This is a genomic window from Streptomyces sp. NBC_01320, from assembly GCF_035974375.1.
Lineage (GTDB): Bacteria > Actinomycetota > Actinomycetes > Streptomycetales > Streptomycetaceae > Streptomyces > Streptomyces yanii.
Genome location: NZ_CP108390.1, coordinates 10,762,567 through 10,819,388, shown reverse-complemented (window position 1 = coordinate 10,819,388; position 56,822 = coordinate 10,762,567). Strand labels below are relative to the sequence as shown.

Here is a 56,822-nt window from a genome sequence, read left to right as displayed (position 1 = left end):
TTCCTCGCTGAGCTGGCACCTGGCGGCGTCGGCGGTGCGGCCTCATCTGAGGTCGTATTACCGATACTGTGTGGTGTCTACGGCGTCAAATAGCGGGCGCCGAAATCTGGAGGTACCGCCCCATGCTTATCGCTCAGCGTCCGTCGCTGACCGAAGAGGTCGTCGACGAGTTCCGCTCCCGGTTCGTGATCGAGCCGCTGGAGCCGGGCTTCGGCTACACCCTCGGTAACTCTCTCCGCCGCACGCTCCTCTCCTCGATCCCCGGCGCTGCTGTCACCAGCATCCGGATCGACGGTGTCCTGCACGAGTTCACCACCGTGCCGGGCGTCAAGGAGGACGTCACCGACCTCATCCTCAACATCAAGCAGCTGGACCTCTCCTCGGAGCACGACGAGCCGGTCGTGATGTACCTGCGCAAGCAGGGTCCCGGCCTGGTCACCGCTGCTGACATCGCCCCGCCGGCCGGTGTCGAGGTCCACAACCCGGACCTGGTCCTCGCCACGCTGAACGGCAAGGGCAAGCTGGAGATGGAGCTGACCGTCGAGCGCGGTCGCGGCTACGTCTCCGCCGTCCAGAACAAGCAGGTCGGCCAGGAGATCGGCCGTATCCCGGTCGACTCCATCTACTCGCCGGTGCTCAAGGTCACGTACAAGGTCGAGGCGACCCGTGTCGAGCAGCGCACCGACTTCGACAAGCTGATCGTCGACGTCGAGACCAAGCAGGCCATGCGTCCCCGTGACGCCATGGCGTCGGCCGGCAAGACCCTGGTCGAGCTGTTCGGTCTGGCCCGCGAGCTCAACATCGACGCCGAGGGCATCGACATGGGCCCCTCCCCGACGGACACCGCGCTCGCCGCCGATCTGGCGCTGCCGATCGAGGAACTCGAGCTCACCGTCCGGTCGTACAACTGCCTCAAGCGTGAGGGTGTCCACACGGTGGGTGAGCTCGTGGCGCGCTCCGAGGCGGACCTGCTCGACATCCGCAACTTCGGTGCGAAGTCGATCGACGAGGTCAAGGCGAAGCTGGTCGGCATGGGCATGAGCCTCAAGGACAGCCCGCCCGGATTCGACCCGATCGCCGCCGCCTTCGGCGACGCGGACGCGAGCTTCATCGAGACCGAACAGTACTGAACGCTGCGCCGGGTCGCGCGGATCCTTCGGCGGCTGGACCAAGACCTTCACCGACCCCCGCCTCTGCGCAGCCATCGTCGACCGCCTCACCTTCAACGGCACCATCATCGAAACCCGCACCGACTCCTACCGCCTTGCCAGCACCCGAGCCCGAGCCGAGGAACCGGCCAAGGCCGGCTGACCGCTGCAGGCTCCAACTTGATGGTCCTCCACCCGAAGGGCGGAGGACCATCAAGCGCTGTTCCAGGGGATACTCGGCGTGAGCATTTCGTGGATGCAGCGGCGTAGTCCGCTGTTGGAGTCGACCGGTGGGAGCCATGGCACCCGCTGAAGCAGGTCGCTGCGTCGATCGGTACTCGGGTCGGTCAGGAGGGCGCGGAGCGCGTCAGGGACGGGGTCGTCGACCAGGCACAGCCAGGCGAGGCCAGCACCGATGCGGATCTCAGTCGGTCGTCCGGGATCTGACCACAGGTCCCGGGCCCACGCGGGAGCGTGTTCATCCTGGTGTTCGCGGGCGAGTTGGGCGATCGCCAGGATCAAGCTCACCTGGACCACTGGATCGTCTTCCACCGCCAGCCTGCGGTGCAGGGCTGAGGAGACGCGTGGAATCTCGCTGGTCGCCGCCGCCAGGACGAAGGCGGTCGCCGAGCGGACATCGGGATCGGGATCGGGGAGAAGAGGGAACAGGAGGTGCAGGTCGCCCGTGATGGCATCGCGAGCGGCCTCAATCGTCCAGTCCACCGGGCATTCCGTGGTGCCCTCCATCATCAATGGATCCTCGGAGACCTCGAGAAGGCCTTCACGTGATCCGTCTCCAAGGTGCTGACGTCCGATCGCGGCGACCAGGCGAAGGGTTTCCGCGCGGAGCCCGGGGGATCCGGTAGCCGCGATCCGGAGCAGGAACGGCACCGCAAGTGCTCCCACCGCAATCGTGCTGCCCTGATGGTGAAGATCTGTCCACAGGTGCCACAAAGCCTCGCCAGCGGCTTCAGCGTCTCCGGAAGCGAGCGTTGCAAGGAGTCCGGAAATCTCCTCGCCAGGGCCATAGAAATGCGAAAACCGCTGCCAAGGGATCTCGTCGTACTTGAACCCGTCCTTGACCTCTCGCGGGATCGCGCTCACGACCGTACGCATGTCGTAATCCGTGCCTGCCCACGGCTCCGGCCACCTGGACCAACGGTCATCGTCCATAGCCTGACCTTCAGACACCACAGCCCTCCTCCACTCGCCGACCACGCGATCCGTGAACACCTTCGTCAACGACCGGGCCGACACCGCACGCGCGAACCTTGGGTACGCCGTCCGGTCGATCGACGCCACCCGAACCCCCGGCAGCCGTCACCCGCCAGCGCGAGCTCCAGGAGTCTAACGACCAATGGTCAAGAGCGCGGTCCGTTTCTGCCGTACTCCGATGCGCTCCAAGCCTTCGACATCACCTTCGACGGCCGGCTCACCGCCGGACGCCGCTGAACAAAACCGACCGAGTTCCACCGTTCGCTACACAGACCCGCTCCAGCGGCGGTAGTGCTCATCTGCTGGCGGCTGATCGGGTAGGCGGGCCGGTTTGCCCGGCCCGCCCCCCACACCACCGGACATGCGGGCCCGCATCCGGCGGTTCGTCCAGCTGATCTCAGGCGAGCTTCAGGCGGGACCACGAGCCCTTGAACGACTTGTAGCCCTGCGCATCCCAATAGGCTTTATTCATAGCGATTTCCAGTGGTTTCAGGTGGGAGGCCCGCCAGTATCGCTTGCGTTGCACTGCAACGCCTTGCTCCTGGTCTCCAAATTCGTAACCGAGCTTCTGGAGCATGGAGTTCTTGCGCTGACTGGTCTTCCACTGCACCCACTGGGCCTGCCGTAGCCTGCGGCGGGTCCAGTGATCAATCTCCTCGAAAACCCGAAGGCTGTCGGAGAGACTGAAGTAGGCCACCCAGCCGACCGAGAAACGGTTGAGTTTGTCCATCCTGTGGGCCATCGATACGCCCCACGTCCGGGAGGTGACTCGCCGAACGGTGGACTTTAGCCGTCTCACGGCCTTCCGGTCCACCCGGATCTTCACCTGCCCTTTGGCGAGGTAGTACCCGAATCCCAGGAGTGACGTCCACCAGATGGGGCACGCCTTCGACTTCTCACGATTCACCCTCAGTTTCAAGGTCTTCTCAATGAAGGCCGTGACCGAGGCGAGGGTCCGCTGCGCCGCTCGCTCGGACCGGACGAAAATCATCACATCGTCCGCGTACCTCACGAACCGGTGTCCGCGTTTGAAGAGTTCGCGGTCAAGGTCGTCCAGCATGATGTTCGACAGCAACGGGGACAAAGGGGAACCCTGCGGGGTCCCTTCCTCGTTCCTCACCATCACGCCGTCGCTCATAATCCCGGCTTCCAGGTACCGCCGAATCAACTTCAGGACCTTTCTGTCCCTCACCCGGCGAGCCACCCGCGCCATAAGCGCATCGTGATTCATTCGGTCGAAGAACTTGTCGAGGTCCAGGTCCACGGCCCAACGGTTTCTGTCCTGGACGGCCCGGCGACCAACCCTTACGGCTTGGTGGGCCGAACGCCCTGGTCGGAACCCGAACGACGCCCCAGAGAAGTGGGGATCGAAGACGGGCACGAGGGCCTGCGCAATTGCCTGCTGGATCAAGCGATCCAGCACCCGTGGGACACCTAGCATCCGCTCCCCACCATTCGGCTTAGGGATGGTCACCCGACGGACAGGAGCGGGCTTATATGTCCCCGCATCGAGCTCAGCCCATACCTTGGGCCAGTTCTGGGCGATCCATGGCCGGAGTTCATCCGTCGTCATCCCATCAACGCCGGGGGCACCCCGGTTTGCTTCGACGCGCCTGAGCGCCGCGAGAAGGTTCTCCTTCGAGAACACCGTCTCCCAGAGGGAGACCTCGCGGTGATTGTTGTCCGCGTGTAGCGCCGGCTGGTCACTGCGCCCCTTGGGCTGGGCGGTCGTATGCACCGACCCCGTCACCCCAGGGTCTGCCGGGGCAGATTTACGGCGGTCATCGTGACCTGCGCGAGCAGACACCCTTCTTCCAATCCGCTAAACGTTCGGCCCTTCCCGAGTCCTTGTCGGCCTACTGCCTTCCCGTCTCGGTACTATGACCTCTGCTGACTTCTGTCCGGCAAACCAGTGCCATTGCTGGCATCGGTCGTCACAATCCCGGCCGACACACCGTTACAGGTGACACCCGGGCAGACCTCCCCGAATAAGAACAGCAACTTTCCCCGGATCGCCGCCGCATATACTCTGCGTCTTTCTTGGTGAGAACGGGCTTCGATGCAGTCAGCCACCTTGCCCAAGACGCCTAGTACTGCAACCGCATCTGGAGAATGTGGCCTCGGCGTTTGTAGTGGGAGCGGCGGGCTCGGGCCTGGCTGCGTCGTCGGAAGCGTGACCAGTGCAGATGGTGCTCGTTGCTGTGACAGTGGCGCGTGACGACGACGTGGCCCATCAACCGGCGGATCTCCGGGACGCTGAGGGGTATGAGGTCTTGCTCGTCGTCGAGAGTGCCCCTTTGTGGCTTCTGCGGCGCGGATGGCGGTCAGGTAGGCGAGGGCGGCCATGGCCAGGGTGATGTGGCGGTACCAGGCCCGGTAGAGCCGCACCTGGTAGTGGTCCAGACCGCACTCTCCCTTCGCGGTCTGGAAGCACTCCTCCACGGCCCACCTCGCGGCAGCCACTTTGACCAGGTCTTTCAGTCGGGAGGCGACCGGGCCGTAGCAGACGTAGTAGGCGATCTCGCTCGGGTCGCTGACGCTGCGTCGGGCCAGCACCCAGTGCCCGAAGCCGTTCTCCCAGTACGGGCGGATCGCGACACGCGCCCAGTCGTAGATCCGCTCACCGTGCGCGCCGGCCCCGCCGGAGATCCGTTTCCACCGCTGGCGGGGCAGCACGGCGACCAGCTGGTCCACCCGCGCGTCCGCCCCGCGCGCGGCGATCACGGTGTCGTTGACCTTCGTAGCCAGCACGTGCGCGACCCGACGTTCCTCCAGCCACACGCGCAGGTGCTTGACCTGCCCGTATGCCTCGTCAGCGGTGACCCACGCGAACGGGACACCCGCATCGATGGCGCGTTGCAGCATCCACTTGAAGTGCTCGTTCTTGGTCGCGAAGGGAACTCCGTCGTCGATCCCGGCCGCGCGGCAGCGGTCACGGTCATCCGTCCAGGAGACAGGGATGTAGAGCTCGCGGTCGATCAACGCCCGCCCCCTGGCGGAGGCGTAGGCCAGGAATGTTCCGACCTGGCTGTTCTCCGTGCGGCCGGCCGTGCCGGTGTACTGACGCTGGACGCCGGCGGACTTGGTGCCCTTCTTCAGGAAGCCGGTGTCGTCACCGATCAGCACCGCGTCCTTGGCACCGATGGTCTCCACGACGAAGTCCCGCACATCGTCGCGGACCGCGTTCTCGTCCCAGTCGGAGTGGTTGAGCAGCCGCTGGACGCCGTCGGGGCGCAACTGCCCGACCTGCTCCGACAGCGTCCACCCGTTCTTCTTCTCAAGCGGCGCGAGCAACCCGTTCAGGTAGTCCGACGCCCGCTCGCGGGGCTCCGACCTGCCGAAACGATGGGCGAACCGGGCATGGAACCCGGCTATCCCCTCGGACCACGACTCGACCTGCTCAACCGTCAACGATTCATCGCACAGACGGAACAACGAGCCACTCCGCCACCTGTCACGGCAGATGCGGTTGCAGTACTAGCCTCAAATGCGGTTCTTGTACATCGGTACCCGGTTTTGCCTCCGGCTTCCTTCGGACCCCACCTCGCGATGACGCCCTTGCCGTTCGGCTAGCGAGTTAGTCTCACCTCTTCTCGTCGGGACTTTCACCCTTTAGCTGCTGCCCATGTCGGCAGGGCTTCGGCGTAGTCGACGGGCATCCGGTTCATGACGGTCTGGTCGGCCGGGGAGAGCGGAACAGGCACGGCCTCCAAGATCATGGAGTTCTCGACGCCCCGTGACCTGTCTGGAAGACCGTGCCTGCCGAAGCATCATCGCTGATCCCGCCTGCCCTTGACCAACTTCGCGAGCATCCCGAGGCCGCGCCGGAAGAAGTGCCCGGACTGCTGGACCGCCTCACCCAGGTGCCCGATCCGCGTGATCCCCGCGGAGTGCGCCACGCGCTGGTCGGCGTTCTTGCCCTGGCCGCCTGCGCGGTGCTGGCCGGGGCAACGTCGCTGCTGGCGGTCGGCGAATGGATCGCCGACGCTCCGCCCCACGTGCTGGAACAAGTCGGCATGCGACTCGATCCCTTGTTCCCCAAACGGTCTCTGCCTGCGGAAACAACGGTTCGACGACTGCTGGCCCGGATCGACGGCGACACGCTGGACCTGGCGGTCGGCCGCTGGCTCGCCGACCGCCGCAACCGAGCCGAGGGCCGGCTGCGCGGCCTGGCGGTCGACGGCAAGAGCCTGCGCGGAGCGGCCAGGGCCAACGGCCGCAGGATCCACCTGCTCGCAGCCCTGGAGCACACCACCGGCCTGGTCCTGGCCCAGCTGGACGTGCAGGAGAAGACGAACGAAATCACCTGCTTCCAGCCGCTGTTGGAGACCGTGGCCGACCTGGCCGGGGTGGTCGTCACCAGCGACGCCATGCACACCCAGCGCGAGCACGCCGACTACATTCTCGGTCGCGAAGCCCACTACATCGTGATCGTCAAGGGCAACCAGAAGAAGCTCCGCAAGCAGCTCAAATCCCTTCCGTGGACAGAGATCCCGCTGCAGGGCCGGGTGAGGGGCACCGGCCACGGACGCTCGGAGATCCGACGGATCAAGGTGGCCACGGTCAACGGCCTGCTCTTCCCCGGAGCCCGGCAAGCCGTCCAGGTCAAGCGCCGCCGCACCGACCGCAAGACCGGCAAGACCACCATCAGGACCGTCTACGCCGTCACCAGCCTCACCGCCGAGCACGCCAACCCCGCCCAGCTTGCGACCCTGATCCGTGACCACTGGCAGATCGAGGCCCTGCACCACGTCAGAGACACCACGTTCGCCGAAGACGCCTCGCAGCTGCGAACCGGCAACGCGCCCCGCGCGATGGCCACCTGGCGCAACCTCGCCATAGGCGCCCTGCGGCTGGCCGGCGCGACCAACATCGCCGCCGCTCTGCGACACAACGCCCGCAACGCGGACCGCCCGCTCGCCCTGCTCGGGCTCAAGTGATCACGAAACGGACGCCCGACGACTACGCCGAAGCCCTGCCCATGTCGGGCGTACTGACTCCTCCACCCCGTGAACGGGGTGGCTTCTCGCTATGCCGGTTGGGCTTCGCGACGGGCCAGCCCGGCCCGTAGAACGTTGAGAGCACCGACGGTGTCCGCGTGCGCGCTGTGGCCGCACGAGACGCAGTGGAACGTCTCCTGTGTGGGCCGGTTCTCCTTGGTGGTATGCCCGCATTCGGGGCATCGCCGGGAGGTGTTGCGAGGGTCCACGGCCATCACTTCCCGCCCGGCACTCTCAGCCTTTGCGTTCAGGATCGCGAGGAACACCCCCCATCCGGCATCCGATATCGAGCGGTTCAGCCCGGCCTTGGCCGCGGCCCCGTTGGGCAGGAAGCCGCCCGGCTGGTCGGGGTCGGGCTTCGGTTCGGGGGCCTTGCTCATGTTGCGGATCTTGAGGTCTTCGTGCGCGATGAGGTCGTGTTCCCGCACGAGGTCGAGCGCGGTCTTGTGGGCGTGGTCGAGGCGCTGGCGGCGCACCTTGCGGTGCAGGGTAGCGACCTTCTCCACGGTCTTGCGGCGGCGCTTGCTTCCGCGCTTGCACCTGCTCAGTGCCTGCTGAGCTGCTTCGAGCTTCGCTGCGGCCTTTCGCCCGTGACGCGGGTTGGGCACGAACTCGCCGTTCGAGCCGGCGAGGAAGTTGGCAACGCCCAGGTCGATGCCGACCACGCTGCCGGTCGCCGGTAGCGGCTCGGGCTGTTCCTGGTCGGCGGTGAGGATGACGTACCAGCGCCGCCCTTCGCGCTTGACGCTGATCGTCTTGACATGGCCGACCACGGGCCGGTGCTGGTGCACCTTGACGTGCCCGACACCCTGCAGGCGCACCCGCGTGACGGGGTCGTGCGGGGTGGCATCCCAGCGGCAGCCGTCGCCATCCCTGGGGAACTCCACCGTGTCGAACCGGCCAAGTCCACGAAAGCGCGGATAGCCCGGCTTCTCACCGGCCTTGACACGGCGGAAGAACGCCGCGAACGCCTTGTCCAGACGCCGCAGCGTCGCCTGCTGGCTGGAGAACGACCAACGGCCCTGACGCTCCGGGTCGAACGCCCGGATCTCCTTGAGCTGCACGGACTGCTGCCCGTACCGGACCGTCGTCTTCGAGACATGCCGGTAGGCGTCACGACGCTCTTGCAACGCGCCGTTGTAGAGCGAGCAGTGATCGCGCAGCATCTCACCGAGCGCTTGTTCCTGCCGGGCGGTGGGCCGCAGGAGGAACGTGTACGCACGGATCATTCAGCCCACCCCCTCCGACTCGAATCGGCCTTAACCGTAACATTGGTTCATGTCACCACATTGGGAACCAAACCCCTACGTACGGCGCGGCCGTCACGTCGTCCACCACCTCCACGCGCATTTGGTGTTGGTCACCAGGTACCGGCGGACCGTCTTCAACGACGAGATGCTGACACGCTGCGAAGAGATCATGCGAAAGGTCTGCGAGGCCTTCGAGGCGGACCTGATCGAGTTCAACGGCGGAGAAGACCACGTGCACCTGCTCGTGCATCACCCGCCGAAGGTCGCCCCGTCGAACCTGGTCAACAGTGTGAAGGGCGTGTCCTCGCGCCGGCTGAGACAGGAGCTCACCGGCCACGTCAACCAGACCATCATGCACGGCCGCTTCTGGTCCGGCTCCTACTTCGCACGGTCATGCGACGGCGCACCCCTCCACATGGTCAAGGACTACATCGAGAACCAGAAGCGGCCCGACTGAGCACGGCTCCGCGGGCGAGGCACTCCGGAGCGAAACCGCGGCGCTCCGCGCCACAGGGTTCAGGATCGCATTCCCTCCCCGCCTGAAGACGGGGATTCCCTCCGAAGAAGACGGATGGAAGATCAACTAGGGTCACTGGGAATGGTTTTGAACGCGGTAGCCCTCTGGACGACACGCTACATCGACGCCGCCGTCGCCCAGCTGCGCGCCGAGGGCCACGACATCAGGGACGAGGACATCGCCCGGCTGTCCCCGCTCAAGCACAAGAATCTGAACTGCCTGGGCCGCTACAACTTCACCGCCTCCCAGCCCGTCGATGGCCTGCGGCCCCTGCGCGACCCGGACGCCGTCGACCTCGACGATGACGACGGAGAGGAGGAGTGAGCCGGGTGCCGTCCGCACCCGCAGCGACACCGAGGACCTCGGCGCAGGGGGGCGCAGGGGTGCGCTGGTGAGGCTGGGGCCTTATCGCCGGATTCGGGTCCGGCCCTCCATGGAATGCGGAACAGGAATCACGCCAGGAGCGAGCCAAGGGTGTGTCCCGTAGATCAAGGTGAGGTCGACGGTGCCCTGGTAGATACGTTCTCGCTTGCGTCTGCCGACACACTGCGGGATAGGCCGGATCGCTTGCTGAGGAGCGTCAACGCGGTGATCAAGGCGAGAGCGGCGAAGACGCCAGCTGCCCCAAACGCGGCATGCTGCCCGGTGGTGAGTGCGAGCGGTGTCGGACCACCGATCGCGGACGTGCGGGCGGCAGCGACGCTGGTGCAGATGGCAGTGCCGAGGGCGGTGCCGACGGCGAAGGAGGTGTCGGCGAGGCCGGCGGCCAGGCCTGAGTCCTTTTCGGTGACGCCGGTCAGCGCGGCGATCTGTCCGCATACCGTGACGGCGCCCATTCCCGCCCCGAACAAGAACAGGGCCGCCGGCAGAAGACTCATCGGGCCACCGGCCGGTATGCGCGTGAGCAGCAGGCAGCCACAACCGAGCAGGACGGTCCCGGCGGCAGCTACCCGCCCCAGGCTGAGCCTGGGCACGATCCGTTGGCTCAGCAGGGCGCCTGCGGCCGCGGTGACGGTCATCATCGCGGCCGCCAGCCCGAACTGCGCCGCCGGCCAGCCGAGCACCTGCTGCACGAAAGAGGTGAGGGTGACGAGCATGCCGTCGACGGTCATGCCGGCGATGAGCAGGAGGAGGTTGCCGCCGATCAGCATGCGCGAGCGCAGCGACTGAAAGGAAACGAGGGGGGCCACCGATCGCTTCTCGATCAGGATGAACATCCAGACCAGCACGGCCACGGCGGCCAGTAGCCCGATGGTCCGTCCATTCGCCCACCCGGATGTCGGCACCCGGGTGATCACGTATACGAGCAGGACGAGTGCCGGGGCGATGGTCAGCGCACCAGGGAAATCGAAGGAACGGGAGCGTGTTCGGTCCCGGCTTTCGCGCAGCATGGCGGGGGCGAGCACCAGCACGAGGGTCCCGACCGGGACGTTGACCCAGAACACCCACTGCCAGCCGAAGATATCGGTGATGATGCCGCCCAGTAGTAGACCGGCGGTGGCGCCGAACCCGCCGAGGCCGCCCCAGATACCGAGCGCCTTGTTCCGCTCGATCCCTTCGGGGAAAGTGTTCATGACCATCGACAATGCGGCCGGAGCGATGATCGCGGCCGAGACGCCCTGCACCGCCCGGGCGGCCACCAGGGCCTGGATGGATGGAGCGAGCCCGCACGCCAGCGAGGCCACGACCCGCAGCACCATCCCGGCGATGAACACACGCCGACGGCCCAGCAGATCCGCAGCGCGGCCGCATAACAACAGCAGCCCGCTGAAGGCCAGCGCGTAGGCCGTCACGGTCCATTGGATGGCAGGACCGTGCAGGCGAAGGTGGCCTTCGATCGCGGGCAGAGCGGCGAGCAGGCTGGTGCCGTCCAGAATCGTCATGAAGAACGCCGTGCCCAGCAGCGCCAGCACCCGCCAACGGCGAGTCTGCGAAAGGTTGCTCGTGGTCATCACTGTTGCTCGATGCTTCGCAGCAGTTCGGCGGCGAGCGCGTCAAGCCACTTGCCGGTGCCCTGCTCCCGCCAGCTTGGTTCTTCGCGGCCGTCGAGGAAGGTGCTCTGCTCGGTGAGTAGCAGCCGGGTGCCACCACCCTCAGGGTGGAACTCCACCGTCGTCAGCGACACTGTCGCAAGGTCTTGCCCCTCGGACAGAGTGGAGGTGTAGACGATCCGCTCGTCCTGGACGATGTCGCGGTACCAGGACTCGAAAGTCAGCACCGGCCCACCGCCAGAGCGGCCGCGGTTGACCTCCCGCCCACCGACGCGGAAATCAAGCTCGTGCTCGGCGTCGGGGCCGGCGAACCAGCGGGCCTTTGCTTCGGGGGCGGCCCACGCGGCGAACGCTGTGGCCGGTGAGGCCGCGTAGAGGCGTTCGAGGGTGAACGTGGCATGCGTGACCACGTGATCGGTCATTGTGCGCTCCCTTGATCTGGGCTGTCGCAGTGTTCGGTCAGGTAGTCGCCGAGGCGATCGAGGCGGTGTTCCCAGACAGTGCGCTGCGCAACGATCCAGTCCTCGGCCATTCGCAGCACACCCGGCTCGATGTGGCAGGTGCGTACCCTTCCGGCTTTCTCAGACCGGACCAGTCCGCACGCCTCCAGTACCTGTAGGTGCTGCATCACCGCTGGCAGCGACATGGCCAGCGGCCGGGCCAGCTCACTGACCGAGGCAGGCCCGCGGATCAACCGCGCAACGATGTCCCGGCGAGTCGCGTCCGCCAGCGCTTGGAACACCCGGTCCAACGAACCAGCTTGGTTAAGCATGCGCCTAACTATTCGATGCCGGCAGCGAATAGTCAAGCATTTGGTTAACTTTTCTTCCGTCGGGGGTGCGCCGTTCGCTCGCATACGTCTCGTCCCGGAGCGCGCGCCCGGGCCCCACTTCTCACAAATGACCGTTATCTTGAGCCCCCGAGATGGTCAGGGCTGTGACCTGGGTGTCCTCGTTGCGGACAACGTCCGCAACGAGGACCGGCGGAGTCGACTGCCCTTGGATCAGCGCGGGCCGATCGATACCGAAGAGCGGCGTGTGGGAACGGGGTCCGGTGCTGGGCCATCAAGATCGTGAAGTCCAGCTGTGCGGAGGCGTCCGAGAGCTTCGGCGAGCTGTCGGCGGAGCCGGGTGTTCTCTTCTGCGAGTTCACGGTTACGGGAGTTCGCAGATTCGAGGCGGCGTCGAAGGGACGGGTCACTGCTGCGTTGCCGCGACGGGATCGATGGCTCGGCCTTTTGCCGGTCGAGCCCTCTGAGGCGTCCAATCTCGGCGCGGATATCAGGCTGGGTATAGAGCCAGGGGCGGGAGACCAGGGCTTTTCGGGCGACGGTTTCGAAGGTCACCGCGGTGCCGACGTCGTCGAGTTCGCGAAGAGCACGGATGGTCTTGGCTCGGGTGAGTTCATGTCGATGTTTGGCTGCCGTAATCAGGTGCTGTGTGTTGTCAGCCCGCATCGGAGACTTCCTGTCCGTCTGACTCGTCGTCGATCTCCAGAGCCGTGATGATCCGATCGATGTTGCCCAGCACCTGCTGGTTCATTTCCACCAGTCGTTGCTGCCCTCGGGCCTCTGCGGCGGAAATGATCTGGACGATCTGGCTGCGCTGCTGGTGATGCTGCGGCAGGAACTCCGGAGTTGTGATGAACATCGGGCAGCTCAGACACGCTTCTCTGAACTTGGGGCCGGTCCGTCCCGAAGCCTCTGATCTGCAGCTCTCTGAAACCGAATCGGTGATGGCAGAGGCATCACAGCGAGATGTTCCGGAGAGCGCGAGCCGCTCCCCCTGCCGCCTCAGTACTGTGACTTCGCATGACCGACACCGAGATCGAGATCACCGCAGACCTGGTCCGCGACCTGCTGCAGGAGCAACATCCAGACCTTGCAGGGCTGGCCATCCGTGAGGTGGCAGGCGGGTGGGGCAACCAGATGTGGCGTCTCGGGGACGAGTTGGCCGTGCGCATGCAGCGCATGGACCCCACCCCGGAGCTCCAGCTCAAGGAGCGGCGGTGGCTACCCGTGCTGGCTCCGCGCCTGCCGCTCCCGGTGCCGACTCCGGTGCGGTTCGGCGAACCGTCCGAGCGCTTCCCCAAGCACTGGACCGTGATGACGTGGGTTCCCGGCGAGCCGCTGGACCACGGCTCGATCAGCCGCGGCGACCACGCGGCCGACACGCTGGCGGGCTTCCTCCGGGCGCTCCACGTGGAGGCGCCCGCCGAGGCTCCGATCTCTACGGACTTCGGTGCCCATCCCAGGAACTGCACGGAGGGCTTCGAGAACTTCTTCCGGGCCGTTGGCCCCAACGACATCGCTGCCGACGTCCGGGTCGTCTGGGACGACGCCGTTGCGGCCCAAGCGTGGGAGGGCCCGCCTGTGTGGGTGCACGGCGACCTCCATCCCGCGAACGTCGTCGTCTCGGACGGAACGCTCTCGGGCATCGTCGACTTCGGTGCCATGTTCGCCGGCGATCCGGCGTGGGACCTAGCCGCCGCATGGGTGCTGCTGCCCGCGGGCACGGCCGCACGGTTCTTCGACATGTACGCGCATGCGGACGAGGCGGCGATCCAGCGCGCCCGCGGGCTGGCTGCTATGAAGAGCCTGTTCCTGATGCTCATGGGGCAGAACGGAGACCGGGGCCTTCCCGGCGGCAAGCCGCACTGGGGACCTGCAGGCCGGGCGGCACTTGATCGTGTTCTGAAGGGCGTTTGATGCACGCTGCTTTAAACCTGCTCTCGATCTTGGTTGAGGTCCATGCGGCAGTCCACCTTCGTGGGTTCATCGATCACCACGCATGGTGGGGATGCCAAGGTCCACGGCCGTATGCTGCCCGTGGCCCCGATCGAGCTGGCTGAGCTTCTCCTCGGCGCCAGCCAGGCTGACCTGGAGACCCTCGACCTCGCCGAGCCAGCCTTCCGTCTCGGCTTCGGCGATTCGGGCGATCAAGTTGTCGCGGATCTCGGCCAGCCGTACCCGTTGGGCCGGGTCAGGTCGGAGGAGCGAGCATCTGACACAAGCGTGCTCATGGATGCAGGGGGATCCGAAGGCGCGTGCGCAGGTACCGATGGACACTTTCCGCTTCTCGAAGTGGGCGAGGAAGGCGTCCCACTCCTCCTCTGTCGGGATCCGGTACTCCTCGCCGGGACGGGATGCCCGTCGGCGAGCGATGAACGCCCGGTGGGCCTCGATCGTCTCGGCAGGGTAGACCGCCTTGTATCCGATCGTGGTGTCGATGTTCTTGTGACCGCAGATGACCTGGGCAATGTGCGGGGGCAGTCCGTTCATGATGGCGTCGGTGACGAAGATCCTTCGAAAGTCGTGAGGAGAGAAGGACAGTGCCTCACCTTCGGCATTGGTCAGCCCGGTCGCGGCCAGCGCATTGATCAGCAGCTTGCGGATCGCGGTCGGTGTGAAAGCGCGGCGCTCGGAGCCGATGCCGCGCTGGAACAGCAGCGGCATCGGCGGGTTCCAGACCTTCTCGCGGACGTCATAGGCGGCCACCAGCGAAACCATCCCGCCGGAGCCGCGCAGTCGACTGATGATGGCGCTGAGGACGTCGGCGAGTTCCGGGCTAACCAGCCGGAGCCGCTCGGTGTCGGTCTTGGACGGAGCGATCTGCAGCAGCGGGACGACCTCGCCGGTGGCTGGGAGCCGGTACTGGGTGACGCTGTGGTGCGTGAGTTCCAGGAGTTCCTCGTTGCGAACGCCGGTCAGACGCAGGACCTCGATCGCGGCGAACGCCCAGAAGGCTTCCTCTTCTTCATAGGACAGGTTCCGTCGGCGCCCGCTGGAGGTCTCTTCGGCCCACGTGAGGTGGCCTGCGGCCTTCGGAGCGATGGCTCTGCGCAGGGCCCCGCCGGTGCCCTGAGGCCGGGCACGGTCCTGGACGGTGAGGCGGTGATCTGGCGGGACGGCCGGCTCGACTTCGCCGCGGCGCAGTCACGGGCCGCGTCATCGGTCACCCGGGCACGTGCCCTTGCCGCCCGACATCCTGCCTCGTACGCCTGCTGGGACGTCCTGCAGCACCCTGACCCGGCGATCGGGGACTGCCGGAGCCGCCCATACACGCCGCGCCGCGCCTACCTCATGGAGTTGCTGGCCGATGGCGGGCCGCCGATTCAGGCTGTGCCCGCGACCGAGGACGGGGAGGTGGCTGCGCTCTGGTACGACGTTCTGCGGGAGCAGGGAATCGAGGGGATCTTGTGGACAGGGTTTGAAACCGCCCAATTGACCGCGGTCGGGCGTCTAGATGAAGGGTGAACTGGCATTCACTGAGGAGCGGGAGGTGAGCCAGGGGTGCTCGGCCGGCGGTGTCGGTGCAGCGTGATACGAAAGGGGGGATTTCCGACCGGCGGCGCAGCAGGGGAGAAACATGACTGAGGAGCTGGTATTCGATCAGGAGGAGGTACGGGTTCACGGATTCGAGCTGTACGAGGGAACTCAGCTCGACGTGCGCGCGGTGATCTCGGGCATGCCGAAAAACGTCAAGGACGGGTTCCTTCTCGAAGAGGTGGCCTGGAGCCGCTTCGGGCATGCCTACGGCTCGGGTCACGATGTGCCTGAGCGACTGACCCGCTTGCGCTCCCCGGATGCCGAGACGGCCGGGCTGGCCCTGGATCTACTGTGGGGCAGCGTCGTTCACCAGGGCACGGTCGGCTCGGTGGCCCCGCTGACGGTGCCATTCCTTCTACGGATCGCTGCCGACCCGTCGGCGTATGGACGTGCAGGCGTACTCGGTCTGGCCGCCGCGGCGGCGCGACGAGCGCACTGGGGATACGGCACTCGCAGTACCTTCCTCAGGGTGGCCACGCAGGAACTGCTGTGCGACTGCGGCGGTTACTTGATGAACTGGTCCATCGAAGCGTCTCGCAACGCCGTCACCGCTGATGTCGACCTGCTCCTTCCGCTTCTCGACGATGCGGACTCCGACGTTCGTACCTCCACTTGCTACACCCTGGCCACTGCTTCGGGCGAGGCAGGCCGCATCATAGGCGCCCTCCGAGCTCGCCTGATCGTTGAGAGGACTCCCCGGGTTAGCGCGAGCCTCGTGCTGGCCGTTGCGGAGCTGGGCCGCGAGCACAATGTCGCCGGCACCGCCGTCTGGGCCCGTGCCCTCTGGGCTGATCCCACACAGCCCGCAGATGTCCGAGTGGCTGCCGCACTGGCCTGGCTCTGCCTCGTAAACGATCCCGTCCCGGACGATCTGCGGGCAACGCTGGATGTTTTGGTCACGGATGGCCTGGCAGACGTCCTCGATGATGTGCCGTGGATTGCACATGTCGACGACAACGGGCTTGACCGCACCCTCGATCAAATGCTGAACAACGCGCTGCCGGGCGTCCTGTGCGATGACCCCTGGGCCAGACTCCGTCTGTGTGTGGCCGTCCCAACTCATCAGCGAAGAGATGCTCGACCACCGGCGAGATGAGGAAGTGCGCATGCGGCTCTACTGACGATCTCTGCGTGGTGTCGCCGAAGGTTCGGACAGACCCGCAGTTCAGGGCCCATACAGCCGCGCGACATCACGCCCGGAATCTCAGTAACCCGCCCCCGTTATGTTCTTCGCGGTCCTGCAAGAGGGCCGCTGGCCTCCGGGCCCGGCATGACTGTGTCCCCCTGTCGAACAGATGACCTGGGGGGTGGTGTCACCGGGCCCGGGAGGTGCCGTCGGAGACGCTGATGAGAGGTCCGGCCACTGCCCGGTCCGGCGCAATGCCGGACAGCTCGCGGGCGGCAGGTCTGCATAACGTGGATGCGCGCGTACGACACCACTGCCGAGGCCGGCACGTTCAACTCGCCTGGAGGGGCGCGATGTTCGATACCGAAGACGTGGGCGTGTTCCTCGGCCTGGACGTCGGCAAGAGTGCTCATCACGGCCACGGACTCACCCCGGCCGGGAAGAAGGTCCTCGACAAGCAGCTGCCCAACAGCGAGCCGAGGCTGCGGGCCGCGTTCGACAAGCTGACCGCGAAGTTCGGCACCGTCCTGGTGATCGTGGACCAGCCCGCCTCGATCGGCGCCCTCCCGCTGGCCGTGGCCCGCGACGCGGGCTGCAAGGTCGCCTACCTGCCCGGCCTGGCAATGCGCCGGATCGCCGACCTTTATCCGGGCGAGGCGAAGACCGACGCTCGTGACGCGGCGGTGATCGCGGACGCGGCCCGCACCCTGCCGCACACCCTGCGCTCTCTGGAACTGACCGACGAGATCACCGCCGAACTGACCGTGCTCGTCGGCTTCGACCAGGACCTGGCCGCCGAGGCCACCCGCACGTCCAACCGGATACGCGGCCTGCTCACCCAGTTCCACCCAAGCCTGGAGCGTGTCCTGGGCCCCCGTCTCGACCACCAGGCCGTCACCTGGCTTCTTGAACGCCACGGATCCCCGGCCGCACTGCGAAAGGCCGGACGCCGCCGCCTCGTCGAACTCGTCCGGCCCAAGGCCCCGCGCATGGCCACTCGGCTGATCGACGACGTCTTCGACGCGCTCGACGAGCAGACCGTCGTCGTGCCAGGGACCGGCACCCTCGACATCGTCGTTCCCTCCCTGGCCCGCTCGCTCGCGGCCGTCCAGGAACAGCGCCGGGCTCTAAAAGCCCAGATCAACACCCTGCTGGAGGCTCACCCTCTTTCCCCGGTCCTGACGTCGATGCCCGGCGTCGGCGTCAGGACCGCCGCCGTCCTGCTGGTCACCGTCGGAGACGGCACCAACTTCCCCACCGCCGCCCACCTCGCCTCCTACGCCGGCCTCGCCCCCACCACGAAATCGTCCGGCACATCGATCCACGGCGAGCACGCACCCCGAGGCGGCAACCGGCAACTCAAACGCGCCATGTTCCTCTCCGCCTTCGCCTGCATGAACGCCGATCCCGCCTCCCGCACCTACTACGACAAGCAACGCGCCCGCGGCAAAACCCACGCCCAGGCCCTCCTCCGCCTCGCCCGCCAACGCACCAGCGTCCTGTTCGCCATGCTCCGAGACGGCACCTTCTACGAGTCCCGAACCCCCACCGTCACCCTCGCCGCATGACCAGGATGAAAACCCTCAAAACCGGCAGCACGAACTTGACGAAGGACATAGAGGCACCCGTTATCTTTTTCGCGGTCCTGCAACGGGACCGCTGGCCTCCCGGCCCGGCATGACTGTGTCCCCCTGTCGAAGGCATGACCTGGGGGGTGGTGTCACCGGGCCCGGGAGGTGTCGTCGGAGACGCTGATGAGAGGTCCGGCCACCGTCTGGTCCGGCGCAATGCCGGGCAGTTCGCGGGCGGCAGGTCTGCATAACGTGGATGCGCGAGCACGACACCGACGCCGAGGCCGGCACTGAGAACACCCCTTGGGGAGAGGGAGTAACGATGTTCGACACGACCGAGGTGGGCGTCTTCCTGGGCCTGGACGTCGGCAAGAGCACCCATCACGGGCACGGGCTGACCCCGGCGGGGAAGAAGGTCTTCGACAAGCCGCTGCCCAACAGTGAACCCAGACTGCGGGCCGTCTTCGACAAGCTCACGGCGAAGTTCGGCACCGTGCTGGTGATCGTGGACCAGCCCGCCTCCATCGGCGCCCTCCCGCTGACCGTCGCCCGAGACGCCGGCTGCAAGGTCGCCTACCTGCCCGGCCTGGCCATGCGGCGGATCGCCGATCTCTACCCGGGCGAGGCCAAGACCGACGCGAAAGACGCCGCGGTCATCGCGGACGCCGCCCGCACCATGCCCCACACCCTGCGCACCCTGGAGCTGACCGACGAGATCACCGCCGAGCTGACCGTGCTCGTCGGCTTCGACCAGGACCTCGCCGCCGAGGCCACCCGCACCTCCAACCGGATACGTGGCCTGCTCACCCAGTTCCACCCCAGCCTCGAACGCGTCCTCGGGCCCCGCCTGGACCACCAGGCCGTCACCTGGCTGCTGGAGCGCTACGGATCCCCGGCCGCCCTGCGCAAAGCCGGCCGCCGCAGGCTCGCCGAGCTCATCCGCCCCAAGGCCCCGCGCATGGCCACCCGACTGATCGACGACGTCTTCGACGCCCTCGACGAACAGACCGTCGTCGTCCCGGGCACCGGCACCCTCGACGTCGTGATCCCCTCCCTGGCCCGCTCGCTCGGCGCCGTCCACGAACAACGCCGAGCCCTGGAAACCCAGATCAGCACCCTGCTGGAATCCCACCCTCTTTCCCAGGTCCTGACCTCGATGCCCGGCGTCGGCGTCAGGACCGCCGCAGTCCTGCTGACCACCGTCGGCGACGGCACCAGCTTCCCCACCGCCGCCCACCTCGCCTCCTACGCCGGCCTCGCCCCAACCACCAAGCAATCCGGCACCTCGATCCACGGCGAACACGCACCCCGAGGCGGAAACCGGCAACTCAAACGTGCAATGTTCCTCTCCGCCTTCGCCTGCATGAACGCCGATCCCGCCTCCCGCACCTACTACGACCGCCAACGAGCCCGAGGGAAAACCCATACCCAGGCCCTCCTCCGCCTCGCCCGCCAGCGCATCAGCGTCCTGTTCGCCATGCTCCGCGACGGAACCTTCTACGAACCCCGAACCCCCGCCGTCACCCTCGCTGCATGACCAACCCAAACAGTCACAAACCAGGCGGCATGACCTTGACGAAGAACATAGAGGCACCCCCCCCGCCGTCGGACTCGGTTGTTGCGAAACGGCCATGCCAGACCGCCGTCGCACCCGATTCACCGATTCGGTACACGTCAATGGCCGCACCGACGGCCACGACCAGAGCAATCACCAGCACCACGACGCGCGCCGCAACGGAAGATGCCAGCCGAGCCACGACGGACACCCCGCCCTCCGTTGGGCTGTCGGCCGCACCGCTGCGCTCACGCTCTCGGCGAGGGCCGGCCCGGCCGAGCAGCCAGACGGCGACCGTCAGCACGAGCAGGGCGATCGCCCACGGAGTGAGCCCGGAGCCCATCTCGGCGTGCTTTTCCAGCAGCGCGCCCTCCTGAACCCGCTCCTCCAGCCACTCGCCGGATTCGGTGGTCAGCACCACCAAAGCAAGGGTGATCAGCCCCAGTACCGGCAGCACCCAGCTGAGCCGGCGCGCTGCCGAAGGCCACAGCGCACAGGCGACGAGCGCTAACGCCGTCAGCGGGACCAGCACCACTGCGCCGTGAACGAAGAGGGGATGGCCAGGAAGGCCGTTGATCAGCCCGACATTCACGAGACCTCCTCCAGCAGGCCTACACGGCAAATCAGGTCAAAATACTGTGTTTCGGGCATTATCTGGGCAGACACATCCGAGTACGGGGGCGTGCGCACGTATGGAACAGCACCCGGAGCCCTCCTCTTCCCGGGAGAAATGCACTGCAGGACGTGTGCAGTCCGTAGAGGCAGGGCAAAGGTCGTTGATCTGTTCGGGGCGTAGGCGGCCGTGGTTGGCGTCGGCGAGTTGCAGGTGGGTGGCGATGCGGCGGATGACTTCGTTCGCGTTCACCCCTATCAAGCTGGACCACCCCAACCCGTTCGGCGTCACCGCCGTGCTGATGAATGAGGGCGGCTACCGCGTGCGCGTGACCGAAGCGTTCACCCGCTGACCTCGCGATGACACGGAACCAGCCTCGACTACGCGCCCCGCCGCAGGCGGGACGTCGACGAACGGAGCTACGTAGATTGTCCTTACTCACCGCCGCCATCGGCACCGTCACCGCCGCACCACGTGAGACTCGGCTCGGTTCGTTCCGGGTGAGACCCCAGTGTTCGAGTCCCCACTGGGGGTCCGACTCCAGGCCAGGGAGCGACCGCAGCCGGACGTGCTCCGTGAGGGGGTCGCCCGCCTTGCGCGTCATCACCTACGCGTTAACGACGCGGTCGTCCAGTTGGGCCTTCGACGGGCGGCAGGCCCAGTGTCTGCCAGGCTCGCTTGGCGTCGGCCAGCCCTACCAGGGCGGACAGCTTCCGCTGCCAGTCGTTGTCGTCTATTCCAGCGGTCCGGTGAGTCCCGAGGAGATCCAGACAGCCTGCTTCAGGATCGGAACGGCCTCTACGATGAGCCGGTGCCCGAGACGCTGCCCCCCGTGGGTATTGACCTCTTCGATGTTGAACGGCTTCAACTGAAGGAGGCTGAAGCGCCACCGCTGTCACCCGAGGATGAATCGGCCAGAGACCATGTGTGGGAGAGGGCGGTTCAGGCCAACCCGACCCTCTTCGACGGGCCGGTGGTGGCGTGTGCGGGACTGGGGTGGGCCGGGTCGCGCACCCTGAGCCTCTCCTGGGTACGTGTGACCTACCGGCACTACGCCCTGCGCCGGGTAACGGGCGCCACCGCGCTGCCATCGTTGTTCGTCAACATCGTCCAGCCGACAGATGACGGTCGTGTACTGGCAGCGAGGATGTCGCCGTCCACTGCTGCCCCGGGCCGCTGGCAGCTGCCTGGAGGTTCGGTAGAGCCGCCTCAGGACGGCGAAGCTCTGGATGAGGCCGCACTGGGCGGCCAGGCAGCGCGGGAGCTGGTCGAGGAGATGGGCATCGACACGCCTCCCGGCACGTTGCGACTGTGGGCCGTTACCCGTGGCGAGAACAGCAGCATCGGCCTGACCTACCTCGCCCCGGCCCTGCCGGAGTCAGTGCTGCGCGAGGGCTTCGCCGCTGCGGCGAGGGCGGAGCGCGCCCAGGGCCGTGACCCCGAACTCGACGAGATTGCGCTGGTGCGCTCCCCGGACGAGCTGGCCGGCCTGATCGGTCCGCACGCGGACTACTTGGAGCCGGTCGTCCGCCGGTACACGCAGGCGCCGCTTCGGAACGACGCCTGACTCAGCCGCTGGCGAGGAAGTCGCGGGCGCGTTCGTCGAGTTCGGCCGCGCACCGCAGGCCGCGGGCCCGGAACCTGGAGAGTTCGCCCCTCATGCGGCTGACGGCCTTGCGGGTGCGGACGGAGCGGACGCCGTCCATGTGGTCGATCGCCCGGTGCCAGGTGGCGCATGCCTGCTCGATGCCGCCGCGCTTGAGGTGCATCTCGGCGCCCGCGACCAGGTCGAGAGCGACGATCCGGGCGTAGGTTACGGCTGGGCGGGCGGTGGCGGCGAGGGCGTACTGCTCGGCGGCGGCCCCGTAATCGCCCAGGGTCTCGTGGATCTTAGCGGTGCGGGAGTACACGGAGGCCGCAGGCGGGCCCCATGTCAGGGCCCAGAACTCGACCTCATCGCCGGGGGCGGCGGTCAGTAGGACGCGGGCCTGTTCGGCCTCGGCGAGGGCGCCACGGCGCTTGCCGATCTTGGCCAGGGTGTGCGCGTGGACCACGCGGAACAGCGCTTCGGTTTCGGCGTCGACCCTGCCGGTGCCGATAAATCATCCACCCAGGTGGAGGTCTTGATCGACTGACCCCTCAGGTCGCGCTCGCCGACCACTCCGATGTCTTCACGTGCACAGACGCGGACAACATCATGATCTCGTGCTGCTGCGCCTGGCCTACCTCGCCGCGACCAAAACCCTCTCGCTCCTGCGCCTGCTGCCGATGAGCGACCGGGACAAAGACATCGAGAACCTTGCACTTCGGCACCAACTGCTCGTCCTGCAACGCCAGGTCGGCAAGCCCACGTTCACGGACACCGACCGCGCTGTCCTCGCCGGCCTGCACCACCACCTCCCGAGGCAGAAGCTGCACGAGCTCCTGCTGCTGGTACACCCGGACACGATCATGCGGTGGCATCGCAACCTGCTCGAGCGATGACATGCCGCCACCTGCGTACCGAAGCGGCGTGGACGCCCACCCACGGTCCGGTCGATCCGCACTCTGATCCTGCGCCTGGCTCACGAGAATTCCTCGTGGGGCCACGATGAACGACGGCCTGCTGGAGTTGCGGGACTGGCTGGTGGAGAACAAGATCGCCCGGATCGGCATGGAGGCGACGGCGTCATGGGGTCGCCCAGATCATCCGGCACGGTAAGGACATCACCATCGTCCCTGAGGAGGCCCAGCCGCTGCTGGATGCCGGCGTGCTGGACCCGAGGCTGTTCGAGATCGACGACCTGATCGCCCAGGGCTACACCGACGGCCGTGACCTGCCGCTGATCGTGCAGAACGCCGACGGCTCGTCAAAAGCCCCGGAAGGCGCGCACCCAACCCGCGCGCTGCACGCGGTCCGTGGTCTGGCCGCCAGGCTCAAGGCCAAGGACACCGGCCGGATGTGGCAGGGACTGCGCGACAAGGAGGACGGCGCGAGCCGTACCCGCCTCGCCGACGGGGTGAAGCACGTCTGGCTGGACGGCAAGGTCACCGCACAGCTGGACAAGAGCGTCCCGCAGATCGGCGCCCCGCAGGCATGGGCCGCCGGCTACGACGGCACCGGCGTCAAGGTCGCCGTCCTGGACACCGGCATCGACGCCAACCACCCCGACATCTCCGGCGCTCTGGTCGAGGCCAGGAACTTCTCCGACTCCGCCGACGCCGTCGACCGCCACGGCCACGGCACCCACGTCGCCTCCACCGTCGTCGGCACCGGCGCCGCCTCCGGCGGGCTCTACAAGGGGGTCGCGCCCAAGGCCCAACTGCTGGTCGGCAAGGTCCTCGGCGACAACGGCAACGGCAGCGACTCCTCCGTTCTGGCCGGCATGGAATGGGCCGCCAACAGCGGCGCCCGCGTGGTCAGCATGAGCCTGGGCGCGCCCTTCATATCCGACGGCACCGATCCGATGAGCACTGCGGTCAACAACCTCACCGCGGCCACCGGCACCCTCTTCGTCATCGCCGCCGGCAACTCCGGCCCGGACGCCACCACCCTGGGAACCCCCGGAGCCGCCGACTCCGCCCTCACCGTCGCCGCGGTCGACAAGCAGGACAAGATCGCCTCCTTCTCCAGCCGCGGCCCGCGCTACCTGAACCACGCGATCAAGCCGGACATCGCCGGCCCCGGCGTGGACATCGTCGCCGCCCGCGCCAGCGGCACCGCCATGGGCGCACCGCTCAACGCCTCCTACACCAGCGCCAGCGGCACCTCGATGGCCACCCCGCATGTCTCCGGCGCCGCCGCGATCCTCGCCCAGCGCCACCCCGACTGGAAGGCCGCCGACCTCAAGGGCGCCCTGATGGCCTCAGCCAAGGTGCTCGGCCACAGCGCCTACGCCGAGGGCTCCGGCCGGGTCGACATCCCCGCCGCACTGAACCAGACGGTCTGGGCCGACAACGCCTCCTTCGGCCGCTTCCCGTACGGCCAGCAGGTCGCCCCGATCACCCGGACGCTGACCTTCCACAACACCGCCGGCCACGACACCACCGCCAGCCTCAGCGCGATCCTCAAGGACGAGCGGGGACAGGTCCACAACGGCGTTCTCACCCTCGGCGCGGACACCCTGACCATCCCGGCCCACGGCACCGCCGACGTCACCGTCACCGCCGCGCCGGACGCCGCCACCGGAGACGGCGCCTTCACCGGCACCGTCACCGCCACCGGGGACGGCGTCACGGCCCACGCCACCGTCGCCTTCCAGCGCGGCCTGCGCCGGTACGCGATCCGGGTCAAGGCCACCATGCCCGACGGCACCCCTGTGCCCTCCGGTGCCCGTCTCACCCTGTACGACCTGCGCAACAACAAGCCGCCGGTGTCGGTCGCCTTCGGTGCCGGCGGGGTCGCCACCGCCAACGTCCTGCCCAGCCGCTACACCGTCCTTGGCAACGTGCCCGGTACCTCCGGCGCGGTCTGGCTCAGCCTCGCCTTCCCCGACATCAACGTTACCGACCAGGACGTCAGCCTCACGGCCGACGGCACCAAGGCCAAGGAGATCTCCGTCCAGGTCCCGGGCCGCACCGACCGCGCGAACGTCGGGCTCGCCATCGCCCGCCGCTCCGACGAGCAGCAGCTCGGAGTCTCCGTCGGCCTGTCCGGCGGCACCGTCGGCACCACGTTCTACGCGTTGCCGACCACCACCCCCGCCCAGGACGGGTACTTCAACTACACCAAGTTCTGGAACGCCCAGTCGCCGGTGTACCGCGCCAAGGCCCTGCTGCCCGACGGGCAGCTGGACCTGAACGCGGCCGGGTTCAACTTCGCCGCCCGCTTCGACGGCACCCGCAACCTCAAGGTCGCCGACGCCGGTCACGGCACCGACACCGACCTCGCCACCACCGACATCGCTGGCAGGCTGGCCCTGGTCCGCCAGGGCACCGAAGAGATGCCCACCGTACTGAAGCGGCTCGCGGCCAAGGCACCGGCCGGCGTCATGGTGGTGCTCCCGAACAATCAGTGGACGTACTCCTCCGCTCCCGTACGGGATTTGCCGATCTTCTCGGTGACCAAGTCCCTCGGAGACCGGGTGGCCGACGCCGCGGCCGAGGACACCGTCGTCGTCCGGCTCACCGGCACGCTGAACTCCAGCTACGCCTACAAGGTCGTCAAGGCTCAGATGGAGGGCATCGGCCAGGACCAGTCCGTCACGACGCAACAGCGGGGCTTCGCGACCGTGAATGTCTCCGACCACCTGCCCGCGGCCGACCGGAACGCCGCCGCCTATACCCAGGAAGCGTGGACCGGCGTATCCAGCGAGACCAATACCGGCATGAACTCGCTGCCGTTCTTCGAGATGGGATCCAGCCGCACGGAGTACTTGTGGGCGGACAAGACCGCCTGGAGTCGCATGGCCTACCCGGCCAACGCCAGTGCGTCGATGATCTCCTCGTTCCGCGCCTACAAGGCCGGCAGCTACGAGCACCAGCACTGGTTCCAATCGGTGCTGCACCCCGCCACCAACGCGGACGCGCCCTCCGGCGCCCGTCCGTTCCGTGACAAGAACAGCATGTCCGTCGTGTTCTACCCGCGGGTCTCAGCCAACGGCCGCTTTGTGGAGAGCGGCAGCCCCCGGATCGAGGAGCAGAAGGCCTTCCGGGTCTACGCCGACGGGCAGCTCCTTGGCAGCACGCCCTCCACGGGCGCCCTCGTCAAGAACCTGGCGCCGGAGGCGCACGAGTACCGGTTCGAGCTGGACCAGACCCGTACCACCCCCTGGTGGTCGGTGAGCACCCAGGCCCACACCGAGTGGACCGTCACCTCCGCCGCCCCCGAGGACGACGGCAAGGTCGACCTGCCGATCCTGGAGGCCGACTACGATCTCGAAGACGTCTCCATCAACAACACCGTCCGCGCGGGCCGCGAGCACGACCTGAAACTCAAGTTCCGCATCGGCGCCGACCAGCCCGTCAAACTGACCTCGGCGAAGATCGAGGTCTCCTACGACGGCGGTACCACCTGGAAGACCCAGCGCGTCAAGCTCGACCAGGCCACCGCCCACACCGAGCTGGACGTGCCGCGGAACGCCACCGGTATCTCCCTGCGCATCAGCGGCAACGACGCCTCCGGCTCCGCGATCACCCAGACCGTCACCGACGCGGTCCGCGTGGGCTGATCCTCTCGGTCGGCCCGGTGACCCAGGGTTAGTACTGCAACCGCATCTGCCGTGACAGGTGCTGGACTGGCTCGTTGTTCCGACTGTGCGATGAATCGTTGACGGTTGATCAGGTCGAGTCGTGGTCCGAGGGGATAGCCGGGTTCCACGCCCGGTTCGCCCACCGTTTCGGCAGGTCGGAGCCCCGCGAGCGGGCGTCGGACTACCTGAACGGGCTGCTCGCGCCGCTTGAGAAGAAGAACGGGTGGACGCTGTCGGAGCAGGTCGGGCAGTTGCGCCCCGACGGCGTCCAGCGCCTGCTCAACCACTCCGACTGGGACGAGAACGCCGTCCGCGACGATGTGCGGGACTTCGTCGTGGAGACCATCGGCGCCAAGGACGCGGTGCTGATCGGTGACGACACCGGCTTCCTGAAGAAGGGCACCAAGTCCGCCGGCGTCCAGCGTCAGTACACCGGCACGGCCGGCCGCACGGAGAACAGCCAGGTCGGAACATTCCTGGCCTACGCCTCCGCCAGGGGGCGGGCGTTGATCGACCGCGAGCTCTACATCCCCGTCTCCTGGACCGATGACCGTGACCGCTGCCGCGCGGCCGGGATCGACGACGAGGTCCCCTTCGCGACCAAGAACGAGCACTTCAAGTGGATGCTGCAACGCGCCATCGATGCGGGTGTCCCGTTCGCGTGGGTCACCGCTGACGAGGCATACGGGCAGGTCAAGCACCTGCGCGTGTGGCTGGAGGAACGTCGGGTCGCGCACGTGCTGGCCACGAAGGTCAACGACACCGTGATCACCGCGCGCGGAGCGGACGCGCGGGTGGACCAGCTGGTCGCCGTGCTGCCCCGCCAGCGGTGGAAACGGATCTCCGGCGGGGCCGGCGCGCACGGTGAGCGGATCTACGACTGGGCGCGTGTCGCGATCCGCCCGTACTGGGAGAACGGCTTCGGGCACTGGGTACTGGCCCGACGCAGCGTCAGCGACCCGAGCGAGATCGCCTACTACGTCTGCTACGGCCCGGTCGCCTCCCGACTGAAAGACCTGGTCAAAGTGGCTGCCGCGAGGTGGGCCGTGGAGGAGTGCTTCCAGACCGCGAAGGGAGAGTGCGGTCTGGACCACTACCAGGTACGGCTCTACCGGGCCTGGTACCGCCACATCACCCTGGCCATGGCCGCCCTCGCCTACCTGACCGCCATCCGCGCCGCAGAAGCCACAAAAGGGGCACTCTCGACGACGAGCAAGACCTCATACCCCTCAGCGTCCCGGAGATCCGCCGGTTGATGGGCCACATCGCCGTCACACGCCACTGCCACACCAACGAACACCATCTGCACTGGTCACGCTTCCGACGACGCAGCCAGGCCCGAGCCCGCCGCTCCCACTACAAACGCCGAGGCCACAACCCCCAGATGCGGTTGCAGTACTAGGCGACCCAGACGACGATCCCGGTCAGATCGCTGAGCACGGCCGCGACACCGGCCCGTACGGCACGCCCGGCCCGTTCCGAGGTGAAGGTGGCCGGGTCGTACGACGAGGACATGCCGAGTCCCTCGCCGCGGAACGAGGCACCGGTCCAGTCGGCGGCCGTGACGTTCTCCGTCGGCTCGGCCAACTCGGCGCCGACCACGAGGAACTGCTGGTCGAGGTGGTTGGCCGTGACCACGGCCAGGGGGTCGACGAGGTCGTTGCCGGCACTGATGATCAGGTCGGGCCGCATGCCGATCGCCTCGCTGATGCGCGGGATGAACTGGTCCGGCTTCGTGGCGGTGAGGGTCCTCAGGTCGGCGTGCACCTCCTCGGCCCACGACTCCACCGCGCTCACCACTGTTCTGGTCTGGCGGTCCTTGCCCGCGGTGAGCAGCACGACGCGGTAGTCCTCCGACGGGCGGACCCCGTCCCAGGAGGCGGGCCGCGGCGTGATCGTCGCCTCCGGGGCCGGTGATGCCGTCGGATCGGAGAACCCCGGGCTCAGGGTGCCGACGGCGCTCGGCTTCGGGTGCGGCTCGGACCAGTCGTCGCCGGAGCTGCATCCGCCGACCAGTACGGCGGTCGCGACTGCCGCGGCCAGCGTGCAGGCAGGCAGAAGCCGAGAGCGCATGGGGATCGTCCTTTGTAGTGGCGTGAGTGCGCCTACTTCCTACCTCATGGCGCGCGATTTTCGGCCAGTGGGCCGACTTGTCCGATCTTGCTTCCGCGTCAGTTCATGCACGCGCCACCGGCGATTCGTCTGGGCCCAGCAGATTCCGTGCTCCGACCGAAATGGAGTCACATGTTTTCCGCCGCCGGGCGTCGCGCCTATGCCACCGTCGCCGTCATCGTCGCGGCCGTCCTGCTCGGCGCCGTGCCGGCGCTCGCCCACGGTTTCAGCTCGACCGTGTACGCAGATCTCACGTCGCCCGAGGCGGGGCATGTCCGTACCGAACTCCAGCTGGAGTACGACCTGCTCGTCGTCTCCGCCGCCGACTACGAGAAGGACGATCCGCTGTTCCGGGCGGGCACCGCGGCGTTCGACAACGGCGACGCGAAGGAACAGGCGGCGTCGCTCGACGGCCACGCCGACTCGGTCGTCGCCTACGTGACCCGCCGCTTCGGCGTCACGGCCGGGGGCCGGGAGTGCATACCGGTCAGGGACGGCGACTTCACGATCGAGCGACGCGAGGGAGTGCCGTACGCCCTGCTGGTCCTCGACTACCGGTGCCCGTCGTCCGCCGAGGCGCACGAGGTGCGCAGTGGGCTGTTCCCGGACTCCGAGGGCTATGTGCGCGACACCAAGACGATCGTCGCCTACGACCTCGACCTGACGTCCGGAAGCACGGCCCTCGACGCCGAGCACCGGTCGTTCTCCACCCGGCAATCCGGGGCCGAGCGGTTCTGGACCTTCTTCCGGCTCGGAGCCGAGCATCTGCTCGCCGGGCTCGACCACATTCTGTTCCTGCTGGCGCTCGTCGTCGGATCACGCCGGCTGCGCGAAATCGTGCTGGCGGCCACGACCTTCACACTGGCCCACTCGGTGACCTTCGTCCTGGCCGCCCTGGGGCTCGTGCAGGTTCCGGCGTGGTTCGTCGAGCCCGCCATCGCGCTCTCGATCGCGGTTGTCGCGGGCTGGCACCTGTGGCGGCTGTGGCGACGCCGGTCCCACGCCACGGACCTGAAGACGTTCGGCCGCGGCCATCTCACCTTGGACCGCGCGGGCTGGACGCGGCTCGCGGTGGTGTTCTGCTTCGGCCTCGTGCACGGACTCGGCTTCGCCTCGGCGCTCGGGATCGACCGCGCCTGGTCGTGGACGCTCCTGTGGTCGCTGCTCGTCTTCAACGTGGGCATCGAAACCGTCCAACTGGCCATCGTGGCGGCAGTCTTCCCGGTCCTTGCCCTGCTGCGCCGGCGTCGGCCGGTCGCCGGGCTGTGGACGACGGGGGCGGCCGCGGCGGGTGTGTCCGTCATGGGCCTGGTGTGGTTCGTGCAGCGGGCCTTCGGGATCTGACGGACGGTCAGACTTTGGGTAAGTGGAACGGTCCGCTTCTCCCCGGTTCATCAGGACATCACGTTCTCATGTGATTTTTACCGAGTTCTTACCACCACCCCCCCAGCTCTCAAACGAACGGAAGCTGATGAAGCTCGACAAGGGGGCCCAGAGATCTGGGCTCATCCGTCACCGAGTGGCCATGAGCGCCACCGCGGTGGCCCTCGGCGTGACCATGGCCTTCGGCAGCGGCGTCATGACCGGGGCCCACGCCGAGACCTCCGCGACGCCCGCCGGAATCGTCCTCGGGGTAGGCGCCAACGAATCGCAGCGCGTCGTGTCCTGGTACACCCCGGCCGACTCGGCCCAGGTGGTCCAGGTCGCGCCGACCTCCCAGCTCGTGGGCGGCGAGTTCCCCGCGGACGCTGTCACCTTCCCTGCCACCGTCGCCGCGAACAAGGTCAACGGCGGCTACAACGGGCACGCGACGATCGACAGTCTCCGCGCGAACACCGCATACTCCTACCGCGTCGGATCCCAGGGCAGCTGGTCCCCGGCGTACTCCTTCAAGACGCAGGAATTCAAGGGCGACTTCGACTTCCTGTTCTACGGCGACCCGCAGATCGGTTCGTCCGGCAACGTGGACAAGGACGGCGCCGGGTGGAAGGACACCCTGGACGTCTCCCTCGCCGCGAACCCGAACGCGGAGCTGCTGGTCTCCGGTGGTGACCAGGTGGACAGCGCCAACACCGAGACGCAGTGGAACGCGTTCCTCGGGCCCGACAAGCTGCGCCAGTACCCGTGGGCGGCCACGATCGGCAACCACGACGTCGGCGGCAGGGCGTACGAGCAGCACTTCTGGACGCCGAACACCGACCGCTCCGCGCCGTACTACAACGGCGCTTCGGACACCCGGTCGGGCGGCGACTACTGGTACACGTACAAGGGCGTCCTGTTCATCGACCTGAACAGCAACGCGTACTCCAACGGTTCCGACGCCGCGCACATCAATTTCGTCAGCGACGTCATCAAGAACCACGGTGCCGACGCCAAGTACACCGTGCTCGTCTACCACCACTCGATCTACTCGCCGGCCGACCACGCCAACGACGGCGACAACAAGCAGCGCCGCCAGGACTTCCCGACCGCCTTCTCCAAGCTCGGCGTCGACCTGGTCCTTCAGGGTCACGACCACGCCTATTCCCGTAGCTACGTGATCAAGAACGGCAAGAAGGCGCACCCCGGCGAGCAGCCCGGTGCCGCCCAGGTGGCCCAGGGTCCCGGCGGCGTCATCTACGTGACGGCGAACTCCGCGTCGGGGTCGAAGTACTACGACCTCACCGCTCCCGACACGAGCAAGGACCCGAACTACGGTCCCGACCCGCTGAACCCCAAGAACCACTGGGCCAACTCGGTCGAGAACCAGGAGCACGTCCGCACCTACGTCAAGGTCCAGGTGCGCGACAACAAGCTCGTCGTCGAGAACCTCCGCAGCGGCACGTGCGCCGGGCCCAACGCCGCCGTGGAGCTGAACAAGGTGAAGTGGTGCGGCCCGGACAGCGGCGCCACCCCGGCTCAGCCGGTCGGCTCCGCCGTCGACTCCGTGGTGATCCACCCCTACCGCGGCGAGGGCTGGGACAAGCGCGCCAACGTGGCCACCACCACCCCGGCCGGGTCCAACTGGCTCCAGTAGTCGACACGGGGTGACGCCGGGACTCTCGCGCCGCCCGCGCCGAGCCGTTCCGGCCCGCTCCACCGGTGGGGTGGGTACCGCCGGGTACCCACCCCACCCCCCGTTCCGCTCCCACTCGCCCGAGGATCTTCAGATGCGCCCGCCCAGACCGCGTACCACCACCGCTGCCGCAGCCCTCGCCCGGTCCGCCGTCGTGGCCCTGCTCGCCGTGCTCGCCTTCCTCGGAACGGGGGCCGGACCCGCAGCGGCGGCGAACGGCAACGTCTCCTGGGCCATCAGGACGGCCTCCAACGACTTCGGGTCCGACCGGCCCAACTACAGCCACACCGTCAGTGCCGGCGGGCATGTCGACGACGCACTCGTGGTCGTCAACCACGGCGCCACGCCGCTTCACCTGGCCGTGTATGCCGCGGACGCGTTCACCAACGAGGCCGGCAGGCTCGACCTGGTCGCCAAGGACGCGAAGTCGAAGGGCGCGGGCGCCTGGGTCCGTACAAACCGGCCCAACGTGACGGTCCGGCCCGGTCGGTCGGTCGAGGTGCCGTTCACGCTCACCGTCCCGCACGACGCGGCGCCCGGCGACTACATGGGTGGCATCGTCACCTCGTCGGCGGACGGGACCGATGCAGGCCGTCGTCTCGGCATCCGGATCCGGCTGCGCGTGGGCGGAGCGCTCGAGCCGAAGCTGTCGGTGCAGGACCTGCACGTGCGGTACTCGGGCACGGCGAATCCGGTCGGCAAAGGAGACGCCACCGTCACCTACACCATCCACAACACGGGCAACGTCATCCTGACGGCACGTCAGACAGCTTCCCTGTCCGGCCCCTTCGGGCTCGTGGAGGCCCGCGCAGGCCACATCGACGACTCGCCCGCGCTGCTCCCCGGCGAGACCTGGAAGGTCACCGTGCCCGTCCACGGCGTGGCTCCCGCGCTGCGGGCGGCGGGGACGGTCACCCTCGTTCCGCTCCTGACCGACGTGTCGGGCTCGGTCGCGCCGCTCCCCGACGTGGAGACCACGACGCACGCCTGGACCATTCCCTGGACGCTGCTGCTCTGTGTCGTCGTCCTGTGCGGGCTGGTGGCCGCCGGATGGGTATCCCGGAGCCGCCGTCGTCGTCCCGAGAATCCCTCCGAGTCCGCCTCGGCCTCAGCCGAGGGTGAAGGTGATCACGGCCTGAGCCGGGAAGCGGAAGGCGCCACCGAGCATGTCGGAGCGCTTGATCAGGACGCCGAGACCGGAGCCCGCGGAACCCGGTGACGGGTAGATCCGGACGGGGCCCCGCAGGGCGGGCGAGGTCGCCTACAGCACCTACCCGGACCGCCTCAACCGCGTCGCGGGCGGCATCTCCTCCCACACCACTACGTGGAACTGCGGGACCTGGAGCCCGGACAGACGTACTACTACCAAGCGCGCTCCAACGGCAAGCTTGCCTCCCCCACCCCCTTCACACTCGTCAACGGCAATGCCGTGGGCACCGACGGCACCGGTCTTGGCACCACGGGCACCTTCTCCTTCACCACGCCCGAGCCGCCGAGCGGCCGCTTCCTGTTCTCCATCGCGCTGTGCAACGACCTGCACATGGGCGAGACACAGGCCGGTCTGGTCGGTGGGTCGCCGCAGTACATCGGCATCACACAGGCGCCTGGTCTGCCGCCCTACCCGGAGGTCATGCTCGAATCGCTGGTGGACGACGTCAAGGCAGCCGGCGCCCGTTACCTGCTCGCGGCCGGCGACATCTCCGCGGAGGCCCTGCCCGTGGACCTGAGCCGCGCGGGCCGGCTGCTCACCCGCTTCGGGGACTACCGCCAGGACTACTTCGTCATGCGCGGCAACCACGACCGGGCCCACATCGGCGATGCGTAGGCCTCCTGACGACCGCGTCTTCGCCACCAAGGGCGAACTGGCGAGGGCCATGATCCTGCGGGCCCTTGCCTCACTCCTGCCCATCGGCTGGGTCACCGCGGACTCCGCCTGCGGCCAGGACTCCCACTTCCGTCGCTTCCTCGAAGGCCACCAGCTTTCCTACGTCGTGGCCGTCCCGAAGTCCCAGCAGGTCCACGGCCCGCGCATCGACTTTCTCATCGGCCAGGCCCCGCCCGAAGCCTGGCAGCGGCTGTCCGCAGGAAGTGGCGCGAAGGGCGAGCGTTTCTACGACTGGGCCGCTGCCCGCCAGCCGGCCGTGTGGGAGTTCGACGGCGACGAGCCCACCCGGCAGCGCTGGATGCTGGCCCGCCGCAGCATCGCCAGACCCGACGAGATCGCCCACTACCTCGCCAGCGGACCCCTGGAAGCCACCGTCGCCGACCTCGTACGCATCGTCGACTGCCGCTGGAAGGTCGAGGAATGCTTCCAGAGCGCGAAGAACGAATGCGGCCTGGACCAGTACGAAGTCCGCCGCTACGTGGGCTGGTACCGGCACATCACCCTCGCCATGCTCGCGCACGCTTTCCTCGCCGTCCTGGCCGCCCAGGAACGACAAAAGGGGGAACCGAGCGGGACACACCCGGCCTCGTGGACCTCACACCGGCTGAGATTCGACGTCTGCTGGCAGTTGGACCCCACCGCCTCCAGACCGCGACCACGCGATGACGTGGTCTCACTGGCGTCGCCGCCACCAAGCACGCGCCCGCCGCTGCCACTACAAGCAGCGCGGTCACACGTTCGTGGGACGGCCCGGCAAAGACCGCCCCACCCCCATTCCAGCCCGCTACACTCTCCACGCCCAAGCCGTTGACCAGCGCTAATGAAGAAGTCCGGCTAATCAGCGCGCCCTCGTCCTTCACAGGGCCGATTGCTGGGCCGCCGAAGGGCGCCTCGCCCGGGCCAGCGATAAAGAGGCCGCGATCTTTGTCCAGCACGGGTGGGCCACAGCGTGCGACGTCTGCAAACCCACACCTGGGCGGGAGATGATCTCCGGGTGACTGTGCGCCGCCGTTGGGCTCTGGACCCCTGCCTGCCCCTGCTCTGTCGGATGCTGCTCCCGGCGAACGTCTTCTGCCTGCCGAGCGGCTAGTCGGGGACGGGGTCGCGGCGGGAGCTGTGGGCGGTACGCGCATACCACCGGCATACAGCAGGGATCACCAACAGTCACCACCCGACGACAATGCGAGAACCCACCGCAGTTCACTCGATTGGAGCGTTTGAGTCGCCGCCTTGAATGACGTGGGCTTTTCATTGAGCTGCACCGCAACGGCGTTTGAGTGGGAGGTGCAGTTCGTCCTTCTCCCGTCGCGGCGGATTCATCCACTCCGGTCGGCGATGCCACGCAGCAGAACGCGGACCTCGTTGCGCCGAACCCCGGAGGTCACCCTCGTGGTCACTGACACGTCCCAAGAGCTGAACCGGTCCCGGCCGCCGCTCATCGCACGCTGGCGCGAATCGGCAAACCAGCACCTCACCCCCACGAAAAGATCACTGATTGTGACGTGGATCGCCTTCGGCGTCACGTGGGGAACCGTGCGGACCATTACCCACGGCATTCGCGGCGGATGGCTGCCCTGGGGGAACATCTCCGCCGGCGGTCAACACCTGCACCACTACAACTTCGGCATCGGCACCCTTGCCGGCATTGGCATCATCGCCGTACGCGGCGACGAGCGCGCCGTCGGCCACCCGGCCGTCGCCGCTGCCTACGGCGCAGGGACCGCCCTCATCGCCGACGAATTCGCCTTGCTCCTCGATCTGCAAGACGTCTACTGGGCCAAACAAGGGCGCCTCAGTGTGGATGTCTCCTTCGGCATCCTTTCCGTGCTCGGCGCATACCTGACCGCCAAACCGTTCTGGCACGAGTGCGCTCGGGCGACCCATCACCATGTCGTCTCCGCCGCCAAGCATCACCTGACACCCGCCAGGTAGGCCGCCCGCACCGGGGCGCTGACCGGCTCGGCGAAAAACCAGCACCAAGGACCCCCTCGACGTCGTGCGACGGGCGTTGGACACGCTTGGCCAAAAGATCGACGGCAAGTCCGCGGCCCCCGCGCCCCCGGAGCGCTCCGGGCCCGGCGCCGTGGGCGCACGTTCCTCACGGGGCGGCGGTCGGCGCGGTGAGCGTGATCGCTTGGCAGCTCGTACCGTCCCGCGGCACGTGTGGCGGCGCCGAAGCGAAAGGGAACATGCCCTCCGGCTGCCGGAGGGCGGCCACGCCCGGCGGGCAGGGCACGGGCGATAGCTCGGGCACCCCCATCCTGTCGAAGCCCCCGGGCGCCACCCCCAGCCACACAGGTCCCCGGCCCGGCAGGAACCACAGCGCCCGGCCGCCCCGAAGCCGCCGCCGCTGTACGGGGATGTACGTCAGTCGCCGGCCGCCCGCACCGGGACCACCACGCTGCAAGTTGCTGCTTTGGACGTGGTCGCGCTTCGGTGTGCCGTTCAGAAGCCTGCCTCGAAGAAGGCCACAGCGAAAAGCGCGGAGCAGAAGCCGAAGCCCGCACTTGTTCACGACCTCGGTGACCGTTTCATCAACCGCGCGGCCATCGGCTACGGCCCCACGGATGAGACCACGGGCTCCCGAACGCGGTGAGGGCGTGCCGAACGCTGCTCCAGCAGACGGCACGCCCTCAAGTCGCTCAGCGCTCCGTCGCGAACCGCACGAACTGTCCCCAGCCTTCACGGCCAACCGCGAAGGCTGGCTGGGTTACGTCCTTGGAGTCCCTTACGTGGACGGCCTGTTCGGCGATCGCGACCTCCACGCAGCTGTCGCCCTCACTGCCGCTGTAGCTGGACTTGAACCAGGCGAGTTCCGTCGTACAGCTGCTCATAGCTCTCCTCGCAGTCGCTCCAGCAGGTCCACGGATCGTTCGGGCTCAGGGCCTGCGAGCGCAGTGTTTCATAGCGCTGGCAGAGCACACTCACCTCTTTGGGATCGGAGATCAGGCGCCCGTTCTTTTGCCCCTCCGAGTAGCCGAGCCGCCGCCCCTCCGGGGTCTCCAGCACCTGCACCGGCCCATCCAGACAAGCATGCAGCCCCGCCTCCAGCGGAACCACCTGAAGCGTCACATTGCGCGGGGCACTGCGCTCCAGGACATGATCGAACAGCTCGCGCATCGCCTCCACATCGCCGAACCGCCGCCGGAACACGTGCTCCTCGACGATGAAGCTGAACGGCACGGTCGGTCGTTCCCGCATCATCACCTGCCGCTCCATTCGCGCCGCGAGCTGCACCTCCAGCTCCTCGTCCGTCCGCAGCGGGATCGTGCCCTCGAACACCGCCCGCGCGTACGCCTCCGACTGCAACAACCCCGGGACCAGCCGGCACTCGTAGGTGCACAGGCTCACCGCTTCCCGCTCCAGCCGCGCCCACCGCCGGAACCACGCCGCGAGGCCCGCCTCACCTCGGGTGAGATGGCGGGCGGCCTTCCGCAGCGCACCGGTATTGCCGAGCGCTTCCTCCGCGCGCTCCACAAAACCCTCGTCCGGCATCCGACGGCCCAACTCCACCGACTCCACCGTGTGTTTGGAGTACTGAACCCGGGCGCCGAGGTCGACCCGGCTCAGCCCCGCGTGTTCACGCAGCGCCTGGACGAAGGCGCCGAACGTGCGCAGACTGTCGGACGGGTGAGGCTCCCGCTCCCACTCCCCCGCCGGAACTACCCGCGCGCCAACACCCCCAGCCGCCTCCCCTTCGACAATGTCCATCCGCCGCCCCTCTCTCCGTACCGCGCCCCGACGGCCCCTTACGCCGTCCCGCGCTCACCACCCAGCGTGACGGAAGATCCGGCGCACTGTCCACTCTGAGTGCCCGTAAGATGACTATGCGTACGGAGCACCGCACTCGTCCCCACCCACACCCGACCGTCACCCTGGCGTCATGAACCACGTAACACCCCAAGTCGGCCACCTAACCAGCACCTTCACACAACTGCTGTCATCCACGCGGCGCGGCACCCGGCTCGACCGGCTCCTCGCCTGACCGAGCTGCGGTCCTGGGGTGCCCCGCAGGACCTCACGGATCATGCCGACGTCGTCGTCGCGGAACTCTCCGCCAACGCCATCCTCCACGGCCGCGTGCCCAGGCCGCTGCTTCCGACTGACGCTCGTCCTCGACCCGACCGCCAGCCACCTCCGAGATGTGGAACGACCATATTCATCCCGGACAGGGTGTCGTCGACATCGACCGCCGCGTGCAGGTCGAGGTCTGGATCCGCTGGAACACCGCCGACCCGTCGGTCGAGGACTACATGCGGGCCGGATACGACGTCGTCAACGGCCCCGGCGACCACGTGTACTTCATTCTCACGCCTGGGTAGCAGCACGAGACCGAAACGAAGTCGGCACAGGGCATCTACGACCTGTGGACTCCGCGGACGTTCCTGCGCAGGCCGACGAAGGACACGCAGCTCCCCGCCGACGCCCCCGTGTCCGGGGCCCACTTGTCCATCTGGTGCGACAACCCCGGCTTCCAGACAGAGCAGGAGGTGTCGGACAGCGTCCGCCCCTGGCTGCGGTCCTTCTCGCAGCAGGTGTGGGGATCGCCCAAACCCGCCCCCACCTATGCCGGATTCGCACCGCTGATCGACTCGGTCGGAAACGCCCCTCGCGGGATCTCGGCGTAGTGCGGACAAGTAGCGGGGGCAGATCTTCGTCAGCGGCTGGAACACCGGCCAGTACGTCAACAACGTCGGGCCGCGAAGGAGTCCGTCATCGCCTCGGGATTCCCCAGGAAGCAGAGCGAGAACACCCTCGTGCTGGCGATCACCGCCGAGCAGCCCGGCGTCTGACCCGACTCGTGGAACTCGTGGACCGGGGCACCGTCCTCGGCGGCATCCCCAGCCGGCAGAACGACTCACCCGGAAGGCCGTCTTCGGGGCGTCAGGTGAGCGGTCCCTCCTGGACCCACGTCGCCGCCCAGGGCGCGGCCTGTTCCAGTTGCGCGGCCAGGGAGAGCAGGAGCCCCTCGCCCCCGAGGTCGGTGGCGAACTGGACGCCCAGCGGCAGCCCGTCGCCGTCCCGGCCGAGCGGGACGGACATCGCGGGCATGCCGGTGACGTTGTGGACGCTGGTGAACGCGGAGTAGACCGAGGCGTGTTCGTAGATCGATTCCGGCCGGCCCGTGTCGAGCGTGCCGAGCAGGGGCGTCGGCCGGGCGAGCGTCGGGCTCAACAGCACGTCGTACGTCGTGAACGCAGCGCCGACCGCCCAGCCGATCTCCTGCATGCGCCCGAGGGCCCGGCTGACGTCCGTGGCGGTGAGGGCCCGGTAGGTGTCGTAGATCACCCGCGTGAACGGTTCGAGGTCGTCGTCGGCCAGCGGGCGGCCGAGCTGCTCAAGACGGGCGTCGATCTGCGCAACCAGGTTGCTGTTCATCACCACGGCCGATGCAGCGGCGACGTCCCCCGGCCGGTAGGCGGCCGTGGCCTCCTCCACCTCGTGTCCGAGGCTCTCGCACAGCCGGGCCGCCGCGATCGCCGCGGCGGCCGACTCCGCATGCACCTCGGGGCCGTCCGGCAGGGCAGTGACCAGTCCGATCCGCAGACGTCCGGGCTCCCGCCGTGCGAGGGCGGCGAAGGAGTCCGCGGGCGTGGGGGCGGCGTAGGCGTCCCCCGGGAGCGGTCCCGTTGCGATGTCGAGGAGCAGGGCGCTGTCCCGCACTGTGGTGGTGACGGCGTGATGCGCGGAGACCAGCCCCGACAGCGTGGTGGGCCGCGGTGCGGGGGACACCCGGCCGCGGCTGGGCTTGAGACCGAACAGACCGCAGGCCGCCGACGGGATGCGGATGGACCCTCCGCCGTCGCTGGCGTGCGCGACCGGGACCATTCCCGAGGCCACCGCGGCGGCCGACCCGCCGCTGGAGCCGCCCGGCGAATGGGCGGTGCTCCACGGATTGCGGGTCGGGCCGAACAGCGCCGGCTCGGTACTGGCGTTGAGCCCCAGTTCGGGGGTGTTCGTGGTGCCGAGCACGACCATCCCGGCGCGCCGGTAGCGGGCCACGAGCTCGCTGTCGCGGGCGGCGAGGCCCTCGGCGAAGAGGCGGCTGCCGCCGGTCGAGGGCAGGCCGGCGACGTCCGTGCCGAGATCCTTGATCAGGACCGGTACGCCGCGCAGCGGCCCGTCGGGCAACCCCGCGTCGACCTCCTCCAGGGCCCGGTCGAACCGGGTGTGTATCACCGCGTTGTACTCGGGGTTGAGCCGCTCGATGCGGGCGATCGCGTCCTCCACCACGGCGCGGGCGTCCACGTCGCCGCTCCTGACCGCCGCTGCGGTCCCCACGGCGTCCCAACTGCCGGTCATCGGCCCCTCCTCAGCTGTGTTGTCCGAGCTCTCGCGCTCGCTGGTCAGGACGCCCGTCCCCGGGCGGCGCGCCTCAGGACACGTAACCGGCGGGCCGGCCCCAGTCCTGACGCCGGGTGGTGCTGCGGTCGACCAGGACGCAGCGGGTGCCGGTGAAGTTGGTCGGCATGCACTTGTTGCAGTGGATGCACAGGGACGGGGTGGTGGCGTCGGCCTGGATCCGGTTCACCAGATCGGGCTCCCGCAGCAGTGCCCGGGCCATCGCCACGAACTCGAAGCCCTCCCGCATCGCGAGGTCCATGACCGGCTTGCCGGTGATTCCGCCGAGCAGGATCATCGGCAGTTTCACCGCGGCCCGGATCTGGCGGGCGTCCTCCAGCAGATAGGCGTCGGTGTACGGGTAGCTGCGCAGCTTCTGCTTGCCGACCAGCTTGACGCCGAGCTTGATCGGCTGCGGCATGACGTCGGCGAACTCCTTGAGCGGTGCGTCGCCCTTGAAGAGGTACATCGGGTTGAGCAGCGAGCTGCCGGCGGTCATCTCCAGGGCGTCGACGGTTCCGTCCTGTTCGAGCCACTGGGCCACCGGGATCGCCTCGTCGAGCCAGAATCCGCCGGGCACGCCGTCGTCCATGTTCATCTTGGCGATGATCGCGATGCGGTCGCCGACCGCGTCGCGGACCGCCCGCATGATCTCCCGGGCGAACCGGGCGCGGTTCTCCAGGTTCCCGCCGTAGGTGTCCGTGCGCTTGTTGATCCGGGGGCTGAGGAACGAGCTGGCGAGGTAGTTGTGGCCCAGGTGCACCTCGACGGCGTCGAAACCGGCCTGGATGGCGCGGCGGGCGGCCTCGGCGTGGGCCTCGGTGATGCGCGAGATGTCGTCGAGCGTCGTCTCCTTGGCCCAGCTCAGCGTCGTGGCGTGGAAGTGCTTCGTCGGTGCCAGGGCCGGCAGGCCGTTCCCCTTGGGGCTGGCGACGGGACCGCCGTGGCCGATCTGGGCCGAGACCGCGGCGCCCTCGGCGTGCACCGCGTCGGTGAGCTTGCGCAGGCCGGGCATCGCCTCGTCGGTCCAGTGGATCTGGTGCCGGTCGGTGCGTCCTTCCCGGGCGACCGCGCAGTAGGCCACGGTCGTCATGCCGACGCCGCCGCGGGCGTAGGCGACGTGGAAGTCCACCAGGTCCCGCGTGACCAGGGACTTGTGGCTGAGACCTTCGTACGTCGCGGCCTTGATGATCCGGTTGCGCAGCTGGACCGGCCCCAGGGTGGCGGGGGCGAGGACCTCGGGGGCCTCGGTGTTCGTCACTTGGTGTTCCTCCTTGACTCGACGTGGTGGCAGGCGACCCGGTGCCCCGGCCCGATCTCCCGCAGCCGGGGCACCTCGTCCGCGCACAGGCCGGTGGCGAGCGGACACCGGGTGCGGAACCGGCAACCCGATGGCGGGTCGAGCGGCGAGGGCAACTCGGCCGCCGCCTTCACCTCGACCGCGTCGTCGGTGTGGGCGCTGCGCTGGGCCTCGGGAAGGGACGCGAGCAGAAGGCGGGTGTAGGGGTGGACGGCTTCCAGGTGCATTCCGTCCGACGGCAGGACCTCGCACGTCCTGCCGAGGTACATCACCATCACCCGGTCGCTGATGTTCTTCACGACGGAGACGTCGTGGGCGATGAACACCATGCTCAGACCGTGGCGCCGGGTGGTCGTTTCCAGCAGGTTGAGGATCTGGGCCTGCACGGACACGTCCAGGCTGGAGACGGGTTCATCGCAGATCAGGACCTCCGGGTCCAGCATCAGCGCGCGGGCGATGCACACCCGCTGGCACTGTCCGCCGGAGAGCTCGTGGGGACGGCGGTCCCGCACGGTCTCCGGATCCAGTCCGACGGCCCGCAGCGCCTCATCGACCCCGGCGTCCTTGTCGGATCCGTCGTGTCCCCAGATGGCGGGGCCCTCCCACACCAGGTCCTTCACCTTCCGGCGCGGGTTCAGCGCGGAAACCGGGTCCTGCATGATGATCTGCATCCGCGCCCGCGCCTTGCGCAGTTCCTCCGGCCGCAGCCCGCCGAGCCGGACGTCACCGAGGCTGACGGTGCCCGAATCGGGGGGCGGTAGCTGGATCAGGGCGCGGCCGACGGTGGATTTGCCGCAGCCGGACTCGCCGAGGATCCCCAGCGTCTCCCCCGCCGCCAGTTCGAGGCTGACTCCGGAGACGGCGTGCACCTTCCGGCCGCCGCCGACGGGGAACTCCACGACCAGGTTCTCGGCGGTGAGCGCACGCCTCCGCGGCGTCTCTGCGACGGCACCGTTCGCGGTCATACCGGGGCCTCCTCGGCAGTGGCAACACCCAGCGGGTAGTGGCAGGCGACGACGCCGTCGGCGCTCTTGTGCGGGACGAGTTCGGGGGCCTCGTCCGCGCACTGGTCGGTGGCGAAGCCGCACCGGGCGGCGAAGCGGCAGCCGGCCGGCGGACACAACAGGTTCGGGGGCCGGCCCTCGATGGTCGGCAACAGCGTGTGCGGGGGCGTGTCCAGCTGCGGGATCGAGGCGATCAGGGCCTGGCTGTACGGGTGCCGGGGGCTGTCGAACACCGACGCGGTGTCGGAGTGCTCGACGATGCGGCCGGCGTACATCACCGCGACCCGGTCCGCCCGTCCGGCGACGGTGCCGAGGTCGTGGCTGATCAGGATCGTCGCCATGCTCAGCTGCTCGCCGAGCGCCTGCAGCAGGTCGAGGATCTGCTTCTGGACCGTGACGTCGAGCGCCGTGGTCGGCTCGTCGGCGATGAGCAGGCGCGGACCGCAGGCCAGCGCCATCGCGATGACGACCCGCTGCCGCATGCCGCCCGAGAGTTCGTGCGGGTACTGCCCGGCCCGCCGGGACGGTTCGGGGATGCCGACCTGCCGGAGCAGGTCGACGGCCCGGTCCCGGGCCTCGGCGCGGCTCAGGCCGAGGTGGAGGCGCACGCTCTCGGACAGGTGCGTGCCGACCTTCTTCACCGGGTTCAGCGATGTCATCGGGTCCTGGAAGACCATGGCCACCTCGGTGCCCCACAGACCGCGCCGCCGCTGCGGCGTGAGCGCGTGGACGTCCTTGCCTCCGATGAGCACGGATCCGGAGACCGAGGTGCCGGGCCCGTTGCTGATCAGGCCCATGACGGTGCGTCCGAGGACGGACTTGCCCGATCCGGACTCCCCGACGATGCCGAGGGTCTCCCCCGGGGACAGGGACAGTGAGACGCCGTCCACGGCCCGCACCTCTCCGCGGGGGGTGTGGAAGACCGTGCGCAGGTCGGTGACGTCGAGGAGGGGTGGGGTGGTCACAGCTTCACGCTCCGGGGGTCCCACCGCCGGCGAGCCTTCTCACCGACGATGTTGAAGGCGAAAACGGTGAGGAACAGAAAGGCCCCGGGCACCAGCACGATGTGCGGATGGTCCTCGAAGACGTGCCCCTCACCCTCGGCGATCATGTTTCCCCAGGTCGGCTCGGGCGGCTGGATGCCCAGTCCGAGGAAGCTGAGGGATGCCTCGGCGACGATCAGGACCGAGATCATCACGATGGCCAGGGACATGATCGGCAGCAGCACGTTGGGCAGCAGCTCGCGCACCATGATCCGCGAATGCTTCGCGCCCATCGCGCGGGCCGCGATCACGAACTCCCTGTTGGTATAGGCCACCGTGGTGGCGCGGCTGAGCCGCACCATGCCCGGGACGGTGAGCAGGGCCAGGGAGAGCGCGACGTTGCGCACGCTCGGCTCCAGCACGGTCGCCAGCGCGATGAGCAGGATGAGCGGGGGCACGGCGAGCAGCGAGTTCGTCGCGATGCCGACCACCCGGTCCACCGTCTTCTGGAAGTAGCCGGCCACCAGCCCGATCACGGCGCCGACGACGGTTCCGACGAGGACCGCGGACAGGGAGATGAGCAGCGAGGACCGGGCGCCATAGAGGGACTGGGCGAGCAGGTCGAGCCCGAAGCCATTGGTGCCGAGCGGGTGGGGTCCGGTGAACGCCGGGGTCGCGAAGGTCGGTTCGGTGACGGTAGCAGCCACGTCCCGGTCCTCGGCGAGCGGCAGCCAGGGGCTGATCAGGATCGCCAGGCCGAGCAGCACGAGCCAGCTCGCGGCGGACCAGAACACCACGTCGAATCCGGGCCCGGCCCAGGCCTTGCCCAGGCGTGAGACACCGTTCAGCAGGAGGCCGATGCCTGCCAGCGCCAGCGCCGCCTTCACGGGTGCGATCAGTGTGGTGGTCGTGGCGCCGAACACCGTCAGGCCGAGGCCGATGACGACGAGCACCACCGCAGTCAGCAGGGGCAGCGGGAAGGCGGTCCGCCTGCGCGGAGCGATGTCAGACATGGACACGTCGCGTCCTCGGGTCGAGATAGCCGTAGGAGAAGTCGATACCGGCGTTGATCACCACGTAGATGGCGGCGATGACGAGTACGGCACCCTGCACCATCGGGTAGTCCCCCTGGTTCGCGGCGTTGACCACGAGGGACCCCATGCCGGGCAGGGCGAAGAGGTACTCCACGATCACAGTGCTGCCGATCAGCCGGCCCAGGCTCAGGCCGAGCAGGGTCACCAGGGAGAACGACGAGGGACGCAGGGCGTCGGAGACCAGGATGCGCAGCGGTGCCATCCCCTTGGCCCGGGCCGCGAGGATGTACTCCTCGCGCAGTGTGACGATCAGGTCCCCGCGCAGGACCCGGGTGAACATCGCGAGCTCCGCCAGGGCGACGGTCAGTGCCGGGAGAAAGGCGTGGTGCAGATTACCCAACAGGTCCCCGTCGCCCAGCCGCACCCATTCGGACCGCGGGAACCAGCCGAGCGAGGTGACCATCACCAGGACCAGCAGGAGTCCGGCCAGGAAGCTGGGCACCGACAACACGCCGAACGTACCGGCGCTGATGATCCGGTCGGCCCGGCCGCCTTCGCGGTAGGCCGACCACATGGCCAGCGGGACGGCGACGACGAGCGCGCTCAGCAGCCCCAGCACCGCGATCTCGACGCTCACGGGCAGCGCGGAGAGCACCCGGGAGGCCACCTCGCTCTGCGGCGGTACGACCGACCGGCCCAGGTCTCCGTGGAGGACACCGCCCAGCCAGTCGAAGTAGCGGGTGAGGAGCGGCTGGTCGAGGCCGAGCTCATGGCGCAGATCGGCGTAGGCCGAAGGCGGGTGCCCAGCTCCGAGAATGTCGACCGCGGGGTCACCGGGCAGCAGGGTCACCAGGGAGAAGACCCCGATGCTCACCATGAGCAGTACGCCCACCAGCTCGGCGGCCCTCAGTGCCAGCCTGTACACCGCGGCAAGACTCATGCTTCCTCCTGATCTGCGTGGTGCCTGCGGACGGGCCGATGAGAGCCGCTCCACATCGAGGTGACGCTAGGGGCGTCCCGGTGACCGGGCCGGGACGCGTCCCGGTGACCGGGACCCCGTGGCCGTCGCCCGGTCACGGACCGTGCTCCGGGCCAGGTCCGGCCGTCGTCGGCCGGTGCATCGGTGGTGCGGGCGGGCCGGAAGGCCGTCGTGGCCTCGCGGCGGCCCGCCCGCCGCCGGGGTGTGGGGATCACTTGCTGATCCAGGCCTCTCCGAACAGCGCCATGTACTCCTCGGTGGGTGCGATGCCGTGCACGTTCTTGCCCCAGGCCGTGAAGCCTGCGCTGGCGCCCAGATTCGCCAGCGGCACCGTCTCGTTGACGAGGGTCTGGATGCCGTCGAGGGCCTTCTGCGTCTGCTCGTCGGTCACCGCGGCGTGCAGCTCCGCGAGCAGTTCGTCCATCTTCGGGTCGGCATAGCTTCCGGGGTTCCCGAAGCTCTTCGAGTTCAGGGCGTTCTGGAGGCGGTGGTACGGGTTGCCCTCGGAGACGCTGAGTGCGCCGCGGCTGAGGTCGAAGTCGTGGTCGACGTAGGTCTTCTTCACCCGGTCCGCGATCGAGGCCTCGAGGTCGAGCTTCACGGTGAACCCGACGCGTTCGAGCATGGCCTTGAGGGTGACCGCCTTGGCCCGGGAGACGGGATCCGTGCCGTCCATGTAGCTGACGGTGCCGTCGAAACCGTCCCTCTTCGCCTCCGTCACAAGCTTCTTCGCCTCGTCGAGGTCGACGCCGAGGGGCTTGACCGTCGAGTGCCACTGCGACTCGGGCGGGAACAACTCCTTGCCCGGAAGGCCCTTGCCGTTGTAGCTCCGCTGGGCGTCGAGTTGCGGGTCGAGGGCCAGGGCGATCGCCTTGCGCACCCGGACGTCGTGCCCGGGGCGTTCCGCACGGCTGTTGATGTTGATCACATTGCCCATGGCGGTCAGCGTCAACTCGCCCGGGTGGCCCTGCCTGACGGCCTTGTCGACCACGTCGGGGCCGCGCATGTAGGTCACGTCCGCGGAGCCGTCGTTGAGGGCGTCGAGCTTGGCCTCGTCCGACTGCGGCCAGTAGAACCGGAGCGCGTCGAGGTGCGGCCTGCCCTTCCAGTACTTCGTGTTGGCCTTGAGGACCATCTCCTCCTGGGGCGCATACCGGTCGAGCGTGAAGGGACCGGCGCCGATCGGCTTGAACTCCTTGCCCGCGTAGGCGGCCGGGGCCACGATCATGCCGGCGGCCTGGGCGAGCATGGCGGGGAACTTGGCCCAGGAGGTGCGCATGGTGAAGACGACGGTGAGGTCGTCGGTCGCCTTCATCCCCGCGATGTTCGGGGCGAGCAGCGCGGTGTCCGCGCCCTTGTTCTTCTGGTACCAGGTGATGCTGTCGACGACGGCTTTCGCGTTCAGCGGCGTGCCGTCGGAGAAGTTGACGCCCTTGCGGAGCTTGAGCGTCCAGGTCGTGGCGTCCTTGTTGCTCTCCAGCGACTGGGCGAGCCAGGGCTCGTACTTCTTCGTCTCGGTGTTGTAGCGCACCAGCACGTCGTAGACGGCCGCCATCGCGGAGCCGCCCGAAGCGCCTGTGGCGAAGGTGACCGCCGGGCTGAGGCTGCGGGCCTCGGCGTAGTCGGCGAAGTTCAGCGTGCCACCGCGGACCGGCTTCCCAGCGTCGGGCCGCTTGCCGATGAGCCCGAACTGGTAACGGCCGCGCTCGGCTGCCGTGTTCTTGCCGCTGCCGCTCTTCCCGCCCGCCGGGGAGGCGCACCCCGAGGTGAGCATCGCTCCGGTGACGAGGGCGACGGCGAGACTGGTGCGGACGCGTGATGCTCGCTGCATTTCTTCCTCCGGTTTTCGCGGGGCGTGGAGCCTTTTCAGGGCGTATAGGGCGGAAAGCAGATCGGGACCGTGCGGTGTGGGGCGGACGCTAGGGTGAGCGAGATCCGGCCGCCGTGGCGCATCCCACTGACCGGGAGCGGCCGACGGCGACGCGGGGGCGCACCGGTGTCCGAGCCGCCCTGATGCCGATTCGGGGATGTTCGGCAGAGCCCGTGCGAGGAGTCGGTTCAGCAGAAACGCGTCTCACGGTCACCCGCTGAGCGGGACCTGTCGGGCGCGGTGTGGCGCCCTCGCACTACAAAGGCCGCAACGGGTGCGAGCGACATCGCGGGCCGACCGACCTGAACAGGGAGTGAACCGTTCCTATCCAGTGCGCATGAGTGAGTCCTGGACCCACTGCTGCGTACTGGGCGCATCCCGAACGGTGTTGGATGCGCTGGGTTCCCGCGTTCGCGTCCCGTTCGGTGACGGCCCTCCAGGGGGCCGGTCCGTGGTGGGTGGGCGGGTTCCCTCACGTCCTCGGGTGCCTGGTCCGGCCTGGGCGGTCCGATGCCCCGCACGATCACTCCGGTCGTGCGGGGGCGGTGCCGTCCGACGCCGGACCGGGTGTCCAAGGGCGCGTCGTCCGATCGCGATACCGGCGGCATCGTGACGGGACATTTTGCGGTGGGAGGTGGTCAGCGGTTTCTGCCAGTGCTGGGCACCCCACTGGGAGGTGTAGGCGGGGTCGACCGCGGTGATCGCGAGGCCCTGTTCGGCGGCCATGGAGACGAGCCGGGCCTTGAGCCTGCCGGTCGGGATGCCGGAGATGAGCTGCCGGAACCTTTTGCGGCGGCCGTGTTTCTCGCGGGTCTTCTCGGTGGTGAAGTCGAGGTCCTCGATGCCGATCGCGGCGACACCGACCTGCCTGGCCCAGTTGATCAGGCGGGTCAGCGCGTGGCGGATCTGTGCATCGCGGTGACCGGCGGTGCCGGACAGGTCGTAGAAGAACCGCCGGGGCCCGCCGACGGGGTTGCCGTGCCGGTCGAGCCGGTAGGCGGCGAAGTGATCGGCATTGGTATCGACCCCGATCATGCCCCGGGCGCGGGCGGCCTCCAGCGGGATGGTCTTCACGGCGGGGCGTTGCCAGGATGCGGTGAGGTACCAGCGGCCACGGTCCACGTTCAGGTGGATGCGGTAGGCGACGGCCCGGTTCGCGGTGATGCGGTCGGCCCACTCGTGGCCCCGGTGCTCGAAGCCGATACGGGTGGTGAGGATGTACCGGCCGTGCCCGGCGTTGGCCAGGTGCGCGAGCGGGACGGGCAGCTTGATGGACACTTCGCCGTCCGGGGTGACGCGGATCGTCTCGTTCCCGAACCGCTTCCCCGACTCACCATCAGCCACGATGAACCAGCGCTCCGCCTCCCACCGTTGCCGCCACTGTCCTTCGGTGAGCCGGGCCTCGGCGAGGTGGTTGCGGGTGTTGAGCAGACGTCTGCCGCCCCGCACCACCCGGACCCGTCCGGCCTGCCGGTCGGCGACAACGGCCGCATGCCGCGCCTCCAGTGCAGCGAGACGGCGGGACTTGCGGAACCACTCACCCCGGGAGCGGTAGCCCCCCGCGGCCCGCTTCGTTCCGGGTTCACCGATTCGGAGGGACAGGCGGTGCCGCAGCGTCCTGATCCCGGCCTCCAGCGTCTGGATGTGCGCTGCCTGGCAACGGCGCGCCAGCGCCCACTGGTCATGCGTGGCCTTGGTGATCGCACCCGCGATCCGCGAAGACGACAGCGGCGTCAGGTCCCGCTTACGCAACGCCCAGCTGTCCGCGCCGTGCTCCACCCCATCCGCACAGCGCGCCTTGAGATCACGCGAAGCCAGACGGCCCTGATGCTCACCGACCGCGCGCAGGACTTCCTCGTCCCGGGGAGTGAGGTGCTTGAGCCGGTCCCGGACCGCCACCCCGCAAGGCCCCGGCACCACGAAGGACCCGGCCAACTCCCGCACACCACCCACCGCGTCACCTCCTCCCACCAGGCCGGGCACCTGCCATCCAGCCCAACGAGCAGCAGCCGCCAAGGTCACCCATTCGGCCCCAGAACCTCCGTTCCCACCCCACGAACCCGCCGACAGAACTCACTCCCGCTCACTACAACTCACTTCAGTGCAGCAAACCGGCAGCGGTTCGCACCCCCATGAGCGGCATCGACGAGCGACTGACCCTGCTGGAGCGCAGGCTGCGGCAGTTGGAGAGCACGGAGGCAGCCGATGAGGGTTCGGCGCATGATCGAGTGGCTGTACTCGAACAGCTCCACCGGTTGCAGAGTGCCATCGACGCCCGCGACTGGGACACCATCCGGGACACCTTCACCCCCGACGGGACGGGGTACGGCAGGACAGGGGTCGACGAGATTCTGGCCATCATGCAGGACCACCTCGGCGGCTGCGGCCCGACCCAGCACCTGCTCGGCAACGAGCGGTTGACCATTGAGGGCGACCGTGCCCGGAGTCTCAGCTACGCGCGTGTCCATCACGTAGGGGCCGAGAGCATGCAGGGCAAGTCCTTCGAGTGCATGGGTGAGTACGACGACCGATGGGTGCGCACCGAGAACGGTTGGCGGCTGAGCCGCCGGGAGTTCGACATGCAGATCCAGATCGGCGACTTCAGGGTGCTCCGGCCGGCTGCCCTCCGCGCCGGCGCCGGGTCAGGGCACTGCCGGGTGACCCTGCCTGCCAGCACACCGTCCGCCGACGTGGCTGGCAAACGGGGAGTACAGTCACGCCGGAATCAGGGTGAATACAACCTTTAACGCATCTCGCTCACGAGGAACCGGCGGCAGCACTGTTGGGCGCACCGGAATCCGAGGTTTCCCGATGCCGACTCGGGGGTGCTGGCAGACCTGACGGCCACCCCGTAGCGGTCGCAGTACGACGCATGGCACAGGTAGGAAGCGCCCCACCGCGACTCCGTCCGACCCCGGCGGCGCACGGGGACCACCCCCTACACCTTTAGAATTCCGGCATGGCACGAGACGCGACAGCCACCAGGGAGCGCCTGCTCGATGCCACCACTAAGGTCTTCGCGGCGCAGGGTATGGAGCAGGCGAACCTGCGCGACATCAACCGCGCCGCGGGACAGTCCAACAACTCAGCGCTGCACTACCAAACGGACGACCGCGTCGGACACCACGTCAGGCAGGCCACGCCCAGGGCGGCAGAGACCCAAAACATCGAACACCAGCTGTGGTGATCGATCAGGACGGCGCCGAGCGGCAGGGCCACCACCCCGCCGATGCCCAGCATCGCGCTGATCGTGGCGGCGCCCGCGGGCACTCGCGCGGGCGGGAGGACGCCGCGCAGGATGCTGAGCACGAACGGTACGACGCCGATGCCGACTCCCTGCAGCGCCCGGCCGAGGACGACGAGCTCGAGCGAGCCGTCGAGCGCGCAGGTGATGGCCCCGAGGCCGAGAGCCAGCAGAGACGCGCCCAAGAGCCGGCGCTTGCCGGCGATGTCCCGAGTCGTCCACCAACCGGCATCGCCGCGGCGCCGCGAGCAGCACCCACGACGCGCCCCGCCGGGTCGGTGTCGAGGAGCCGCGGGAGGTCCGGGATCGCCGACCGGATGAACGTCTGCAGTAGGGACGCGTTTACCCTCAGGCGTGCCAGAACCGCCACGACGACCCAGTCGGCCGACTCGTCACTCGTTGTCCGATGCACCGCAGAATCCGCTGCCTCACGGTGCGCGGAGGACCCGGCTAGAGGCCACCGGCCAGCACCGTAACCGCGGTGACAGTGAGCCCGCCGAGCACGATCAGCCGGAAGCGTTCCGCCGGGACGCGCCGGAAGACGCGGTCACCGATCGCCCAACCCAGCGGCAGGCCCAGCACACCCGTCGCCGTCAGGAGCAGCACACCCGTGGAAAGGTGCCCCATGGCGATGAAGGCGGCGACCGCAACCGCGTCCTGTCCGCAGAACACCGCCTGCAGCGTTGCCCGGTAGCGGCGCGGCTCGAGCCCTTGCAGGGCCAGCACCAGCGGGGGGCCGTTCATGCCGGTCGAGGTAAGGAGCCCACCGCTGACGACACCGGCTGTCCACGCCGTGGCGCCTCCCTCGGGAAGGCGCACACCGAGCGATAGCAGCCCGACCAGAGCCAGCAGCACACCACCGATCAGCCGCGTGAGGGTGTGCTCGTCGCAGAGCGCCAGCGCTACCAGACCGAGCGGCATGCCGAGCACCCCGGCAAGGGTGAGGCGCCGGACCTGCACAGCATCCGCGTGGAGCCGCTCGTGTCGCCAGGAACCGGCGGTGAGCACCAGACCGACCGTGGTGCTGGCGACCACCGCGGTCACCGGGTCGACCGCGAGCGTAAGGAGGGGTACGGCGACCAGGGCGGAGCCGAAGCCCGTCACCGCCTGGGCGAGCGCGGCGAACAGGAAGACACCGAACGAGGCGGCGGCGAGGAGCAGGTCAGCCACCGGTCACCGGAAGGTCCGTGGCCACGGGGCGGCCTCCTCGAGCTGCGCAGCCAGGCCGAGCAGCACCGGCTCCGCACCAAGGTCGCACGCGAACTGCACCCCGCGCGGCAGGCCGTCGGGCGTCGTCCTGAACGGCACGGACATGGCCGGCATCCCGGTCGGGTCGAACACGCCGGTGTACGACGAGTACCTGCACCGTCCGCGCCGAGATGGCGACACTCTCAGGGGGGACGACCTCAGGGCAATCTTCGCGACGGTCCGGTGTGGGGGTGAGGACATCGGGAGCATCCATGGCTATGCCTGTCTGTATGGGTCAGCGGACGACGTGGTGGCAGGCCACCTGGTGGGCTCAGGATGGCTGTGGCACCCATGCCGACCGCGGGGACGTCCTCGTTCCAGCGGGTCTGGATGGCGTCGAGGATCTTCTGGGGTCTCCGCCTCGTCCGTCTCGGCCTGCAGCCGGGCGAGGAGCTTGTCCATCTCGGGGTTCTTGTAGCCGGACGCGTTCAGAACCGACGCCGAGTCGTACTGGGCCGGCGGTCAGTGACTTCGCGAGCCACGGGACGTACTCGCTCCTCTCCGGCTCACACCACATCAGGGTGTCGTAGACCGCCGCCAAGGCGCTTCCGCCGGACGCGCCGTTGAAGACCGTCTTGCTCGGGTCCAGGCTGCGCGGCTCGGAGTAGTCGGCGATGGTGAGGGTGTCGCCTTTGACCGCGTCGCCACCCGACGACTGCTCCCCCACCAGCCCGAACGGGTAGCGGCCGTGCTCGGCGGCCGGCTTGGCGTCGTCACCCGAGGGCGACGAGCACGCTGACGTGACCATCATGCCGGCCGTCAGCGCGACCACGAGGCGAGTCCTGACTCGTGCTGCTCGCTTCACTGTGTCCCTCCGGTGAATAGGTGGCGCGCGGTGGGGCAACTCCGTTGGGTCCATGCCTGAAGTGAAGACGCTAAAAGTGCCCCCGAGGCCCGCACATGACGCATCCCACTGGCCGGGAGGGCGGTTTGGTGTCCAGCATTTCTCACGCATCGGAATCCGGTGTCTCCGGCGGTGGAGTCCGGGGTGTTCGCGGAGCGTGCAGCGACCCGATGGCGGTGGCAGTAGGACGCGTTGCACAGGGAAGACCCGCGGCGCATGACCCGCCGGGTGCCGCTGGCCGGACGATACCGGCGGCCTCCCACTCGGCCTCGGTGGACAGTCGCTAGCCGGCCCACGCGGCGTACGCCATCGCATCGCGCCAGGAGACGTGGACAAGCGGATGGTCCGGCCGGTCGGCGGAGTCGAAGCCGTCCGGCGCCGGCCCGCTCCCTCTGCGACCAGCCACCACGGGGCTCCGTCGACCCGCCCGGCGACCTCCCTGGCGGGACCGCGGTGGGCGAGGTGGAAGACGGCGGAGGCACCGAACTCCTCGGCGCCGGTGATGTGCCCGGTGCCCGCAGCTGCTGCGGCGAACTGTTCGTTGGTCACGGCGGTGGCGTCCAGGCAAAGGCCGGGCAGCGTGACCTGGTGCACCGGCCACTCGCCGGCCTCGGGGCGGCCCTCGCCGAAGGCGTCCCCCATCGCGAACGCGCCGCCGGGGATCGACGGCTGACCGGTCAGGTCGCGCCGCCTCGCGGGTGCGGCCGTGGGCTCCGGACCGCTCCCCTCCCGGCGGGCCGGGAGGGGAGCAGCACGGTCCGGTGATCCCGGTCAGCCGTCGAGTTCGATGTCGACGCGCGCGACGGTCCCGCCCCGGAACAGGTTGATCACCGGGTAATCGCCGACCGGGGAACCGATGTTGAGGCCGATATCGAAGGTCTCGTCGATGGAGAAGACCGTCGGCGGGGTCGCGACGACGCGGCCGTCCTCGGCCGTCTTCCCGTCGACCACGAGGCCGATCGTGGCGCCCCGACCGCGTCCGCCCCCGTCGTACCGCAGGACCACCTCGACCTGGTGCCGCCCGGGCGCCAACGGCGTTCCGGTGAGCACGAGTTCGGCTATCTCGAAAGTGCGGTAGGTCAGCACAGGCCGGCCGTCCGGGCGAGCCACAGGGCCCAGCCCGCGGCGCGCCCACCCATCGAGGCGACGGCCCCTTGCGCGGTGCCCTCCCCCACGTCCAGGACGGCGCGCAGGTGCCAGGAGCGGCCCACCATGCGCGGGGCCTGGCTCTCCGGGATTCCGACGGTGCCGGCGTGGAAGGTGAAGCTGGTGCGGTCCTCGACCAGGTTGGGCATCGGGGTGCGCGAGACCCGGGCGTCGTGGAGGGGCAGGATCCCGACCCGTTCGGCGTGCTCGGTGACGAGCGCGGTCAGTTCGGCCAGCCGCTCGGGTTCCTGTTGCACGAGGTCGTGCACCTGGCTGAGGTCGGAGCGCAGTTCGTAGAGCTCCCACTCGTCGTCCTCGAACAGTCGGGGCGTCCCGGGGCGGCCCACCGTCCACGACACCCCGCCGTGGTGGGCCGAGGCCATCCAGCCCCGGTGATAGATCGACCGGTGCCCGTTCACCTCGAAGTACTGCGTCTCGTGCCGCTCGGGTGCCTCGGGGTCGGCGAAGGAGTAGGCCAGGCAAGTGCCGTCCATCGGTAGCGGGGCCACCCCCTCCACCGTGTCGGGCTGGGCGATCCCGGCGAGTTCGAGAATCTTCGGTGCCAGATCGTTGACGTGGGTGAACTGCTCGCGGATGGCTCCGCGGTCGGTGATGTCGGCGGGCCAGGTGAGCACCATCGGGTTGTGGGTGCCGCCGAGGTGGGAGGCGATCTGCTTCATCCACTGGAAGGGCGCGGTCATCGCCCACCCGGCGGGGTACTGCGCGTAGGAGTCCGGGCACGCCTGTCACGTGCGGGTCACGGCCGGTCAGCAGAGACGCGCGGGTCGGCGAGCAGATCGCGGTGGTGTGGAAGCGGTTGTAACGCAGCCCCTGAGCGGCCAATGCGTCGAGCGTCGGAGTGTCCACCGGGCCACCGAACGTACCGGGAGCGCCGAAGCCGACGTCGTCGAGCAGGACGACGACGTTCGGGCGGGGGCTCATGCTTCAACACCCGCGCTACGCACCCAGCGGGCGCTGATCCGGAGGTTCACCTGGGCCATCAGCGAGGGCTCGACCTGGGCCCGGGCCTCCAGCACCTCGCGGTAGCAGGCCTGGGCGGCCTTGTCGGACCGGTCGGCGAGGAAGGCCCACTCCGCGACATGGCAAGCCAGTCGCAGGTCCGTGCCGGCCAGGGTGCGGGCTCGCTCCACCAGTGTGGCCACTCCCCCAGCCAGGCGCGCCACTTCGGCGGCCTGTGCGTCCTGCGAGGAGGGCAGCAGGTGGGAGGGGAAGCCGTCCCACCAGCCGGAGTAGCGACGGATGACGTTGCGGCAGATGAACTCGGGCTTGTCGTAGATCGCGGGCAGCCGGGGGTGGTTGCGCAGGTCCTCGGGGATCGCCAGGGTGGCCACGATCTCGTCGGGCAGGACGCCGTCGTTGAGCCCGGTCAGGGTGTGGTCGACGATGATCCGCAGGTAGCGGGCGAGCGAGATGAGCTCGTCGGCGACGGCTTCCGTCCCGGTGGCCGGGTCACCGTGGCCGGGGATGATTACCGAGGGGCGCAGCGCGGCCATCTCCTCGGCCGCGTCGGCCCATTCCTCGGCGTACCGCTGGACCTTCTTGGGGTTGCCGGCGTTGGGGAGGTAGCCGGTGACCAGGTCGCCGGCGGCGATGACGCCGCGCTCGGGGGCCCACACCCAGGCGGCGTCGTCGGTCTCGCCCTTGCCATGGCGTACGACGAACTGCTCGCCGCCAAGGGTCAGTTCGAGGCGGTCGTCGAACAGCCGCGTGGGCCAGACGAAGTCCTCGCGGGCGTCGGGCCAGGCCTTTCCGGCCGCGCCGGGCTGCTGGCCGTTGATCCGGGCATTCAGGCCCGATGTCTTGACGTAGCGCTCGAAGTGGGCGGGCAGCGCGCGGTGCGCGACGATCCGGGGACGCTCTCCGGCGTCGAGGAACGCCCACAGGCCGAAGGCGTGGTCGCTGTGCCCGTGGGTGTAGACCACGGTGTGCAGCGGCTTGTCGCTGACCGAACGCACCGCCTGCAGCAGCGCCGGTCCGTCGCCGGCGCACCCGCAGTCGACGAGGAGGAGGCCCTCGTCCGTCTCGAACAGCGCGACGTTCACCATGCCGGGCTGGATGAACCACGTGCGCGGGGCGACCTCGACGATACGGGGCTCGAACCCCGATCCCTGGGAGCGGTCGAAGATGCGCCTCGCCTGTTCGGGGCTGAAGAGACCGAACGCGGCCAGGGCCGCGGCCTGTTGGTTCTCGGGGAACGTGAGTGTCATGACGTCGTCCGTTCGCGGGAAAGGGAGCTTCCTTCGTGCGGGCGCACATTAAGGCGCATGCCTTAATGTGGTCAACGATCCGTCCCACTCACCGGAGGACCCCGTGGCAGACCCCAGCGCGAATACCCGCGCCCTCCTCATCGACGTCGCCGAGCGCCTCTTCGCCGAGTGCGGGATCGACGCCGTCTCCCTGCGGACCGTGGGCGTGGAGGCGGGGCAGCGCAACAAGTCGGCGGCGCAGTACCACTTCGGTTCCCGACAGGGCCTGATCGACGCCATCATCGCGGCGCGCTCGGCGCCGGTGGACGCGCGGCGCGCCGAGCTCGTGGCACGGGCGCGGGGCGCCACGCCCCCGCCGGACCTGCGGACCCTGGTCACCCTGCTCGTCCAGCCGCTGGCCGAGACCATCGAGGGCACCGGGGGAAGCACGTACTACCTGCGCTTCCTGGCGCGGGCCCTCGACGAGCCGTCCGTGCGCGCGGCCTGGCGCGACACCGCCACCACCCCCGCCTCGGTCCATCTCGTGCACCGCCGGATCCATGCCCTGCTCGGGGATCTCCCCCGCGACGACGTCGAGCGCCGTCTGGAATGGTCCGCGATGGTCAGCCTGCGCCTGCTCGCGGAGCACGAGCGCCGTCACCACGACGGCGGGTCGCAACCCGGGGCGCTCGCCCGGACCGTGCGGGAACTGGTGGAGATGCAGGTCGCTCTGCTCCGGTGCCCGACCGGGCCGTCGTCAGCAGTTCCCGCATAGTCGTGTCGAGGTGTCCCAGTGACCGGAACCACACGGGCAACGGAGGCCGGACTCTGGCCGACACTGGCCCGACCGCGATCCCAGTGGAGTCCCGATGCCCCCGGAGGAGTCCCCGATGACCAGCGACACCGACGCCCGCTCCGACGCCCTCGCCGTGATGGCCGGGCTCACCGGCCCCGGTTGCCGGTTCGAACTCGCCGAGGACGACGTCCTGGGCACCCGTCTCCCGGTCTTCACCCATCGCCGTCGTGCGCTGCACGAGGTGCTCCACGAGTCCGTACGGTTCGACGACCGGGAGTACGTCGTCACGG

At 68.6% G+C, this 56,822-nt stretch carries 48 protein-coding genes and 10 pseudogenes (1 of these 58 running past the window's edge); 27 read left to right on the top strand and 31 right to left on the bottom strand.

What is annotated here, in order from left to right:
• Positions 1-122 precede the first annotated feature (122 nt).
• Both OG395_RS49445 and OG395_RS49440 read left to right on the top strand, forming a co-directional pair.
• Complete coding sequence (locus tag OG395_RS49445) at positions 123-1,130, top strand: DNA-directed RNA polymerase subunit alpha (RefSeq protein WP_327248756.1); 1,008 nt, start codon at positions 123-125, stop codon at positions 1,128-1,130.
• Positions 1,131-1,143: 13 nt separating this feature from the next.
• Positions 1,144-1,311 (top strand): annotated as a pseudogene (locus OG395_RS49440) (ATP-binding protein); the annotation flags it as partial.
• A gap of 50 nt (positions 1,312-1,361) precedes the next feature.
• Here OG395_RS49440 and OG395_RS49435 read toward each other — a convergent pair.
• The 3 genes and pseudogenes from OG395_RS49435 to OG395_RS49425 all read right to left on the bottom strand — a co-directional run.
• The gene (locus OG395_RS49435) at positions 1,362-2,264 is read right to left on the bottom strand and encodes a hypothetical protein (RefSeq protein ID WP_327248755.1); all 903 of its coding nucleotides are present in this window, start codon (positions 2,262-2,264) and stop codon (positions 1,362-1,364) included.
• A gap of 496 nt (positions 2,265-2,760) precedes the next feature.
• Positions 2,761-4,101 carry a group II intron reverse transcriptase/maturase gene (gene ltrA, locus OG395_RS49430; RefSeq protein ID WP_327241363.1) on the bottom strand — a complete coding sequence of 447 codons (1,341 nt, stop codon included), beginning with the start codon at positions 4,099-4,101 and terminating at the stop codon, positions 2,761-2,763.
• Positions 4,102-4,655: 554 nt separating this feature from the next.
• Positions 4,656-5,774: pseudogene (locus tag OG395_RS49425) on the bottom strand (IS701 family transposase); the annotation flags it as partial.
• A gap of 344 nt (positions 5,775-6,118) precedes the next feature.
• Between OG395_RS49425 and OG395_RS49420 the strand changes: the two are divergent.
• A pseudogene (locus OG395_RS49420) lies at positions 6,119-7,144 on the top strand (ISAs1 family transposase); the annotation flags it as partial.
• Positions 7,145-7,392: 248 nt separating this feature from the next.
• Here the strand turns inward: OG395_RS49420 and OG395_RS49415 are convergent.
• Complete coding sequence (locus OG395_RS49415; RefSeq protein WP_327248753.1) at positions 7,393-8,592, bottom strand: RNA-guided endonuclease InsQ/TnpB family protein; 1,200 nt, start codon at positions 8,590-8,592, stop codon at positions 7,393-7,395.
• Positions 8,593-8,641: 49 nt separating this feature from the next.
• On the opposite strand from OG395_RS49415, the gene tnpA reads away from it, so the two are divergent.
• Together tnpA and OG395_RS49405 are read left to right on the top strand one after the other, a co-directional pair.
• On the top strand, positions 8,642-9,070 hold the full coding sequence (tnpA, locus tag OG395_RS49410) for an IS200/IS605 family transposase (protein ID WP_327248752.1): 429 nt from the start codon (positions 8,642-8,644) through the stop codon (positions 9,068-9,070).
• Positions 9,071-9,088: 18 nt separating this feature from the next.
• Positions 9,089-9,454 (top strand): annotated as a pseudogene (locus OG395_RS49405) (Tn3 family transposase); the annotation flags it as partial.
• Between the two features lie 164 nt (positions 9,455-9,618).
• Here OG395_RS49405 and OG395_RS49400 read toward each other — a convergent pair.
• The 5 genes from OG395_RS49400 to OG395_RS49380 form a co-directional block, all read right to left on the bottom strand.
• Positions 9,619-11,082 carry an MFS transporter gene (locus tag OG395_RS49400; RefSeq protein ID WP_327248751.1) on the bottom strand — a complete coding sequence of 488 codons (1,464 nt, stop codon included), beginning with the start codon at positions 11,080-11,082 and terminating at the stop codon, positions 9,619-9,621.
• Complete coding sequence (locus tag OG395_RS49395) at positions 11,082-11,543, bottom strand: SRPBCC domain-containing protein (RefSeq protein WP_327248750.1); 462 nt, start codon at positions 11,541-11,543, stop codon at positions 11,082-11,084. Before OG395_RS49395 ends, OG395_RS49400 begins: the two co-directional genes overlap by 1 nt.
• Positions 11,540-11,863, bottom strand: coding sequence for an ArsR/SmtB family transcription factor (locus OG395_RS49390; RefSeq protein WP_327249709.1), 324 nt, complete (start codon positions 11,861-11,863; stop codon positions 11,540-11,542). Before OG395_RS49390 ends, OG395_RS49395 begins: the two co-directional genes overlap by 4 nt.
• Positions 11,864-12,124: 261 nt before the next feature.
• Positions 12,125-12,577, bottom strand: coding sequence for a DUF6262 family protein (locus OG395_RS49385; RefSeq protein WP_327248749.1), 453 nt, complete (start codon positions 12,575-12,577; stop codon positions 12,125-12,127).
• Positions 12,567-12,770, bottom strand: a complete 204-nt coding sequence (locus tag OG395_RS49380; RefSeq protein WP_327248748.1) for a hypothetical protein — start codon at positions 12,768-12,770, stop codon at positions 12,567-12,569. The genes OG395_RS49385 and OG395_RS49380 overlap by 11 nt, the downstream gene beginning before the upstream one ends.
• Before the next feature lie 161 nt (positions 12,771-12,931).
• Between OG395_RS49380 and OG395_RS49375 the strand changes: the two genes are divergently transcribed.
• Complete coding sequence (locus tag OG395_RS49375) at positions 12,932-13,828, top strand: aminoglycoside phosphotransferase family protein (RefSeq protein ID WP_327248747.1); 897 nt, start codon at positions 12,932-12,934, stop codon at positions 13,826-13,828.
• A 66-nt stretch (positions 13,829-13,894) separates the two neighbouring features.
• On the opposite strand, the gene OG395_RS49370 is transcribed toward OG395_RS49375, so the two are convergent.
• Positions 13,895-14,830: a tyrosine-type recombinase/integrase gene (locus OG395_RS49370; protein ID WP_442818806.1), complete on the bottom strand. Its 936-nt coding sequence runs from the start codon at positions 14,828-14,830 to the stop codon at positions 13,895-13,897.
• A gap of 183 nt (positions 14,831-15,013) precedes the next feature.
• On the opposite strand from OG395_RS49370, the gene OG395_RS49365 reads away from it, so the two are divergent.
• From OG395_RS49365 to OG395_RS49350, 4 genes are all read left to right on the top strand, one after another.
• Entirely contained in the window at positions 15,014-15,376 is a 363-nt protein-coding gene (locus OG395_RS49365; RefSeq protein WP_327248746.1) for a hypothetical protein, read from the top strand.
• Between the two features lie 112 nt (positions 15,377-15,488).
• Positions 15,489-16,544, top strand: coding sequence for a hypothetical protein (locus OG395_RS49360; protein WP_327248745.1), 1,056 nt, complete (start codon positions 15,489-15,491; stop codon positions 16,542-16,544).
• A 383-nt stretch (positions 16,545-16,927) separates the two neighbouring features.
• Entirely contained in the window at positions 16,928-18,142 is a 1,215-nt protein-coding gene (locus OG395_RS49355; RefSeq protein WP_327248744.1) for an IS110 family transposase, read from the top strand.
• Positions 18,143-18,467: 325 nt separating this feature from the next.
• Entirely contained in the window at positions 18,468-19,682 is a 1,215-nt protein-coding gene (locus tag OG395_RS49350; RefSeq protein ID WP_327241975.1) for an IS110 family transposase, read from the top strand.
• Between the two features lie 13 nt (positions 19,683-19,695).
• On the opposite strand, the gene OG395_RS49345 is transcribed toward OG395_RS49350, so the two are convergent.
• Entirely contained in the window at positions 19,696-20,292 is a 597-nt protein-coding gene (locus OG395_RS49345) for a DUF2231 domain-containing protein (RefSeq protein ID WP_327248743.1), read from the bottom strand.
• Positions 20,293-21,145: 853 nt separating this feature from the next.
• Between OG395_RS49345 and OG395_RS49340 the strand changes: the two genes are divergently transcribed.
• Positions 21,146-21,880 (top strand): NUDIX domain-containing protein, encoded by a 735-nt coding sequence (locus tag OG395_RS49340; RefSeq protein WP_327248742.1) that lies wholly within the window; start codon positions 21,146-21,148, stop codon positions 21,878-21,880.
• Position 21,881: 1 nt separating this feature from the next.
• Here OG395_RS49340 and OG395_RS49335 read toward each other — a convergent pair whose 3' ends face one another.
• Positions 21,882-22,367 carry a hypothetical protein gene (locus OG395_RS49335; RefSeq protein ID WP_327248741.1) on the bottom strand — a complete coding sequence of 162 codons (486 nt, stop codon included), beginning with the start codon at positions 22,365-22,367 and terminating at the stop codon, positions 21,882-21,884.
• Positions 22,368-22,518: 151 nt separating this feature from the next.
• Here OG395_RS49335 and OG395_RS49330 point away from each other — a divergent pair.
• From OG395_RS49330 to OG395_RS49320, 3 genes and pseudogenes are all read left to right on the top strand, one after another.
• Positions 22,519-22,902, top strand: a pseudogene (locus tag OG395_RS49330) (integrase); the annotation flags it as partial.
• 161 nt (positions 22,903-23,063) lie between these two features.
• Complete coding sequence (locus OG395_RS49325; RefSeq protein WP_327248740.1) at positions 23,064-26,462, top strand: S8 family serine peptidase; 3,399 nt, start codon at positions 23,064-23,066, stop codon at positions 26,460-26,462.
• A gap of 98 nt (positions 26,463-26,560) precedes the next feature.
• Positions 26,561-27,739: an IS701 family transposase gene (locus tag OG395_RS49320; RefSeq protein WP_442818699.1), complete on the top strand. Its 1,179-nt coding sequence runs from the start codon at positions 26,561-26,563 to the stop codon at positions 27,737-27,739.
• A gap of 142 nt (positions 27,740-27,881) precedes the next feature.
• On the opposite strand, the gene OG395_RS49315 is transcribed toward OG395_RS49320, so the two are convergent.
• Complete coding sequence (locus tag OG395_RS49315; protein WP_327248739.1) at positions 27,882-28,556, bottom strand: hypothetical protein; 675 nt, start codon at positions 28,554-28,556, stop codon at positions 27,882-27,884.
• Between the two features lie 171 nt (positions 28,557-28,727).
• Here OG395_RS49315 and OG395_RS49310 point away from each other — a divergent pair, with 171 nt between their 5' ends.
• The 7 genes and pseudogenes from OG395_RS49310 to OG395_RS49285 all read left to right on the top strand — a co-directional run bounded on the left by OG395_RS49310 (position 28,728) and on the right by OG395_RS49285 (position 35,467).
• Positions 28,728-29,939: a HupE/UreJ family protein gene (locus OG395_RS49310; protein ID WP_327248738.1), complete on the top strand. Its 1,212-nt coding sequence runs from the start codon at positions 28,728-28,730 to the stop codon at positions 29,937-29,939.
• Positions 29,940-30,120: 181 nt separating this feature from the next.
• A complete protein-coding gene (locus OG395_RS49305; protein ID WP_327248737.1) occupies positions 30,121-31,611 on the top strand; it encodes a metallophosphoesterase family protein in 1,491 nt (496 codons plus the stop codon).
• Between the two features lie 133 nt (positions 31,612-31,744).
• Positions 31,745-32,869 (top strand): COG1470 family protein, encoded by a 1,125-nt coding sequence (locus tag OG395_RS49300; RefSeq protein ID WP_327248736.1) that lies wholly within the window; start codon positions 31,745-31,747, stop codon positions 32,867-32,869.
• A 321-nt stretch (positions 32,870-33,190) separates the two neighbouring features.
• Positions 33,191-33,475: a hypothetical protein gene (locus OG395_RS58735; protein ID WP_442818805.1), complete on the top strand. Its 285-nt coding sequence runs from the start codon at positions 33,191-33,193 to the stop codon at positions 33,473-33,475.
• A pseudogene (locus OG395_RS49290) lies at positions 33,474-34,181 on the top strand (IS701 family transposase); the annotation flags it as partial. The gene OG395_RS58735 and the pseudogene OG395_RS49290, both read left to right, overlap by 2 nt.
• Before the next feature lie 199 nt (positions 34,182-34,380).
• Positions 34,381-34,533, top strand: a pseudogene (locus tag OG395_RS58730) (DUF6233 domain-containing protein); the annotation flags it as partial.
• A 391-nt stretch (positions 34,534-34,924) separates the two neighbouring features.
• Entirely contained in the window at positions 34,925-35,467 is a 543-nt protein-coding gene (locus tag OG395_RS49285; RefSeq protein WP_327248733.1) for a hypothetical protein, read from the top strand.
• A gap of 710 nt (positions 35,468-36,177) precedes the next feature.
• On the opposite strand, the gene OG395_RS49280 is transcribed toward OG395_RS49285, so the two are convergent.
• Both OG395_RS49280 and OG395_RS49275 read right to left on the bottom strand, forming a co-directional pair.
• Positions 36,178-36,369: a DUF397 domain-containing protein gene (locus tag OG395_RS49280; protein ID WP_327248732.1), complete on the bottom strand. Its 192-nt coding sequence runs from the start codon at positions 36,367-36,369 to the stop codon at positions 36,178-36,180.
• Positions 36,366-37,246: pseudogene (locus OG395_RS49275) on the bottom strand (helix-turn-helix domain-containing protein). Before OG395_RS49275 ends, OG395_RS49280 begins: the two are co-directional and overlap by 4 nt.
• A gap of 431 nt (positions 37,247-37,677) precedes the next feature.
• Between OG395_RS49275 and OG395_RS49265 the strand changes: the two are divergent.
• Both OG395_RS49265 and OG395_RS49260 read left to right on the top strand, forming a co-directional pair.
• Positions 37,678-37,857, top strand: coding sequence for a hypothetical protein (locus OG395_RS49265; protein WP_327248731.1), 180 nt, complete (start codon positions 37,678-37,680; stop codon positions 37,855-37,857).
• A gap of 108 nt (positions 37,858-37,965) precedes the next feature.
• On the top strand, positions 37,966-38,163 hold the full coding sequence (locus OG395_RS49260) for a hypothetical protein (RefSeq protein ID WP_327248730.1): 198 nt from the start codon (positions 37,966-37,968) through the stop codon (positions 38,161-38,163).
• A 256-nt stretch (positions 38,164-38,419) separates the two neighbouring features.
• On the opposite strand, the gene OG395_RS49255 is transcribed toward OG395_RS49260, so the two are convergent.
• The 8 genes from OG395_RS49255 to OG395_RS49220 all read right to left on the bottom strand — a co-directional run bounded on the left by OG395_RS49255 (position 38,420) and on the right by OG395_RS49220 (position 49,000).
• Entirely contained in the window at positions 38,420-39,838 is a 1,419-nt protein-coding gene (locus OG395_RS49255) for an amidase (RefSeq protein ID WP_327248729.1), read from the bottom strand.
• A 73-nt stretch (positions 39,839-39,911) separates the two neighbouring features.
• A complete protein-coding gene (locus OG395_RS49250; protein WP_327248728.1) occupies positions 39,912-41,138 on the bottom strand; it encodes an NADH:flavin oxidoreductase in 1,227 nt (408 codons plus the stop codon).
• Positions 41,135-42,142: an ABC transporter ATP-binding protein gene (locus tag OG395_RS49245; RefSeq protein WP_327248727.1), complete on the bottom strand. Its 1,008-nt coding sequence runs from the start codon at positions 42,140-42,142 to the stop codon at positions 41,135-41,137. The genes OG395_RS49250 and OG395_RS49245 overlap by 4 nt, the downstream gene beginning before the upstream one ends.
• The gene (locus tag OG395_RS49240) at positions 42,139-43,146 is read right to left on the bottom strand and encodes an ABC transporter ATP-binding protein (RefSeq protein ID WP_327248726.1); all 1,008 of its coding nucleotides are present in this window, start codon (positions 43,144-43,146) and stop codon (positions 42,139-42,141) included. The genes OG395_RS49245 and OG395_RS49240 overlap by 4 nt, the downstream gene beginning before the upstream one ends.
• On the bottom strand, positions 43,143-44,177 hold the full coding sequence (locus OG395_RS49235) for an ABC transporter permease (RefSeq protein ID WP_327248725.1): 1,035 nt from the start codon (positions 44,175-44,177) through the stop codon (positions 43,143-43,145). The genes OG395_RS49240 and OG395_RS49235 overlap by 4 nt, the downstream gene beginning before the upstream one ends.
• The gene (locus OG395_RS49230) at positions 44,170-45,138 is read right to left on the bottom strand and encodes an ABC transporter permease (protein ID WP_327248724.1); all 969 of its coding nucleotides are present in this window, start codon (positions 45,136-45,138) and stop codon (positions 44,170-44,172) included. The genes OG395_RS49235 and OG395_RS49230 overlap by 8 nt, the downstream gene beginning before the upstream one ends.
• A 250-nt stretch (positions 45,139-45,388) precedes the next feature.
• Positions 45,389-47,008, bottom strand: coding sequence for an ABC transporter substrate-binding protein (locus tag OG395_RS49225; RefSeq protein ID WP_327248723.1), 1,620 nt, complete (start codon positions 47,006-47,008; stop codon positions 45,389-45,391).
• 363 nt (positions 47,009-47,371) lie between these two features.
• Positions 47,372-49,000 (bottom strand): transposase, encoded by a 1,629-nt coding sequence (locus tag OG395_RS49220; RefSeq protein ID WP_327248722.1) that lies wholly within the window; start codon positions 48,998-49,000, stop codon positions 47,372-47,374.
• Positions 49,001-49,179: 179 nt separating this feature from the next.
• On the opposite strand from OG395_RS49220, the gene OG395_RS49215 reads away from it, so the two are divergent.
• Together OG395_RS49215 and OG395_RS58725 are read left to right on the top strand one after the other, a co-directional pair.
• On the top strand, positions 49,180-49,794 hold the full coding sequence (locus OG395_RS49215) for a nuclear transport factor 2 family protein (RefSeq protein WP_327248721.1): 615 nt from the start codon (positions 49,180-49,182) through the stop codon (positions 49,792-49,794).
• Between the two features lie 212 nt (positions 49,795-50,006).
• Positions 50,007-50,234: a TetR family transcriptional regulator gene (locus OG395_RS58725; RefSeq protein WP_442818698.1), complete on the top strand. Its 228-nt coding sequence runs from the start codon at positions 50,007-50,009 to the stop codon at positions 50,232-50,234.
• On the opposite strand, the gene OG395_RS49210 is transcribed toward OG395_RS58725, so the two are convergent.
• From OG395_RS49210 to OG395_RS49165, 8 genes and pseudogenes are all read right to left on the bottom strand, one after another.
• Positions 50,144-50,671 (bottom strand): MFS transporter, encoded by a 528-nt coding sequence (locus OG395_RS49210; protein WP_327249706.1) that lies wholly within the window; start codon positions 50,669-50,671, stop codon positions 50,144-50,146. The genes OG395_RS58725 and OG395_RS49210 overlap by 91 nt on opposite strands.
• Before the next feature lie 70 nt (positions 50,672-50,741).
• Positions 50,742-51,461 (bottom strand): sulfite exporter TauE/SafE family protein, encoded by a 720-nt coding sequence (locus tag OG395_RS49205; RefSeq protein ID WP_327248720.1) that lies wholly within the window; start codon positions 51,459-51,461, stop codon positions 50,742-50,744.
• Positions 51,462-51,464: 3 nt separating this feature from the next.
• Positions 51,465-51,605: a hypothetical protein gene (locus OG395_RS49200; protein ID WP_327248719.1), complete on the bottom strand. Its 141-nt coding sequence runs from the start codon at positions 51,603-51,605 to the stop codon at positions 51,465-51,467.
• An 882-nt stretch (positions 51,606-52,487) separates the two neighbouring features.
• Positions 52,488-53,025, bottom strand: a pseudogene (locus OG395_RS59115) (formylglycine-generating enzyme family protein); the annotation flags it as partial.
• A gap of 129 nt (positions 53,026-53,154) precedes the next feature.
• The gene (locus OG395_RS49180) at positions 53,155-53,469 is read right to left on the bottom strand and encodes a hypothetical protein (RefSeq protein WP_327249783.1); all 315 of its coding nucleotides are present in this window, start codon (positions 53,467-53,469) and stop codon (positions 53,155-53,157) included.
• On the bottom strand, positions 53,463-54,230 hold the full coding sequence (locus OG395_RS49175; protein WP_327248716.1) for a sulfatase-like hydrolase/transferase: 768 nt from the start codon (positions 54,228-54,230) through the stop codon (positions 53,463-53,465). The genes OG395_RS49180 and OG395_RS49175 overlap by 7 nt, the downstream gene beginning before the upstream one ends.
• Before the next feature lie 97 nt (positions 54,231-54,327).
• Positions 54,328-54,471: pseudogene (locus OG395_RS49170) on the bottom strand (sulfatase-like hydrolase/transferase); the annotation flags it as partial.
• Positions 54,468-55,757 (bottom strand): MBL fold metallo-hydrolase, encoded by a 1,290-nt coding sequence (locus OG395_RS49165; RefSeq protein ID WP_327248715.1) that lies wholly within the window; start codon positions 55,755-55,757, stop codon positions 54,468-54,470. The gene OG395_RS49165 and the pseudogene OG395_RS49170, both read right to left, overlap by 4 nt.
• Before the next feature lie 103 nt (positions 55,758-55,860).
• Here OG395_RS49165 and OG395_RS49160 point away from each other — a divergent pair, with 103 nt between their 5' ends.
• Both OG395_RS49160 and OG395_RS49155 read left to right on the top strand, forming a co-directional pair.
• Positions 55,861-56,511 (top strand): TetR/AcrR family transcriptional regulator, encoded by a 651-nt coding sequence (locus OG395_RS49160; protein ID WP_327248714.1) that lies wholly within the window; start codon positions 55,861-55,863, stop codon positions 56,509-56,511.
• A 115-nt stretch (positions 56,512-56,626) separates the two neighbouring features.
• Positions 56,627-56,822: the 5' end (the start) of a class I adenylate-forming enzyme family protein gene (locus tag OG395_RS49155; protein WP_327248713.1), read on the top strand. 1,448 nt of this gene lie beyond the right edge of the window; only the first 196 of its 1,644 coding nucleotides appear in the window; the start codon lies at positions 56,627-56,629; the stop codon falls past the right edge of the window.

What these genes read in the sequence shown, in the direction of transcription:
- OG395_RS49445 (WP_327248756.1), top strand. Translation starts at nt 123, where the DNA reads ATGCTTATCGCTCAGCGTCCGTCGCTGACCGAAGAGGTCGTCGACGAG.
- OG395_RS49435 (WP_327248755.1), bottom strand. Translation starts at nt 2,264, where the DNA reads ATGCGTACGGTCGTGAGCGCGATCCCGCGAGAGGTCAAGGACGGGTTC.
- OG395_RS49415 (WP_327248753.1), bottom strand. Translation starts at nt 8,592, where the DNA reads ATGATCCGTGCGTACACGTTCCTCCTGCGGCCCACCGCCCGGCAGGAA.
- tnpA (WP_327248752.1), top strand. Translation starts at nt 8,642, where the DNA reads ATGTCACCACATTGGGAACCAAACCCCTACGTACGGCGCGGCCGTCAC.
- OG395_RS49400 (WP_327248751.1), bottom strand. Translation starts at nt 11,082, where the DNA reads ATGACCACGAGCAACCTTTCGCAGACTCGCCGTTGGCGGGTGCTGGCG.
- OG395_RS49395 (WP_327248750.1), bottom strand. Translation starts at nt 11,543, where the DNA reads ATGACCGATCACGTGGTCACGCATGCCACGTTCACCCTCGAACGCCTC.
- OG395_RS49385 (WP_327248749.1), bottom strand. Translation starts at nt 12,577, where the DNA reads ATGCGGGCTGACAACACACAGCACCTGATTACGGCAGCCAAACATCGA.
- OG395_RS49380 (WP_327248748.1), bottom strand. Translation starts at nt 12,770, where the DNA reads ATGTTCATCACAACTCCGGAGTTCCTGCCGCAGCATCACCAGCAGCGC.
- OG395_RS49375 (WP_327248747.1), top strand. Translation starts at nt 12,932, where the DNA reads ATGACCGACACCGAGATCGAGATCACCGCAGACCTGGTCCGCGACCTG.
- OG395_RS49360 (WP_327248745.1), top strand. Translation starts at nt 15,489, where the DNA reads ATGACTGAGGAGCTGGTATTCGATCAGGAGGAGGTACGGGTTCACGGA.
- OG395_RS49355 (WP_327248744.1), top strand. Translation starts at nt 16,928, where the DNA reads ATGTTCGATACCGAAGACGTGGGCGTGTTCCTCGGCCTGGACGTCGGC.
- OG395_RS49350 (WP_327241975.1), top strand. Translation starts at nt 18,468, where the DNA reads ATGTTCGACACGACCGAGGTGGGCGTCTTCCTGGGCCTGGACGTCGGC.
- OG395_RS49315 (WP_327248739.1), bottom strand. Translation starts at nt 28,556, where the DNA reads ATGCGCTCTCGGCTTCTGCCTGCCTGCACGCTGGCCGCGGCAGTCGCG.
- OG395_RS49310 (WP_327248738.1), top strand. Translation starts at nt 28,728, where the DNA reads ATGTTTTCCGCCGCCGGGCGTCGCGCCTATGCCACCGTCGCCGTCATC.
- OG395_RS49305 (WP_327248737.1), top strand. Translation starts at nt 30,121, where the DNA reads ATGAGCGCCACCGCGGTGGCCCTCGGCGTGACCATGGCCTTCGGCAGC.
- OG395_RS49300 (WP_327248736.1), top strand. Translation starts at nt 31,745, where the DNA reads ATGCGCCCGCCCAGACCGCGTACCACCACCGCTGCCGCAGCCCTCGCC.
- OG395_RS58735 (WP_442818805.1), top strand. Translation starts at nt 33,191, where the DNA reads ATGGGCGAGACACAGGCCGGTCTGGTCGGTGGGTCGCCGCAGTACATC.
- OG395_RS49280 (WP_327248732.1), bottom strand. Translation starts at nt 36,369, where the DNA reads ATGAGCAGCTGTACGACGGAACTCGCCTGGTTCAAGTCCAGCTACAGC.
- OG395_RS49265 (WP_327248731.1), top strand. Translation starts at nt 37,678, where the DNA reads ATGTGGAACGACCATATTCATCCCGGACAGGGTGTCGTCGACATCGAC.
- OG395_RS49255 (WP_327248729.1), bottom strand. Translation starts at nt 39,838, where the DNA reads ATGACCGGCAGTTGGGACGCCGTGGGGACCGCAGCGGCGGTCAGGAGC.
- OG395_RS49245 (WP_327248727.1), bottom strand. Translation starts at nt 42,142, where the DNA reads ATGACCGCGAACGGTGCCGTCGCAGAGACGCCGCGGAGGCGTGCGCTC.
- OG395_RS49235 (WP_327248725.1), bottom strand. Translation starts at nt 44,177, where the DNA reads ATGTCTGACATCGCTCCGCGCAGGCGGACCGCCTTCCCGCTGCCCCTG.
- OG395_RS49230 (WP_327248724.1), bottom strand. Translation starts at nt 45,138, where the DNA reads ATGAGTCTTGCCGCGGTGTACAGGCTGGCACTGAGGGCCGCCGAGCTG.
- OG395_RS49225 (WP_327248723.1), bottom strand. Translation starts at nt 47,008, where the DNA reads ATGCAGCGAGCATCACGCGTCCGCACCAGTCTCGCCGTCGCCCTCGTC.
- OG395_RS49215 (WP_327248721.1), top strand. Translation starts at nt 49,180, where the DNA reads ATGAGCGGCATCGACGAGCGACTGACCCTGCTGGAGCGCAGGCTGCGG.
- OG395_RS58725 (WP_442818698.1), top strand. Translation starts at nt 50,007, where the DNA reads ATGGCACGAGACGCGACAGCCACCAGGGAGCGCCTGCTCGATGCCACC.
- OG395_RS49200 (WP_327248719.1), bottom strand. Translation starts at nt 51,605, where the DNA reads ATGTCCGTGCCGTTCAGGACGACGCCCGACGGCCTGCCGCGCGGGGTG.
- OG395_RS49175 (WP_327248716.1), bottom strand. Translation starts at nt 54,230, where the DNA reads ATGACCGCGCCCTTCCAGTGGATGAAGCAGATCGCCTCCCACCTCGGC.
- OG395_RS49165 (WP_327248715.1), bottom strand. Translation starts at nt 55,757, where the DNA reads ATGACACTCACGTTCCCCGAGAACCAACAGGCCGCGGCCCTGGCCGCG.